The organism is Huintestinicola sp., from assembly GCF_050874005.1.
Taxonomy (GTDB): domain Bacteria; phylum Bacillota; class Clostridia; order Oscillospirales; family Ruminococcaceae; genus Huintestinicola.
This window is the reverse complement of the sequence record NZ_JBNMJV010000008.1, coordinates 1-57,671: the sequence shown is the minus strand read 5'-3', so window position 1 is coordinate 57,671 and position 57,671 is coordinate 1. Positions and strand designations below refer to the sequence as shown.

Here is a 57,671-nt window from a genome sequence, read left to right as displayed (position 1 = left end):
ATATCCTTTGTGTCGGCTCCGTCAATGGTGAAAATTATCTCGTCTCTCAGGTCAAGGCGGCTGTAGATATCCTTATCGGTTATCTTCATACCCGAGATGTGCCTTGCTTCGTCCTGAACGGCAACAGGGAATTCCGTCTCGACATCGTTCATATAAAGCACCGCACGGGCGCTGCTCACCGCTCTGTCGGAGCTGCCGAAAACGGCACTGATGCGGCAGCGGTGGTCGGCGTGGCGCTCGCCCCTTTTGGTGATGACCGCAAGGACTTTATCGCCCTCTTTGGCGTCGGTATCCTTGCCGCTTACGGCGATAAGGTCACGGCAGAAGCTGTCGGGCTGAACGAAATAGCTGTTATTTTCCGAAACGAGAGTGCCTGTGAACTCGGAGAAGCCCTCCTTGGCAACGGCGCACACCTCCGCCTCGGGCGACTCACCTCTTGGGGGAATGAGCCTGCACACTACCGTATCTCCGGGCATTGCGCCCTTGAGATATTTTCCGGGGACGAATATCTCAACTCCGTCCTCTCGTCTTACAAAGCCAAAGGTCTTGTTTATCCTTGCTACATCGGCTTTGAACATATCGTGAGCCTTGCAGAGGATATAGCCCTGCTTTGTAAGCATTATATCGCCGCTCTCGCAGAGTGATGCTGCCGCTCTTTTAAAATCGGCGGTGGATATTTTCTTGCCCTTTACTCTGCCGAAAAGCGCTTTTTCGGGGACTGCACGCTTGCCCCCCTGCTCTAAAACGTTAAGTATCCTTGAAATACAGATCTGAGAAATCTCTGCCATAATCTGCCTCCTTAATATATAACAAAAAAGCTCCTACACATCGTGCAGGAGCGGTCAGCTTATATCAGCCCTTGGAAGCTACTACGGAAATAATATTTACCGCAATAACAATGACAAAGAAGATGAAAGCTACGATCTTGGTCAGTCTTTCGAGAGCCTTTTCTCTTGTGTTCTGACCGTTCTTGCCGTAGAAGCTGTCATTGTTTGAGCCCTGAATGGCGCTTGTCATACCCTGCTGTTTCTGTGACTGCATAAGTGTTATGACAACAATAAAAACGCTGCACGCTATAAGCACGATGCCGCTGACGATCTCAATTGCACCCATTATAATTTTCCCTCCGGTTTATATAAATAAACATACAATACGAATTTACCTGATTTATTATACCATACATTTTTCGATTATGCAAGAGCTTTTATGAAAATTTGTGCAATTAGAACAATTATGCGATGCTTGAAAGCGGCTTAAATGCGTAATTGGCAAAGGATCTTGCAATAATTCAGAAAATGTTAATCAAATGTTGATTTAACTTGCGAATTTTTTGTGAGATAATTAAAATGTATAATTATATTTTTCGGAGATATCCGGTGAAAGATCACTTGCGGAAAAATATGTGAACTAAACGTAAGGGGGAGAGCGCTGTGAACGCTGAAAGCATTATTTTCGATCTTGACGGCACCTTGTGGGACAGCTCGGAAAACGTTGCCGCTTCCTGGGAGGAAACGGTGAGGGGGCTTAACAATCCCCTGCTGAGAAACGTTAAGATAACGGTCGAGGACATCAGGAGCGTTATGGGAATGACTATGGACGAAATTGCAAAAAAGCTTTTCCCTATGCTCTCCGCCACAAAGCAGTTTGAGGTGCTTGATATGTGCGCCGAGAACGAGAACAATTTCCTTGCCTCAAACGGCGGCAGGCTGTATGACGGGGCGGAGGAGACACTTTCAAAGCTTTCTGAAAACCACCGCCTGTTTATTGTGAGCAACTGTCAGAGCGGCTATATCGAGGCGTTTTTTGAATACTGCGGTCTGGAGCGGCTTTTTACGGATTATCTCTGCTGGGGTGAGACGGGAAAGCCCAAGGACGAGACCATAAGGCTCCTTATGGAGCGAAACAAGGTAACAAGTGCGGCTTATGTGGGCGATACGGCAGGTGACTGTCAGTCGGCTTACAAGGCAGGGATACCCTTTGTACACGCTGCTTACGGCTTCGGAAAGGATATCCCCGAGGACAAAACTGCCGCAAGAGTGGAAAGCATTAAAGAGCTTACGGAAATTTTCGGGTAATATCCCGTATTATTATGATATTATGCGGAGGTGATGGAGATGAACAAGGCTGCGGATAATATCCGCTTTATCATTATTATGGCGGCGACTCTTTTTATAATGAGTATGGGTGCTTTCAGACTTATGAAGCTGCAGCTTGTGGACGGAAGCAGCTATTTGCAGAAGTCTCTCAGCTCCAACACCGCAGAGCAGGTCATAAATGCTCCGAGAGGGGAAATTGCCGACAGCAGCGGTGAATATCTTGTGAGCAACAAGGCAGGCTTCAACGCTGTTATACAGAAGGCGTTCTTCCCTACGGACAACAGGGAGATAAACCGGATCATCCTTAAAGTCGCAAGCGTTCTCGAGGAGGAAAATGTAAAGTGGGAGGACGCTCTGCCCATAAGCGAAAATGCTCCTTTTGAGTTTCTCCCCGACAGGGAAAGCGATATTGCAAGGCTAAGGAAAAATATCGGCGTACAGGTATACGGTACTGCAGAGGAATGCATTATTGCTATGACGGGTCTTTATGACATTGATCCCGGTATGAGCGACCGTGAGAAGCGTATAATCTCGGGAGTGAGGTACACTATGTATCTCAGGGATTTTTCCGTTTCAAACAGATACACCTTTGCGGAGGATATCACTATGGAGGCGGTGGTAAGGCTCAAGGAGCTTACCTATGACCTTGACGGCGTGGATATCGTTCAGGAGGCTGTGAGAGAAGTAAAGACGGGCGATGTTATACCCCATCTTATCGGTACGGTGGGGGCAATTTCCGCCGAGGAATACGATCAGCTCAAGGACAGCGGCTATGCTCTTAACGACACTCTGGGCAAGGGCGGCATCGAAAAGGCTATGGAAAGCACTCTTCGGGGAAAGAAGGGCGTCCGCACGCTTGAAATTCAGGGCGGCGCTGTGGTAAGCGATGAGATAACCGAGGAGGCTGTTCCGGGAAACACCATCAAGCTTACCGTTGACAGCGATTATCAGCGAAAGGTGCAGACTATCCTTGAAAACCATATTTACTGGCTGAATAATCAGACATCTGCAAAGGCTAAGGGTACGGAGGCAAATGCGGGGGCACTTGTGGTGCTTGACGCAAAAAGCGGCGCATTGCTGGCAGGTGCCACTTCTCCCACTTATGACTTAAAAGACTATCTTGAAAATTACTCCAAGGTGGCAAACGGGGAAAATTCTCCCCTTCTTAACCGAGTCACCTCGGGACTTTACCGCCCCGGCTCCACCTTCAAGACAGTTACCGCTACGGCGGCGCTGAACGAGGGGATAATCACTCCCACAGATGTGGTGAACTGTCAGAAATATTACACTTACTGGGAGGGCTGGAGCCCCGAATGTACGGGTTATCACGGCAGGGTCAACGTGGTGGGCGCTCTGAAAGAGTCCTGCAACATCTTCTTTTATGAGGTGGGCAGGATAATGGGTATTGACAAGATAACGGATTATGCCGCAAAGTACGGTCTGGGCGAGGAAATGGGCCTTGAAACGGGACGGGGCATTAAAACGGGCTATATCGCAAGCCCCGACACCTTTGAGGCACGTCAGCAGGTATGGCAGGCAGGTAATGTCATTCAGGCGGCTATCGGTCAGTCGGACACCTATGTTACCCCCCTGCAGATGGCGGATCAGGCACTTATGATAGGCAACAGAGGTGTGAGATATCAGACATATCTGGTGGACAGCGTTTACACTTATAATATGGAAGAACTTGTGAGCAAGACAGAGCCGACAGTTGCCGCTGTTATTGAGGACAAGACAGGTTATACCTTTGACAATGTCATCGAGGGTATGGAAGAAGCGGCGGCTTTTGAGGCATACACCTATCCCGGGGTCAAGGATTATTACACCGACAGCTATCTTCTCACAGAGCTGCCCGAAAAGGCGGCTATAAAAACGGGTACACCTCAGATGACCTCAAAATCCGATACGGGTTCGGCGTTTATCGGCTTCTACCCTGCGGACGACCCCGATATCGCTTTTTCGGGATTTGTGGAAAAGGGCGAGTATTCCAAGCTTATGATAAGGGAGATAATCGAGGCGTATTACGACAAGGATTATCACATTGAAAAGCTGAGCGGCAGGAGCGAGGAAGATATTGCTGCGGAGCTTTCGGATAATGACAGCTATGATGAATATGAAGAAGACTATGAAGATTGAAGGGTTTGATATATATGTCAAAAAAGAAAAGACCCCTTACTGCCGACGAGGTGGCGTATTTCTGCTATCAGCTGGAGCAGGTGCTTGATTCGGGCGTTCCCGTTTATGACGGGCTTACCGTTATGGCTGCTCAGACACGGAGCAAGAGCACTCCCGAGGCTAATGCGCTTTTAAAATCGGTCACAGACTCCCTGTCTATGGAAAAGCCCTTGTATACGGCTCTTGAGGAGGCAGGCGTTTTTCCCGAATACTGCGTTAAGACCGTTATGGCGGGGGAATTATCGGGACGGCTGGACGAGGCGCTTTCAGCTCTTACGGAATATTACGAAAAGCAGGCGAAGATCGGGGAGAGCGTACGGAGCGCTGTAGTTTCTCCTATGATAATGCTGGTCATTGCGGCGGCGGTCATATCTGTTCTGACTCTTAAAGTTCTGCCGATGTTTGCGGAAATTTTTTCCGAATTTGACCCCGAGGTCTATACAGCGGTGTCAAGGAGCGTGGAGACTGCCGCAGGGGTGGGTACGGTAATGCTTATTATATGCGGAGTTCTTTTCCTGTTCGGAGCGATTTTCCTTGCCGCAAACGGAAAAAGTGTGGGAACAGGCGATCTGCTCGGTTCACTGCCATTTTTTCGTCAGACCGCCGAAACGGTGGCATTGGCGAAATTTTCGGGAGCGGTCTCTATGATGATAATGAGCGGTCTTTCCGCTTCGGAGGCTCTGAGCAATGTTCGTGGCATAAGCAGCTGCAAACGTGTGAACGAGCGCATTGACCGCTGTGCTGCGCTTGTGATGAACGATGTTCCCTTTTCCGACGCTGTGGAGCAGTCGGAGCTGCTGCCCGTATTTTACGCACGCACTTTGCGGGTATCCTACAGCTCAGGATCCTTTGACACCGCCTGGCAGAAGATAAGCCGCCGTATGAGCGAGGAGGCGGACAGGAGCGTGGAGAGGATAATCAGCGCTGTTGAGCCTGCACTTACCGCTGTTCTGACACTTGCGGCAGGGGCTATTATGCTGACTGTTATGCTTCCGCTGATGAATATTATGTCGGCGATGATATGAAAGACCGGAGCTTATCCGCAATTATAAATTTATGGGTCTCTCTCCATTTGCAATGGGGAGAGACTTTTTTGCTTGTAGAATATATTTACATAATTGTAACCCAAATTTTACACTTTTGCTTATCTATCCCCTAAAAATCCGCCAGACGTCCCAAAATGCGCTGTAAATTTTCCGTTAAAGTAAGATTTGTGTAAAGTATTTCACGTATTCTTCATAATAAATGATTTTGAAATTCATCTATTTATGATAAAATGAACTTGTATTGTGAAAAATAGTATAATGAAACGGTCGGGCAGAAAACCCGACGGTCGGGTGAATACCCGACAAGCCGGAAGGAAAGAGTTTTCCTTGCGGCAATGTGAAAGGATTGAGCAAAAGTATGACCATTTTCAACGTCATCCACCTGTTCGGCGGTCTCGCAATGTTCCTCTACGGTATGAATTTGATGAGCGACAAGCTCGAAAAACTGGCGGGCGGCAAGCTGGAACAGATCTTTGAGAAGCTTACCTCTAACCGGTTCAAGGGTCTGCTGCTGGGTATTCTCGTAACGGCGGTGGTCCAGTCTTCCTCTGCGACCACAGTTATGCTGGTAGGATTTGTAAACTCGGGACTTATGCGCCTTTCACAGGCGATCTCAATTATTATGGGCGCTAATATCGGCACCACGGTGACCACCTGGATACTGAGCCTTACGGGGCTTGAAGGCGAGAGCTTGTTTATCCAGTTCTGCAAGCCCAAGAATTTCGCTCCTCTTTTCGCCCTGGTGGGTGTTGTGATGCGAATGGCTTCCAAGGACGGCAAGAAAAAGGATATCGGCGGTATTCTTATCGGCTTCGGACTGCTTATGTGGGGAATGGTCACTATGGGCGAATCTGTCGAACCTCTCAGCGAGTCGGAGAAGTTCGCAAGCCTTATGACCCTTTTCAAAAATCCCGTTCTGGGCGTGCTGGTGGGCGCTGTTGTTACGGCGGTCATTCAGTCCTCGGCGGCTTCGGTGGGAATGCTGCAGACCCTTTCAAATTCGGGCCTTATCACATTCGGAGCGGCGCTCCCCATTATCCTCGGTCAGAATATCGGTACCTGCGTTACCGCTATCATCTCTGCCGCAGGAGCTAACAAAAGCGCTAAACGTGTTGCTGCCGTTCATCTTTATTTCAACGTTATCGGAACGGTCCTTGCGCTGGTATGCTACTACACACTTGACTCGTTTATTCACTTCGCCTTTGCGGATATGGAGGTCACCAGCGTATCCATCGCCATCGTCCATACCGTGTTCAATATTGGCACCACCATTGTTCTCCTGCCCTTTACCCACGTGCTTGAAAAGCTTGCGTATCTCACCATCAGGGACGAGAAGAAGGAGCCTGCGGAAAATCTCGTGCTCCTCGACGACCGTTTCCTGAACACTCCCGGTGTGGCTATTGAGCAGTGCCGCAACGTTACCAACAGAATGGCTTCTCTTGCAAAGACCACCATTTCTCTTGCCCTTGACCTGTACAAGAATTTTGACGAGGACAAGGCTCAGATGATACTTGAAAATGAGGATATGATCGACAAATACGAGGACATTACGGGAACATATCTCGTTAAGCTCTCGGGGCGCAGCCTTACAATGGACGACAGCCGCACGGTTTCCTGTCTGCTTCATTCAATAGGCGATTTTGAACGCATTTCCGACCACGCTGTGAACATTCTGGACACCGCAAAAGAGATACACACCAAGGAAATAAGCTTCTCGGATATGGCAAAGCGTGAGCTGAACGTTATGTTCGGGGCTATCGAGGAGATACTTGACATCACCGTTCAGGCGTTTGAGGCAAAGGACATCGACCTTGCCCACAAGGTAGAACCTCTTGAAGAAGTGGTCGACTATCTCCGCACGGAAATGAAATCCCGTCACGTGGAAAGGCTCAGGACCAAGACCTGCACCATTGAGCAGGGATTTATCTTCACCGACCTTCTCACCGATCTTGAGCGCATTTCCGACCATTGCTCCAACATTGCCGTAAATCTCATTCAGATAAATGACGATAATTTTGAGAACCACCGTTATCTGAACGCCGTAAAGAGCGAGGACAACGAACAGTTTGCCGAGCTTTTCAAGGAATTTTCCTACAAATATCCATTGCCAAAAACATCTGTAAAATAATTACTGCAAATGCTTCCTCGGTTTTTGGGGGAAGCATTTTTTTTAACAACAGGAACGAAAAAAGCTGCTTTTGACTATCGATCTGTCAAAAGCAGCTTTTAATATTTAAATTTTTTCTCAGTCAAGGCTCTTCATTGTGGGGAACAGCAGAACATCTCTTATAGCGCTGCTGTTTGTAAGAAGCATAACCATTCTGTCGATACCGAAGCCAATGCCGCCTGTGGGGGGCATACCAATCTCAAGAGCACGGAGGAAATCCTCGTCAATGCTGTTTGCTTCCTCGTCGCCCAGACGCTTCATCTCTTCCTGAGCCTCAAATCTTCTGCGCTGATCTACGGGGTCATTCAGCTCGGAATATGCATTCGCCATTTCTCTGCCTGTGATGAAAAGCTCGAAACGTTCGGTGTATTCGGGGTTTTCGGGCTTCATCTTTGTAAGTGGAGAAACGTCTGTGGGGTGATCCATAATGAATGTGGGCTGGATAAGATGCTCCTCAACAAATTCGTCAAAGAACAGGTTAAGGATATCGCCTTTCTTGTGGCGCTTTTCATACTCGATGTGGTGAGCGTCGGCAGCAGCTCTTGCTTCTTCAATGGTGTGTATCTCGTTGAAGTCAACGCCCGAGTATTTCTTAACGGCGTCAACCATAGTAAGTCTCTCAAAGGGCTTGCCCAGATCTATCTCCACATCGCCGTACATAATTTTTGTGGTGCCGCAGACCTCTTGTGCGCAATGTCTGTAAAGATTTTCCGCAAGGTCCATCATACCGTGATAATCGGTGTATGCCTGATAAAGCTCCATAAGGGTGAATTCGGGGTTGTGCTTTGTGTCAACGCCTTCGTTGCGGAAAACTCTGCCTATCTCGTAAACTCTGTCAAGACCGCCTACGATAAGTCTCTTGAGATAAAGCTCAAGGGAAATTCTGAGCCTTACGTCCTCGTTAAGAGCGTTGTAATGGGTCTCAAAGGGACGTGCGGAGGCACCGCCGGCATTTGCAACAAGCATAGGTGTCTCCACCTCGATAAAGCCCTGAGCGTCAAGATAGCGCCTGATAGATGCAATGATCTGTGAACGCTTTCTGAATGTGTCGGCAACATCGGGATTTACGATAAGGTCAACGTATCTCTGACGATATCGTGCGTCCTGATCCTTTAAGCCGTGCCACTTCTCGGGGAGGGGCAGAAGGGATTTGGTGAGCAGAGTTATCTTCTGAGCGTGAACTGTAACTTCACCGGTCCTTGTCTTGAAAACAAAGCCCTCAACGCCAACGATATCGCCCATATCCCAGGTCTTGAACTCCTTGAAGGCTTCCTCGCCGATGTCGTTCATACGCACATAGACCTGCATACGGTCGGTGCTGTCACGGACGTCAATGAAGTTTGCCTTGCCCATATTACGCCAGGTCATAATTCTGCCTGCGATCTTAACGTTTATCCTGTTATTTTCAAGAGCAGCCTTCAGAGCCTCCTCGTCGCCGTTTGCTTCTGCGGTAAGGCGTTCCTCAAGCTCTGCATACTGCTTTCTTATCTCGGAATTTTTGATATTGTAGTCAAACTTGGTTATCTCAAAGGGGTTTTTGCCCTGAGCCTTGAGATTTTCAAGCTTTTCCATTCTGACCTTCTTTAATATGTGGATATCCTCTTCGGTCTGCTCCGCCTCTTCCGCAGGGGAGGAGTTAGCCCTCTGCTGTTCATCTGCCATTTTTTTTCATTCCTTTGCATTATTTTTAGTGCATATTATTTTTTATCATCAGAAACAAAGCATAATTTTGCATTATTTCTGCCTGCGTGGAGATAAAGTCAATTATCCCTGCAAATTAACAGCACGACCTCGCTGCAGGTCGAACCTGCTCACTTGCTTATCTCAAGAACTTCCATCTTTATAACGCCCATAGGAGCCTCGACCTCGAGAATGTCGCCCACTTTTTTCTTGAGAGCGGCAATGCCTATAGGAGCGTCCTCGGAGATCTTGTTGTTCTCGGGGTCAGCTTCGGTGGAACCTACGATCTGAAGCTCAAGTATCTCGTCAAATTCAAGGTCTTTGAGCTTAACAAATGAACCAACGCCTATTTCGTCTGTGGAAAGGTCCTCGTCGCTTACCACCTCGGCGTTGCTTATCTTCATCTCGATATCAACGATCTCTGCCTCAAGGATAGCCTGCTCGTTCTTAGCCTCATCGTACTCGGCGTTCTCGGAAAGGTCTCCGAAGGAACGTGCTTCCTTCAGCTTCTGAGCAACCTCTGCTCTGCGGACGTTTTTGAGATATTCAAGCTGTTTTTCCAGATCCTTAAATCCTTCTGCGGACATTCTTATCTTCTTGACTGCCATAATATATGACCATCCTTTCAAGTGACTTCGGATATAATTACCTAAGTTTATATTATATAACAATTCCTGTTTTATGTCAAGGGATTTTCGGTAAATGAAGTGCCGATTTCACGAAAATCATACCGTTACAATTCCGATATTCCCGTCGGAAACATATCCGCACCCCTCCGCAAAGGAGAAAACATCATCAGCAGCGATTTCTCCGAAAGCACCGTTTAAAGCCGAAAGACCCCTGCGAGCCTTTTCCCTTGCACGTTCTGAGGATATCTCGGGGAGCAGGAATTTCACCCCGCCGTCCTCATACAAAACTCCTATGCCGCAGCTTACGGAGAATATCTTAACGGGCTTTCTGTCCTCGCCGCAAAGCTGATATTTTCCTGCGGTCTCGCAGTTTTTCCGCTTTATCTCTGTTTTAATTATGCCGTATCCGCCCGTAAGCCTGCACAGATAATAAGCAAAGCTGCCGAAAACACAGACGTCAATGATATTTTCATAAGTCTTTTCAAAGCTTACAAAATCGTCCTCGTCCTTATGCATAATGTAGGAATTGCCCTCGGCGGAAATGGCGGCAAAAAGACCCGATCTCCCCAATGGCAGAAGCTTTTTGACGCTTACCCTCGCCGCCGTAAAGCTGCTGTCCGAGTCCTCGGCGTCGCAGATATCGCTGCCCGTTATCTCGATCATCGCTCCGAGACTTACGGTCTTTTCTATCTCACCCTCAGGGGTGCAGATGTACAGCAGCGAGTCGGAAAATACGTAAAATCTTCCATCAAAATAAGCCGCATATTCGGGAGCGGTGAGAGCACATAAAACAGGCTCTTTTTCGGGATCGTTGTAAACAAAAACTCCCCCTCTTTCGGTGATGAACATAACGCAGTCCTCGCCGAGAGCCGCCCCGGATATCCCAACGGGGCACCGTACTTCCGCAATATTTCCCTCAAAGCCAGCCCTGCAGACCGTGTGCCTGCCCTCCGAGCCGAAAACAGCCACAATGCCCCTGTCGCTGTGGGAATAAACCGTCTTTAATGGCTTGTCCGTTCCGAAGCTCAGCGGCTTTATATCTGCTTTAAGGGGCTGTGTATCGGGAACGCTGCGTCTTTCGGTGCTCTTGGAAACTGTCTTTGCCTTGGGGGCAGGAGCGTCCTTTGCAGGCTTTTCCTTCGGCGGCTTGCTGTTTGCCGCCGCAATGCCTGCCGCAGCACCTGCCCCTGCCGCAGCGGTGCATAATAAAGCAATGTCCTTGGCTTTCATTTTATTTATCCTTTCCGAATATTCGTCTGAAAATAGATTTTTTCGGGTCAGCCGTCCGCTTGCTCAGGTCGGGTATCTGCAAGTCAAACATATACTCGCCCACCTCCAGACAGTTGATGACACCGTTGTTGTAATATTTCTCGGCACTCTGATATCCCGTAGGAACGTAAAATGCCACATCAAAGCCCAGCTTGCTCAGAAAGGCAAGCAGGATGCTGTCCGCCCGTGATATGACGTTCTCACCCGTTGCGATATAAATGACCTTGGGATTTACCGCCGTAAAATCAAATTTCTGAATGAGCCGCAGAATGTCGCTGCTCATATTAAGGGCAATGTGGATTATCCTGTACTCAAGCCCGCCCGACTTCTGATCCTTTATGACATTTGCCTCAAGAAATGCGGACAGCTTATCCAGAATGTAGTCCTGAGTTTCCTCCTTGAGAAAGCCGTAATTATAATTCTTGTGTGCCTTCACAGCCGATTTGTTCAGCCTGCCGTTTTTCATAAAGCCCACCGCATATTCGCAGGAGCCTTCCTCATTTGTGATAGGTTCGCCCTTGAAAATGAGTGTGCTGTCGGGAAATGCCGCTGCCATATCGTGAAGCTCATTCCAGTATCTTGGCAGGTCCTTGTTCTTGACTCCCGAAATTTTCGCCATAATAACGGGAATGTTCACAATGTCGCCCGAAACGCTGAAATTGGGACGGAATTTCAGTTCCGAGCCCCACAGCATAGGAATTTCCTCATACATTGTTTTGAGAACCACCGCATTTGCCTTTGCATACTGATGACTGCGGTAAATGCCCGTGTCGGTGTACATCATACTGTCAAGCTCACGCTCCGCATAATACGCCACCGTACCAAGTGCAGCGTCACCGCCTTCTCTGGGAAATTTCTCCGCAGGCAGGGACTCCGTAAAATTCCGCTCATACATCAGGTCATCGTACAGCTCGCATTTTCCGCCAAGTTCGGGTCTTAGTATGAGAACGTCCGCAGGACAGCGGGCTATCATCTTTACAAACATAGCCTCCGAAGCGCTTCTGCAGCCTCCGAAAATGATAAGGCAGGGAAATCCCTTTCTGCCGCCGCCGAAAAGCTCCTTCTGATATCTTTTCAGCCAGCACAGCAGGAAAACGGCTTTTGAGATACCCTTTCTTATATCGTTACCGTCTGCAAAATACATATCCATAACCGCCCCGAAAGCGTTCCGCATAATGCCCTGCAGCTTAGGGTCGGAGTGAACGATGTTCTGGGAAAGGGCGGCTGTCATATCTGCGGGAGTTCTGTAATTTCCACGTGATATAGAGTTTATCTCCTCGTTTGAAGGCGGATCTATCGCCTTGTCAATGACCAAAGGGTCTCTTGTCTCACGGAGCTTCATATAAAAGCTGTAAAGGTCGCTGAGATATGTTGTCTTGTTCTCCGCACCGTTTATCCTTGCATAGCAGGTGTAATAGGTGTCCGGCTCGTTACCTCTTGCGGCAGGCTCTGTAAGAATGTCCGCATAAATATTGCCGGATATCCACGCATTAACGCAGAAGCCACCGTTTTTCCTTGCGGGAGCGGCAATGCCTGCCGAAGGAGCCGTTCTTTCGCTTACTGCCGCAGTCCTCCGACTGCTGTCCGCCTTTTTCCTGATATCCCCGAGAGTAAATCCCGAGGGAAAATCCACTCCCCCCGTCATATCAATAAGCGCCGCTGTTTTTTCGCATTCGGGCAGCTTGTCAAAATAAGCCGCACCGTCATATTCTGCAATGAGCACATCACAGCCTGCCTTTGCTGCCGCAGACAGCATCATCATCTCGTGACGGGAAATGCCGCCCCTGCACAGTATCTTCGGGGGATATTTCTCCTTTGAGGGAGCAAGGGCACGGGCAATATCACGTCTCAGCCAGCACATAAACTTTATAAATGTGTTCTTTAAAATGCTGTCATTCTTGCCCTCGCTTTTAAGCCGTGACAGACACTCAAAAAAGCAGTCTGCCATTGCCCTTACAGCGTCCTCCGAAGCATTGCAGCACTTCCTCGCTGCCGCTTTTATGAATTCCCTGTCAAGCCTGAAGTCCGAAGCGCAGGAGCTTTCAAAATAAGCGATATCTCCGGCAGTAGGATTTGCCATACCCTTTTCAAGAAACGCTCCACGCCTTACCGCCAAAGCAAAAAAGCGCAGAAGAAGCTCCTCGGTGTCGGGGCCGTATTTATTTATCCTCAGAAAATGACCTCCTGCGGAAGGCTGTTCCGACAGAAGCTCTGCGGGTATGGAAATGTTCATATACAAACCATCTTTCATTGATCATTGATCTCTAAGATTGCCGATAAAGGGAATAATGTCCTTGTATCCCACCGCAAGATTAAGATTCTGACCCTTGCTGAAGCCTGCGGTGCTTATGCCTATGACCTCTCCGAACATATTAAGGAGAGCGCCTCCAGAGCTGCCTCCCGAAATAGGAGCGGTAAACTGTATCATATCAACGCCGTTTATCTCACGAAAGCCCGAAATAATGCCATCGGAAACGCTGTTGAAAAGTCCTAAGGGACTGCCGATAGCCACCACTTTCTGACCTCTGCGCAGCTCCTCTCTGCCGCTGTAGAACCGCATAGGCGTAAGCTGCCTGTCAATTCGCAGAATTGCCAGATCAAGGTTCGGGTGATATTTGATTATCTCGTTTGTGCGGTAAATGTTCTCATCATTTTCCAGCTGAACGGAAAAAGACCTTGCGCCTCCTGCCACGTGAAAATTCGTGAGTATGTAGCCTCCGCTGCCGATAATTATTCCCGAGCCGGAGCCGATGACCTTTCCTCTGCTGTTGTGAAGATTTATCATAACCACCGATGAAGCAAGGGTGGCAAGCTCCTCAAAGGACATCTCACCGCTCTGAGAAGTCCTCTCTCCGACGGGAGCGGCAGATGTGCTGACAGCAGGCGTTCTCACAGGCGATGAGGGAACGGTAAGAGGGATATGATTTCCCGAAACTGCGGGAACAGCAGCCCTTGCCGCCTTTGCCCCCACCTTTGAAGCTATAGCGATCGCTCCCGAGCCTGCACATTCCGTTCTTGAGGGCTGATATTCGGGGAGAGTAAATTCCTTGTTTTCCCCAAGCTTTATAAGCTCCTCTCTCCGCACCATACCGTCGGGGAGAGACGGCTCACCCGAGGGACACAGAAGCAAAACGTCTATCCCCATAAGCGCCGCCATAAGGCAGAAAAGATATTCCTTGCTGCCTGCCTTGCCAGAGCATACAAGCTTTGGGCATTTCCCGCCCGAAGCGGCAAGCCCCTCAAGCAGCCTGTCCGCACGGAACATAAGCATAGCCGCAAGATTTTTTTCTATGGAAGGATTTATATTTTTCCGAGCGGAGCGGTAAATAGCGCATACCTCTTTCAGCGCCGTTTCCGTCTCCTGAGACAGCACCTTTTCGCCTCTGCACAGCCTGTCCCATTTATCGCCGTATTCCGCCGCCTCCTTGACTCCGGGCAGGGGGAATGAGGTCACTCTGCGGTAAAGGCACCTCTCGTCTGCAGACAGCCTGCGGTCGAGTTTTTGTATGCCCTCCGAAAGCCCGGGGTAACAGCCTGTTCCCATAATAAAATAAACGCTTCTTACCCCTGCCGCTGTTCTGCCTCTCACATCGCCGAAGGCTTCAATTCCTGTTATTTTCATTGGATTGAACCGAATTTCCATTATCCCATAACTCCATTTTGACAAAAGCTGTTAAATCAAATATTAACTGTAATTATATTATACAACATATCCTCAAAAAAATCAACGGGTAGACAGTATTACTATTATAGCACAAAAGTTCTTAAATGTCAATACCCATCTGAGCTGTTTGTGAAAAACGACCATAAAAATTTTCCTGCTCCGTACGGTATATTTTTATCGGCATTTCAGATATTATGACATATACCCATTGTGAAATAAACCTCAATGCCATACACTGCGCTTTTCGGGTAATATCCTGACACTTTTCCGAATATGATGTAATAAGGTGAGGGTAAAAAATACCTAAAATCCGGAAGATTATTTTTTCATTAAAAATGAAAAAAACACTTGTATTTTCAGAAAATATAGGTTATAATAGTTTATAGGATAAAATCTGCCGTTTAGTTTTGATGAAAGGGGTGCAAGCCTGTGAACAATGAGCAGACAATGACATTTTCTGTCTATGAGGACAAGGAAGCCGAGCTTAAAAAGAACCTTACGCTCATTTACGACGCATTGAGGGAAAAGGGCTATAATCCCATAAATCAGATCGTGGGCTATATCCTGTCCGAGGATCCTACTTATATAACTACATACAACAACGCACGAAGCCTCGTCCGTCACATCGACAGAGATGAGCTGCTTCAGGTGCTCGTAAAGTCCTATCTCGGGGCTTGACAGCGCTGAGGCCTTCGGTGCGGGGTATGTAAAATACACGCACCGTTTTGTTTTTTTGTGAAAATCTTGTGAAAAACGGCTGAAAAGTTGTATTGACATAATATTGTAACCGTTTTGTAGTGGTATTTTCCGAAAAAAACGGTATAATATTGATAGAGATGAAAAATCAGCACCGTGTAAACTCTCCCGGAAAAGGGTATGCTATTATCATACGCAGAAACGGCTCTGCGATGATATAGATATCTTTTGAAAAAAGGAGGCGTACCTTTGACGGGTAAGAAAACGGCGGCTCTGATGATGAGTCTCGCAATGATTTTTTCATCGGGCTTCGGCTCAATGTCCTTTGCTCTTGACGATACCCTTTGCGGCTACGGTCAGGGCAGAGAGGTAAACGACGAAAACTGCCCAGTGGGCGCTCTTATGTTCAACGAGCAGTTTTATAAATACGGCGCTTATGCGGTCACAGACGGGGATAAGATAGTCCTCACCTTTGATCAGGGCTATGAAAACGGCTTTACGGCGCCAATTCTTGACACACTCCGGGAGAAGAACGTTAAAGCGGTATTCTTCCTCACGGGCGACTACGCCAAGCGCAATCCCGAGCTTGTGAAAAGAATGATAAGCGAGGGTCATATCATTGGAAATCACGGTATGGCACACGCTTCACTCCCTAAGCTCTCGGACGAGGGCATTAAAGAGGAGATAATGTCCCTGCACGAATATGTCAAGCAGGAATACGGATATGAAATGAAATATTTCCGTCCTCCCTGCGGCGAATATTCGGAAAAGGCGCTGGCGGCAGTCCACGACTGCGGCTACACCACGCTGGTGTGGAGCTTTGCATACTGCGACTGGAACGTGGACGATCAGCCTGAGGAGAATGAGTCTCTTGACAGAGTTTCCTCGGCGGCTCACAGCGGTGCGATCTATCTTCTCCACAGCGTTTCCGAGACAAACTGCCATATCCTGCCCCGTGTTATCGACAACATAAGGGCGGCAGGCTTTGAGTTCGGTTTGCCAGAGGTTTAAATTGACATCAGATCCCTTGCGGGATTTTGATATATCCTGTTTTGCTGATGCAGACAGCAGAACATCTCGTTATCTTCCTTGTTTTATTTTGTTTCGGTTTATCCCTGCTGCAGCTCGGATAAACTTACAGCCCCGACGCTAATCGGGGCTGTTTTTTTATGGGGCGGAGGTTATGAGCTTTATTATTTATTCTTTATTCTTTTCTGTTTTCATTTTTTTGAAAATCATTTTTTGTTATTTGAACAAATACACAAGAGAGAACTGTTTATTTTATTGTACATTTGTATCAAAAATAACCTGAATGCTTGACAAGTATTGGAGACGGTGATATAATAGTTTTAAAACAAACTAATTTAAACGAAAGCAAGGTGAGAATATGGTTCAGAGACCGATAGAGGTCGTTCTCAAAGGCGGTGAGTTCAGAAAGTATTCCGACTCGAAATTTGCTTTGCTGAGAAAGCATTATGGTATGAAGCGTGCCGAATTTGAGGTCATATACTATCTGTCAATATGCAAGGACGCCGACTCGCTTGTCAATATCACCGAGTTCCTGAATGCAAACAAGGGTCACATTTCCTCAACGGTGTACGGGCTGACCGGAAAGGGTTATATTACTTCTGTACAGGATAAAAATGACCGCCGTTACCTGCATTTCAGCCTGACCGATAAAGGCAAAGAGGTGGCTGCGGACATTGAAAGCATATGGAACAATATCAGAAATGAGCTTTTCTGCGGGCTGACCGAGGAAGAAATTGCCGAATATAAAAAAACCTCTTACAAGATATGCAAAAATATCGAGCACTTTATGACTTGAAAATAAAGCATTTGAAATGATGCTTTTATTTTTAAGCTTATAGTTTAAAAACAAACTGTATGATTTTAAATTAAAGAAAGGAATGATAAATAATGAGTACAGACAAAGAACCGATGAAGGAACTTGCTCACGAAATTACATACAGAAGGTACATTATGGCTAAGGACGATGCGAAGTTTTTATTTGCAGACGCAAGTATTGCCGAATATATAGTCCTTCATTATATGTGTGAGCATATTGAGAGCGACCCCATATATTCAGGTAAAATTTACCTGAGCGAACTCTCTGAAAAGCTGAATATGCCTATAAGGAAAACATCAAAGCTCATAAGGGAAATGAACAGCAAAAACCTTATTAACTGGGATCACGACGGCGACGGAAGGGACGGCACTTATGTGACCATCACCGAACACGGAATGAAGGTTTACGAAGAAACCGACAACAAGCTGAAAGATTTTTATACCAAGGTGCTTGAAAAGTTTGACAGGGATAAAATGATACAGCTGCTTCAGCTTATGAAAGAGTTTGAGTCGGTGATCAGAACCGAAATGGAACAAATGGAGGAAAATTATGAAACCGCTGAATGAATGTATGAGCGAGCTTGAACGCTCCTGCCGTGAAAATGATTTTATCGAACACAGACTTTATGATGAGTATGACATAAACCAGGGACTCCGTGATGAAAAGGGAAACGGCGTGCTTACGGGTCTTACAAATATTTCCCTTATAAAATCCTACGAGGTGAAAAACGGCGCAAAAGAGCCCTGTAACGGTGAGCTGTGGTATCGTGGATATCGTGTGGAAGACCTTATAAACGGGCTTGGGGAATATGAGATGGGATATGATAAAATTGCCTATCTTCTGCTTTTCGGTGAGATGCCCGATGATGAAAAATATTCGGAATTCCGTTCTGTAATGGGAACGCTTATGCCTCTGCCCGCAAACTTTACACGAGACGTTATTATGAAAGCGCCCACCGACGACATAATGAATACTATGACGAGAAGTATCCTGACGCTGGCTTCATATGACAAGGAGCTGAAGGATACTTCCCTGCAGAACATTATCCGTCAGTGCATTCAGCTTATAAGCGAGTTCCCGACCCTGGCTGTGTATGCATACAACGCATATAATTATTATCAGAACCTTGACAGTATGTATATCCACTATCCCGACACTGCGCTGTCCCCTGCAGAGAATATACTGACTATGCTGCGCCCCGACAAGCAGTACACCAAAACCGAAGCCAAGGTCCTTGATACCGCTCTGATACTGCATATGGAGCACGGCGGCGGAAACAACTCCACATTTACCACAAGAGTGGTGACCTCGTCGGGATCTGACACATACTCCACAATGGCGGCGGCAATGTGTTCGCTTAAAGGCCCCAAGCACGGCGGTGCAAACATCAAGGTAATGGATATGATGGCGGATATCTCCGGGCATATAAAGGATGTTGAGGACGATGAGGAGCTTACCGCTTATTTTGAAAAGATACTCGACAAGGACACCTTTGACAGAAAGGGCCTCATTTACGGAATGGGACACGCTGTGTACACCCTTTCCGACCCGAGAGAACGGGTGCTGAAAAGCTATGTAAAGCAGCTTGCCGCCGAAAAGGGCAGGACGGATGAATACCGTCTGTATGAGCAGGTCGAGCGGCTTGCTCCTCAGGTCATTATGAACAGAAAGCATAACCGCAGCGGCGTTTGCCCCAATGTGGATTTTTACAGCGGATTTGTATATGATATGCTGGGTATTCCGAAAGAGCTTTATACTGCAATATTTGCAGTTGCAAGAATTGTGGGCTGGAGCGCTCACCGAATTGAGGAGATCGTTTGCACCGATAAGATAATCAGACCTGCATATATGAGTGTTATGAAGAAGAAGGAAGGATAAATTATGCTTATCAAATACATTGCCGGACCGGTGATCGGTGCGGTGATTGGCTACTGCACCAATTTTATTGCGGTGAAAATGCTGTTTCACCCTAAAAAGGAAATAAAGCTTCTGGGACACAGGCTGCCCTTTACTCCCGGAGCTATACCTAAAGGCAAGTCAAGGCTGGCAAAAGCTGTGGGAAATGCTATAGGCAATAATCTTATCACACAGGCGGATATTGAAGACAAGCTCCTCAGCGATGAGCTGGCGGAGAAAATAGCCGATGCGATAGTGGAACAGTTCTCGCTGCCCATAAACAGCCTTCTTGCCGAGCTGCCCGATATTTCCGGTGAGGAGACAGAGGGCAAAAAAGAGATTATTTCAAAGACTATCGGAAGGTACATAGCCGAAGCAGTCGCTCAGGTCGATCTTTCAGGCATTATTATGGAAAAGGCTCCCGGCATTATAAGGGAGAAGCTTAACAACCCGATGATTCAGATGCTCCTGACGGACGAGCTGCTTGCGTCTGTTCTTGCTCCTGTGGGAAGCGATATACAAGCTTACATTGCAGAGCACGGAGAGGAGTTCATTGCGCCTTATGTTTCCCGGAAAATGTCCGATATGGGAAATAATTCGCTTGCGGGCATTGCAGAGGAGCTGAGCATTGACAGAAGTCAGCTTAAAAAGGCTGTTATGGCTTTGTATAAAAAGGCTGTATCGGGCTGTGCGGAAAAGCTTATGCAGTGGCTCGATCTTGGCAGCATAGCCGAGGATAAGATAAACGCTATGACCGCAGATGAGCTTGAGGAGCTGGTTATGAGCGTTATGAAAAAAGAGCTGAACACTATTGTTAATCTCGGAGCGCTGATAGGCTTTGTGCTTGGACTGCTGAATATATTCTTCTGATATTTGATATGAAAAAAGCCCCCTTCATATTTCCTGTATCGGGAAATATGAAGGGGACTGTGATCTTCGGCTATTTTGCGCTGCCCTGCGCTTCGTTCAGATCTTTTTCGGCTTTTGTTATCTGTAAATACTCGGCGTTCAGGTCGTCGGGAGAGGAAAATCCCATATCCATTGCGGCATAGCAGAGGCTCAAGGCAAGGGGCGCTCTCAGAAGCGGCGGCGCAAGGGATATATGGCTGCATTTATCTTTAAGAGAAGCATAAAGAGTTTCGGCATAGTCTCCCGTTAAAATGACATTCTGTGAGAGCGATGAAAGCTCGTCGGCAAGTTGTTTTACCTGGGTGATCCCGTCCTCACGCTCTCTTATGATATTGCCGTTTTCTGCTTTGAAAACAGCGTTATAAACAAGCTCCTGACGGGCGTGCATTACGGGGCAGATGATACTGTCAAGGGGAGATATGCCCCTGAAATTATAGGCAAGGGACATAAGGGACGATACCCCTGCGCAGTTTTTATCAAGCCCGAAGCAAAGCCCTTTTACTGCGGCTATTCCTATTCTCAGTCCCGTATATGAGCCGGGACCGCTTACGGCAGCAAAGCCCTCCACGTCGGAAAGAGTCTTTCCTGCGTCGGAGAGCATTTTTTTGCACATCGGCATTATCACCTGTGAGTGGGTGAGCTTTGTTACAAAGGTGTTCTGGGCAAGGACCGCATCCTCTGTGCAGAGAGCGCAGGAAGCGGTCTTTCCCGATGTGTCAATTCCAAGTACCAGCAAATTTAGTTCCTCCGGTGGGGTCGGTCAGGGTTATTTTCCTGCCGCCGTTTTCTGTAAGTTCAAGAGTGACGGTTATGGTGTTTCCGTCAAGCTCATCTTCAATATTTTCCGACCACTCGGCGGCTATGACCGAGTCCTCGGACATATAATCGAAAAAGCCTGTGGTCTCAAGGGCTTCTCCGCCGCTTATGCGGTACATATCAAAATGATAAAGGGACAGTCCGTCCCCGTGATATTCGTTTACTATGGCAAAGGTGGGTGAGGAAACGTTGTCCTCGAGACCCATTCCCATTGCAAGGCCTCGGGTGAAGGTGGTTTTTCCTGCCCCGAGACCGCCTTTGTATGCTATGACCTCGCCGCCCGTAAGACGCTTTCCCAGGCGCCTGCCTGCTTCTATGGTCTCCTCGGGGGTGGCGGTGAATACGGTTTCCGAATAGGGTGTCACGGCTGCTCCTTTCATACGCTGCCCATATTTTTTAACAGCTCGTCAACGTCCGATGCGGCGGACAGAAGACTTTTAAGCTTATCGCTCAGGTCATTTCCGCCTATTGGCTTTGTCTCGGCAGGAATGTCGTTGCTGTGAGCGGCGTCATACTCCGCTTCCGCTTCGTCAGCGCCCGACATTAAACGGGCTATATTTTCGTCCGCTTTTTCGGGGCTGGCAATGCTTGCGGTGCTCATTGAAGGGGTCACGCTCATTACACGGAATTTCTCGCAGAAAAAGCTGATATCGTCGTCCTCGAGAGAGCGTATCTTATACCGCTTTTTTTCGGCATAGCCGTATTTCTCGGTGCAGATTATATCAAAGCCGAAAAGAGGAGTTCTCACTCCGATACAGCCTATCTCAAACTCGCTTACATTCTCAAAGATAAGTTCGGCGCTGAATCTGACGGGGGCGTTGCTGTAAAGTATCATACGGATAAAGGGGACCTTTACTCCCTCGCTGCCCATACCGCTGTAGTAGCTGAAATCGCCGAATGCGTCGAAATTATACCAGTAGAAATCCTCGGAAAGCTCGGTTATCTGGTCGATGCCGTAGATATCACCGAAATTTTTTTTCAGAGCGCTTCTTTCCTCGCACTGAGGCATTGGCTTTCTCATTCCCACGGGCATTTTTTCAAAGCCCATACCCTCGTACCAGGGGATAAGACTGTCCTCGCAGAATATCTGCACGCTGAGCTTATAGATGCCCGACTGGCAGTATTCCACTATCCTTTTTACAATTTCAGCGCCTATGCCGTGCCTGCGGTAATCGGTGCGGACGCATATCCCGCTCATTATGGCGGCTATGAGACCGTCCGAGGCTACTCTGCCCAGACCTACAAGGGTGTCCCCGTCGTAGGCGTAGCAGGAATAAAAGCTGGCGTTGGCTTTTTCGATATCCTCGTCGGTGTAGCCGCTGAGGTTATACCATTCGAGAGCTTTGTAAAGATCTATTGTATCTGTCGGCTTTTTCAGCTCGGACACGTATTCAATATCCACCAAAATCCCTCCCGCCGCCTTTGGCTTATATATCACTATTTTATCACATTATAGCGGAAAGGTCAAGTTATATTTTGTAAATAGTCGAATTTATTTGCAGCTTAACGGTTTTTATCTTTATCATTGCGGCTGAGGATACGGTTCATTTTTTCCGCTTCCCTGCGGTCGGAAAAATAGCCTATGGCGTACACACCCGCAAATACGGCGATTATGCACAGCTCCATTGCTGTTATCATAAGGGGGTCTTTGTTTCTTATCCACTCAAAGACAAAGGCGCAGGTCAGGACTACGGCGTTTACATAAACAAAACAGAGTATGGTGAGAATGAGCATTGCCTTTTTGGACGGCTCCTTTTCGCCGCTTGGGAATATCAGCTCCACAAGGGAACAAAGGGCGGCAGCGGCTATTATCTGCCACAGGACCTTTATGCTTATTTCGGTATCGGGTCCCCAGAAAACGGTGATGTAGACTGTGGCAACAAGCAGTATCCCCGAGGCTATCATTGTAAAAAGCTTTGCTATACGGCTGAGTTTTTTCATAATAATATCCCTTCTTTCACAGACCAAGCTTGTGTTTAAGCTCGGGGACGTACTGCCTTGAGATTATGACCCGCTCTCCGTTTGTGAGAAGCGCTTCAAAGCGTCCTCCGAAGGCGGGGGCAAGGCTTTTTATCCTGTCAAGGCACAGTATGGAGGATTTGGAGGAGCGCATAAATTCCCGTGGCAAAAGCTCCTCCAGCTCGTACAGCTTATGATTTATTTCATAGACCTCTTTTTCGCAGTAAACGAAAACCTTGTCGTCCACCGATTCAAAATAGAATATTTCTTCGGGTGGGATAAAATATATTTTCCCGTCCTTGCGGCATTTAAGTCTCGGGTCCTCTCCGCCGTAGTCACGTATCAGGCGGATAAGACCCTCGTCAAGGCGGCGGCATTTTATGATTATCTCGTCCTCTTCCCCCGGGGAGGGGTCAAGTATGGTTATTTTCATCTGTCGGAAGCTCTCCTTTTCCGGGATATTATAAGTATTGCTGCAAGGGCTGCAAGTCCGAACAGGCAGACAAAAAGTATCTGTGCCGAGTCCGTCAGGGTCTTGTCTCCCATTTCAACGGTTATGCCCATATATTTGTTATATTCCTCAAGCACTTCCTTCGGCAGTCCATCAAAGGTCTTTTGGAGGATCTCTCCGCAGCAGGCACGCCGCAGGAGAGATGTGCCGTGAAGAATGGGTATGAATTTCAGCACCGCTGCCGCACCCTCCGCAAGACTGCCCATAGGGAGATATATTGCTCCCGCAAAGCCTGCAAGTGTTCCCACGACCGTGCCTATGCCCGACCATACGCCCGTACTTTTTACGAACATTGCCGCAAGGTACATTATAAGCGAGAAAATGCAGACGGTCATAAAGGTGTAAAGCGCCGCAAGCAGTATGTCCTTTACAGGGAGCACCTCTCCGCCGATTGCGGCGATATAGCCCATATATGCTGCCATTACTGCGAGGCACATTGCCGTACCTATGACCACCGAGGAGGTTATGTAGGAAAGGGAGATGACACCCTTGCTTACGGGGGCGCAGTAGAAGCTTGCAAGGCGGTTTTCCGAGCTGTCGCTTATCATCTGTCCCATTACGGTGAGGGACGCCATAACGGCGTTTACTACGGTTATTCCCGCAAGCGTCCAGTAGTGAACAAGTATTTTTGCGTTCTGCAGGTCGGCTGCTTCGTCTCTTTCGCCGCCGTACTGCTTTAACAGGTCTGTTATTTCCTCCACGTTCATATTGCCCAGGAAAATGCCCATCAGCAGCAGGACTATTGCCATTGAGAGCATTGACATTATTACTGCGCCCTTGTCACGCAGGAATACAAGACAGTTCCTTTTTAAAAGACTAAAAAATCCGTTCATACCGCACCTCCCGTTACACTCAGAAAAACATCATCAAGTGTTCCCTGGATAACTTCAAAGCCGCTTATCATATCCCGTATCTTTTCAAGCAGAGGCAGGGCTTCCATGGTGCTTGGGATATCAATGACCGCCTTGTCTCCCGAAAGAGAATAGGAACAGTCCATTGCGGCAAGGAGATTTTCCGCTCCTCTGCCCTTTAATGTGACCACAAGCTTGTCACGGGCATACTTTTCTTTAAGCTCGAAAGGCGTTCCGAAGCGGGTGAGATGTCCCTTGTCCATTATGGCAATGTGGTCTGCCTGAGCCGCTTCTTCCATATAGTGGGTGGTGAGGAAAACTGTCATACCCGTTTCACGTTGCAGGCTTCTTACCGTTTCCCACACGCTTTTTCTTGCGGCAGGGTCAAGACCTGTCGTTGGCTCGTCAAGGAAAAGGATATCCGGGGAATGGATAAGAGCGGCGGCTATTTCACAGCGCCGCTTCTGTCCGCCCGAAAGCTTGCCGTAGGGGCGTTTAAGGATATCTCCCAGGTCAAGAATGCCGCTTACCCTTCCGATGTTTTTTCTGAGCTGTTCTTTGTCGCTGACATAAAGGCTGCCACGGGTGAGGAGGTTTTCCTTTACTGTGAGAAGCTTGTCAAGGCAGTTGTTCTGATAAACTGCGCCTATGTGCTTTTTGATGATATTGTCCTCTTTGCCGATCTCCCTGCCGCAGACCGTAACGCTGCCCGAGGTGGGGGCAAGGAGGGTGCAGAGAATGTTTATGGTGGTGGATTTTCCTGCGCCGTTTACGCCTAAAAATCCGAAAAGCTCACCCTTTTGTACGCTGAAGCTTACGTCGTCCACCGCTCTGACCTCTCCGAAGTATTTTTTCAGGTTGTTTACTTCTATTACCATTGTCAGTCTCTCCTTTGTGCTTTGTGATGTGTTTATTATACACGGCAGCGTCGGAGATTACAATAGCTTTTGGGGCAAGGTGCAAATGAAGGGGGGTGAAATGCATTTTGAAACGTTAAAAGGCGTTCCCCAAGTAAAGGAGAACGCCCGAAATCTTGCTTCTTGCCTCTTGAAATTCTTGCTTCTAATAATCAGCCTGCATTAAGACCGAAGTTTGCGCAGAGTGCTGCAAGACCGCCCGAGAAGCCGCTGCCGATAGCATTGAACTTCCACTCGGCGCCGTTTCTGTAAAGCTCGCCTGCGATAACTGCTGTCTCAATGGAGAAATCCTCGGAAAGGTCGTAGCGGATAAGCTCGGTGCCCGATGCGTTGTCAACGATACGGATATAGGCATTGGAGACCTGTCCGAAATTCTGGTTTCTCTTGTCTGCGTCATAGATGGTAACGGTGAAGTCGATCTTGTCCACATTTGCGGGAACCTTTGAAAGGTCTACGAGGATCTGCTCGTCGTCGCCCTCTCCTGCGCCTGTGGTATTGTCGCCCTTGGACTCAACAGAGCCGCTGGGGTGCTTCTGATTGCCGTAGAAAACAAAGTCGGAATCGCTCTCTGCCTTGCCCGAAGCGTTTAAAAGAAATGCGGACGCATCAAGGTCAAACTCGCTGCCGCCGTCATATTTGTTAACGTCCCAGCCGAGACCTACCATTATCTGAGTGAGTCCGGGGTTTGTTTTTGTGAGGTCGATCTTCTGACCCTTCTGTAAGCTGATTGCCATTTTTAATTCCTCCAGAAAAATATTTTTGTATATCGTTTTTTGCCATACTGCACAAAGGTTATTTCCCTTTTGTTAAATACATTATAGCATACGGCAAAATATGTGTCAATATTTTTTCTAAATAATAACTCTGTTTTAATGAGATTTTAATGGAAAAAGCAGTTTTGCCGAATTAACATCATTTCTCTTGACATCGGAGACGTTTTATAGTAAAATAAATTATATATTGGCTGTAACAGCCCCTGTGGCTGCAAGATAAAAATGATGTTATTCTCAGATCTTATTATGCCGATATCTGCCGGATTATATTGAAAATATGTGCAGTATCAACAAGCAAAGAAGCTTTGATTGGCTTTTGATTGTGAGTTTCTACAAACTCAAAAATTTTCTGCAACAGTTTAAGCGTTTATCTGCACTATTTATATGACAGGGCTCAGAAAGAGCGGAACATATAAATATAACTCGGTACGATGTCATATCAATCTGCCTTGCTGCAAAGGCGGGTGCGAGGTGATTCACTACTATGAGCTTGGATTTTACCGCCTCTGTAAGACGTGCACAGGCGGGAGACCCCAAAGCGTTTGCCGAACTTTATTCCCTTGTTTACAAGGACTTGTACCGCATCGCTCTTCTGAACCTGAACAATCAACACGACGCTTCCGACGTGGTTAGCGACACGGTGCTGGAAGCTTATTCCTCCATAACAAAGCTGAGGGACGAAAAAGCCTTCAAAGCCTGGATAACGAAGATCCTTACGGTAAAGATAAAAAACAAGCGCAGGGAGTATTCACAGATAAATAATTTCAGGGAAGAGCTTGATGACCTCGGCGAAGAAGCTAAAGACGATGCCGCAGAAATAGATATTGACGGTATGAATGTTATGGAAGGCTTTAAGCAGCTCAGTGCTGAGGAGCGTATGGTGTTGTCACTAAGCGTGGTTTCAGGCTACAAAAGCGAAGAGATCGCCAAAATGTTCGGTACTAATGCGAATACCGTTCGTTCAAAGGTGGCACGAGCTAAAGCAAAGCTGAAACAGCTTATAACTTAGATCATTTCTTAAAGAAAGGAGGTCGGAAGTATGAGCTTTGACAATGAGCTGAAAAAGGCTCTCGATAATATCGAAGTCCCCGAGGAGCTGCTGCCCGAAAATATTGAGGCAATGCTCAGAAAGGTCGGAAGGCAGGATATAAAGACAACGGAGAAAGCCTCCGCCGATGAGGAACGCTCTGTTAAGATCACCACAAGCCGTACAAACCGTGCGGTCATTATGAGAACGCTGGCAGCCGCTGCTGCGTGCGTTGCGCTGGCAGCAGGATTTACCGCTTTCCGTGAGGAAAACGCAAAGCCTGCAGAGATCGAAAGCGAGATAGAATACGAGGCTGTACAGGTACAGTCCTACGATGAACTATACAACATTTATACGGGCATTTATCTTAACGGTTCGGGTGACGCCGCAAGAGGCGCTGAGAACGGCGACGGCGTTGAGATCATTACCGACGAGGATACTGCAAGTCCTCAGACGGAAACCTCTGCCGTGACCGAGACCACTCCCGCCATCACAGAAGCCGCTCCTGCAACAGAAACAGAAATACCGCAGGAAACCATAGAAGCTGTGAGATCGGATTTTTCCGATGCGGATATTGTCAAGAGCAGCGACAAGTGCATTTACTACATCTGCGGCGGAACCCTTTATGCGGTTTCCAAGGAGGATATGGCAGTTGTGGCTGAGATAACCGAGGAAGATTCTCCCTTTGAAATGTATGTGAGAGGAAATTCTCTGGTCCTCATAAGCGAGCATATTGCTTCCGATCCCGAGGACAGCTCCGAGCATACGAGCGTATGTGTGGATATATTTGATATATCCGATGGAGCCCCTGTCCGTCTGAAATCATATAAGCAAAACGGCGTTTACACGTCGGCTCGTATTGATGATTCGGGTATCCTCTATCTCGTAACGGGCTATTCCGATTACCGTGCTGTTCCCCTTGATGAGAATGCGGATCTGGAAAGCTACGTTCCCGCCTATTATGTGGACGGGGAGAAGAACTTCGTTGCCGCTGAGGACATTATCGTTCCTCCCGGTGCGAACAACACAGATTATACCGTTATTTCTGCCGTTAAGTGCAGCGACCCCGTAAATGTTACGGTGAAGGCTGTTCTCGGCAGCAGCGCAGATGCTTACTGCTCCGACAGCTCGCTTTATGTGGCTTCTTCGGGAGTAAAGGACGGTGTGGCTTACACATCGGTCACTTCCTTTGACATTTCCGAAAACGGACTTGTTTATAAGGCAAGCGGTTCTGTAGACGGCGAGCTTATCAGCCGCTACAGTATGTGCGAGTCCGACGGCGTGTTCAGGATCGCCTGCAGGGCTTACAACGAGAACGGTATGATAACCACGAATATTTACACTCTCGACAGCGCTCTTGTGACGGTTTCCGAGACAAGAGGTCTGCTTCCCGGTGTTATCGCAGGCGCCGTTAAGTTTGACGGAAGCTATGCAAGCATATTTGAAAACGGCGGCACCGAGCCTGCTCTTGTGGTCGATCTTGATCAGAGCAGTCCTGTGGGCGATGAAACGGCGGCAGGCTTTATGGCGGCTTACGTTAATAGCTTCGGTGATGACCTTATGGTCGGTATCAGCGCTGTACCCGAGGGTTGCTTCAGACTTGAGCTGTACAGCTCCGATGAGGGCGTTAAGCTAAGCGAGATATGCTTTGCTCAGACAGAGGGGGCACAGTCTCCTGCTCTTACCGATAAAAAGGCTATGCTTACAGACCCGGAAAACGGCATTATCGGAATTCCCGTTTCAAGCGTGACCGAGTTCGGAGTTAAAAACCAGTATTTCGTCTTTGGCTGCGATCGTAACGGATTTACCGAGAAGGGCGTTTTTGAGTACAACGATCTTGATGACAGCTATCGTTTTGACAGGGCTGTTGTTACTGATGGCGTGCTTTACATAATCGGAAGCGGACGTATGGTTTCCGTTTCTCTTGCCGATATGACCGTTATCGACGCCTTTGATTTTTAAATAATACTTTCGGACTGCCGCAGTTTTTGCGGCAGTCTTTTTGTGGAATGTGTGTTTGCATAAAGAAAGTTATATAAAAATTTCTGTAACCTATTGCGCTATTGGCTGAAAAAGGTTATAATGAATGAAAGGTCATATGATAAATGCCAGTATTATAAGAATTATGCCGCCCACGGGAATACGGGCAAGGCTTTTTATCCGTGCGGACAAGCCTTTTCCCACAGCTGTTCCCAGAGCTATGGCTCCCATTCCGAAAAAAAGAGAGCTTATGAATATCATCACAGGAGCATAGCCTGCTATCCCGGCGCTTATTCCCATAAAAACCGAGTCCGCAGACAGGGCTATACCCATTGCTATCCCTTCGGCAGGTGATATGCTTTTGGAGTTATCACAGTCGGATATTTTTGGGTCATTCATAACTTCGGCGTAATGATACAGGCGGCAGCCTTTTCGCTTCTTCCTCGGGGGAAGCAGTTTTTTAATGCGATCTCCGAAAATAGAATATAGACCCATTATTAACAAAATGGCTTTTGATATGTAAACTGCTATGTCAAGCGGAAGTATCCTGTCCGCCGCAGAGGCAAGAAGAGCCGACAGCCACAGCACCGCAGCACCCGAAAGCACAGAAGCAAAGGCAGATCTTATTGGAAATTTTATTCCCCCTGCGCTTATCCCCAGCGCTGCCGCAAAAATATCCGCCGAGGTGGCAGCCCCTATCAACAACAAACCCATTACAGTTCTCCTTTGCAAAAATCAGGTCACACTTTCAGTCACACTTTTTTGGTGCCGCTGTATTATAATATGAACTGCAGCTGTAACAGGTTACGTTTTTTGTGGGAATTTCCTACAGATAACGGGGAATTTACTCAACATTTTCAAAGGTAATTCATAAAGAAAACATTATAAATTCTTGACATTCCGAAGCAAATATGGTAATATCTTAATATGGACTACTAATTTTTAATAAATATAGATAAAATGTAAATGCTGCCATGAGGAAAGGATGAGAATTATGGCATTAAAAGATAAAGTTCTCGAAATACTTGAAGAAAACAGAGGGCGAAGTGTTTCGGGAAACAAGATAGCTGCTTCCCTCGGTATGACCCGAAGCGCTGTCTGGAAAGCGGTGAAGCAGCTGAGAGAAGAGGGATATACCATCTCCGCCGTTACCAACAGAGGATACTGTCTCACCTCCGATAATGATATATTGAACGAACCCTCTATCATTTCCTTCCTGGAGACTGAGGCTCTGGGCAGGAAAATGGACATTTTCAAATCGGTGGACTCTACCAACAGCTTTGCAAAAAGCCTTGCTCAGCTTGGCGCAGTTCACGGTCACTGCGTTATCGCCGAGACCCAGACCGATGGCAGAGGCAGACAGGGCAAGAAGTTCCATTCTCCCAACAATCAGGGCGTTTATGTAAGCGTTATCGTTCGTCCCAAGCTTTCGGTGGAATATGCTCTTACGATCACCTCCTGCGCTGCTGTTGCCGTTGCAGAGGCTATTGAAAAGGTAAGCGGTCTGGAGTGCGGCATTAAATGGGTAAACGATATCTATGCAAACGGCAAAAAGCTCTGCGGTATACTTACCGAGGCGGCTATTGACGTTGAGCAGGGCGGCCTTGAATACGCTGTTATCGGCATCGGAATCAACGTTTCAAACACCATTTTCCCCAAGGAGATAGAAAATATCGCCACCAGCATTCGTGCTGAGACAGGCTCAAGCGTTAACCGCAGCCAGCTTATCGCCGAAGTTTTAAACTGCCTTGAGAGACGGCTTAACAATATCACATCGCAGGACTTTATTGATGAATACCGCAGGCGTTCTATCCTTATCGGCAGGACCATTGAGGTCACTCAGGGCGATGTTACAAGAACGGTGCTCTGCACAGGAATTGACAGCTTCGGCAAGCTTCTTATCAAGAATGAAAAGGGCGAGGCAGAGGCTCTTTCAGGCGGAACGGTCCGCTTCCCCGGAGAAGAAGGATAACACCTTCACATATACATAAAAATCTATACCTCCGCATAAAATTATCCGTAGATGATTTTATGCGGAGGTATTTTAATGGGAACAGATATTATCGTTGCCGACAGCTCACCCTATCCCGAGGTCAGGGTGTCGGGGGAGAACAGGCAGTTCGGTGAACAGCTCTGCGCTGCAATTGGCGGCAGCAGCGGCGAATTCGGAACTATTTCGGAATATGTTTATCAGAGCGTTATCTTTGAGGAGAGCCACCCCGAGATATCCCGTATTTTCGGGAGCCTTGCAAAGGTGGAAATGCACCATCTGCGTATGATAAGCGAGCTTGTTCACAAGCTTGGGGCAGACCCGGTTTACGGCTGGTACTCGGGGGGCGAGCCTGTTTTCTGGAGCGGTTCATCGGTGAACTACTCAAAGGAGATACAGACAGCCCTTATCCACGACTTAAACGGCGAGCAGAAGGCTTATTCTGCGTATGTTTCACTTGCAAGGCAGTCGGGTGACAGATATGTTTTTGCCGTTCTCACAAGGATAGCGCTGGACGAGATGATACATACAAGTCTGCTCAAGTCTCTTATCACCCACAAGACGATGATAAACGGGAAAAAGCAATGATAAAAAACGGTCAGCCCCCGACGGAGCTGACCGTTTGAATATGCACAATATATGTTATCTCTTGTTTATCATATTGAAAAATTCGCTGTAGTCCTCGTCGATCGTGGTCTTTTTAGCGGCAGGAGCAGCATTTGAAGCGGAGGGAACCTTTTCTACGTTGGAAACAGGTGCAGGCTCCTCTGCAGGTGCGTTTAAGGTAACATCATCGTTGAATGCGGAGGCGATAACGGTGATGTTGATCTCGTCCTTCATATTCTCGTCGAAGGAGGTACCGAAGATCATATTTACATCGGGGTCTGCAGCCTCGGAAATAAGTCTTGTGGCGGTGTTGATATCGCTTGCAAGAGCGTCCTCGCTCATTACGATGTTAACGAGAAGTCTTGTTGCGCCGGAAATGGAAGTCTCGAGGAGAGGACTGGAAATGACCTGCTTTGCAGCCTCGGCAGCTTTATCCTTGCCCGAACCGTGACCGATAGCCATGTGAGCATAGCCTGCGTCCTTCATAGTGGTCTTTACGTCTGCAAAGTCAAGGTTGATGTCGCCCTCAACAGTGATAAGCTCTGCGATGGACTTTACGCCGACCTTGAGGATATTATCCGCAAGAGCAAAGGACTCTCTCATAGTAAGCTCCTTTTCGGAACTCTGGAGAAGACGCTCGTTGGGGATAACGATAAGGGAGTCAACGTGCTTTTTAAGCTCGGCAATGCCTGCCTCAGCCTGACGCATTTTCGCCTTCTGCTCAAATTCAAAGGGCTTTGTGACTACGGCAACGGTGAGTATGCCAAGCTCCTGTGCTATCTCGGCAACGATGGGAGCTGCGCCTGTGCCTGTGCCGCCGCCCATACCTGCTGCGATGAATACCATATCGGAGCCGTTAAGAGCCGCCTTGATCTCGTCTCTGTTCTCTTCTGCGCTGCTTGCGCCCACCTCGGGCTTTGCGCCTGCGCCCTTGCCGTTTGTGAGCTTAACGCCTATCTGGACCTTTGTGGCAGCCTTTGACGAATTGAGGGCTCTTGCGTCTGTATTGACGGTGATGTACTCAACGCCCTTTATTCCTTCGTCAACCATTCGGTTAACGGCGTTTCCGCCGCCGCCGCCTACGCCGACAACCTTTATAACTTCGTCATAGGTGTTTTTTTCGGTATCAACCATGATCGCCATTTTACTTCCTCCTGTAACATATATGTAAATGCAGATTTTTCAAACTATTATACAAATTATATTGTAGCACAAAAACAAAATTATTTCAAGTGATTTTCTTAAAAAAATCGCTCTTGCACAAAAAATTGATTATCAGCCCTCCATTTTGCTCACATCTCACAATTTGAGAGGAAATTATTCCATAGACTGTACGGCGGCTGATGTTTCGGAAACCGTTTCAGAGGAGCTTTCGTCCGTTCCGCTCTCGGCGGCATTGCGCTCTGCCATATTCTCGCCGTATATCCTTGCGTTGTTTTCAAGGCTTTCCTTATCGAGGAAGGAGGCTCCCGTGGAGTCGGAGAGAATGGTGAGTATCCCCTCGGTCTTTTCGCCTATTTTAGTTTTTATTATCTCCTCGGAGAAGCTCATCTTGTAGTCGATATCGTTTATGGAGCCTAATTTTACGGTTATTCGTCCGTCATAGGTGTAGCTTATTTCGGAGCGGTCGGTCACGTCAACAAGGGTAATATGCTCGGAGTCATTTTCGGAAAAATATTCCATTAGCTTCTTTACGGCATTGTCTTTATGCTCGTCGGCGGACTGAAACTGCGCTCCCGGGATAAGGCCGGGCATAGGGTCTGTGCCAACGAAATTCAGAAGTCCCGCTTTCTGCTCCTGAAGCTTGTCGAGTACCTTTCCGCCGCCGCTTATGAGCAGGGTATAATCATCGCAGATGAAATTCGCCGCAGGAACGCTGGCTTCCACGTTTATTACCATTGTGTTCGGGAAGGCTCTTGTTACCTTTGCCTTTTCTATGTAAACAAGGCGGCTTTCTATCTGCTCGGCGCATTTGTCGGTGGAGGTGCGGACAAGATTGTCTCCCGCCTTTATGCCGCTTGCCTCGATTATCTCGTCGGCGGTGTAGTTGGAAGCGCCCTCAACGGTGATATGCTCCACGTTGAAAAAAACGGTGGTGGACAGCAGAATAAATATTGCCGCCGCTATAAGAAAGACTATTATGCCCATAGCATTGCTGCTTTTTTTCTTTTTGCGTGTATAGCTCAAGCCTTTTAACTTCCTTTCGGTTTTATGACGATATTACTGCTTTTCCTCTGTCATTCGGGATATTTTCGCTCCTGCGGAGGAAAGGACCTGTTCTATTTCTTCATAGCCTCTGTCGATGTAGCTTATTCCCGATATTTCGGTCGTACCCATTGCGCCCAGCGCCGCACATACGAGAGCTGCTCCCCCCCGCAGGTCGGGAGCCTCGGTAACTGTGCCGTACAAATGGGGAACGCCTGTTACTACGGCGACCTTTCCCTCGGCTCGTATATCTGCGCCCATTCTGCAAAGAGCGTCGGCGTGGCGGTATCTGTTTTCAAAAATATTTTCCACAAAAACGGTGGTTCCCTCGGCGGTGCACAGGGGTGCCATAAGGATAGCCTGTGCGTCGGTGGGAAAGCCCGGATAGACCATTGTTCGTATAGTGTCGGCGGCTTTTAGCCTGCCTTTTTTGTATATGTAGATATTGCTGCCGAATACTCTAAGCCTGCACCCCATCTGCTCGAAAACGGGTATCACCGCTTCAAGATGTGCGGGAGCGCAGTCTCTGATAAGCAGCTCACCTCCTGCACAGGCGGCGCAGGAAATATATGTGGCAGCGGCTATCCTGTCGGGGATTATCTCAAAGGGCTCGGGGGGAGGAGTGAGCTTTTTCACGCCCTCAATGGCAATGCGTCCGCCTCCGTCTCCGCTTATCTTTGCTCCGCAGGCTCTGAGGAAATCCCCGAGGCAGCATATCTCAGGCTCTCTTGCGGCATTTGAGATAACTGTCTCTCCCTCGGCGGTGACTGCGGCAAGCATTATATTTTCCGTTGCGCCCACAGAGGGGAATGACAGGGAATGTCTGCAGCCTTTAAGCCCCTCGGGAGCGGTGCAGCTTATAACGCCGTATTCGTCGGATATGACAGCCCCCATTTTCCTCATTGCGGAAATATGCATATCAATGGGACGGGGACCTAAATTGCAGCCTCCGGGGTAGCAGAGAGTGCATTTTCCCGTTCTGCCAAGAAGCGCACCCATAAAGATTATGGAGGAGCGCATTGTTTTCATAAGACTGCTGCTTATATCGTCCGAGGAAAGGTCGGAGCAGTCCGCAGCCAGACTATTTCCCTCGGCGGTGACCTTTGCGCCCAGAGCGGAAAGTATACGTGCCGAGGCGTATCTGTCGGAAATGCAGGGGCAGTTTCTGAGCATTACCTTCCCCTCGCAGAGCACGCAGGCGGCAAGGACGGGCAGCACAGCATTTTTCGCTCCCTGGGTAATTATCTCCCCGAAAAGGGGCGTTCCACCCTCAATGACCAGCTTCTGCATATCCGACGCTCCTTTACAGCTTTATAGTGTGATAAAGTGGTTCTATAAAGCTATAATATGCGGATATTTTCGGTTGGTGATAGTTTTACTTATTTGTAAGCTCGGAAATTACGTTCCATATCCTGTCGGGTGTATCGGTAATGCATTGTTCGTGAGCCTTGCGGGACAGGTCGCAGAGAGCCTTGGGGTCGGAAGTAAGCTCGCTTACCTTATTTATGATAAGCTCGTCTGTAAGATCCTTCTGCTCGATGACAACCGCAGCACCCGCTTTTCCAAGCACCATAGCATTGTGATACTGGTGATTTCCCGCAACAACGGGGGAGGGGATAAGAATGGAGGCTCTGCCCATTGCTTCAAGTTCGCTTATTGCCGAGGCTCCGCTGCGGCAGATGATAAGATCGGCTGCGGCGGTGCATACGTCCATATTGTGTATGTACTCCTTTACGATAAGGGCAGGGTCTGTGTCGGGGAATATGCCCATATCGGCAAGACGCTGCTCAAAGGTATCGTGACCCATTTTTCCGTAGCTGTGGATATGGGTTATCTTTGCGCCCGACTCCTTTTCCCACTTCATAAGGGCAATGGCGGAGTCGTTTATTGCTCCTGCTCCGAGACTTCCGCCCCAGGAGAAAATGCATATGCTGTTCTCGTCAAGTCCCAGCTGCTTTTTGGCTTCGGCTCTGCTGATGGCGTTATTAAATCCCTTCCTTACGGGGAGACCTGTTTTAACGTATTTTACGTCCTTGTCGAAATACTCCGCAGCCTCTTCCATAGTGAGCATAACTTTGTTCACCTTTTTGGAGAGTATCCTTGTGGTAACTCCGGGGTAGGCGTTCTGCTCGTGAATGGCGGTGGGGATACCCATTCTCGCCGCTTCGAGGACAATAGGACCGCTTACATATCCGCCTGTGCCGATAACGATATCAGGCTCAAAGCCCTTGATTATCTTCTTTGCGGTATGGCCTGCGGTGGTGAGATATGCGGCTGCTTTAATGTTTCTTGCGATGTTTTTGGGAGTTATCTTTCTCTGAAATCCGCTTACCTTGATGGGTGCAAAGGGAATGTTCTCCATAGGAACAAGCTTTGACTCCATACCGTTGGGAGTTCCCGCATAGAGAAATTCTGCATCGGGGCAGCGGTCTTTGATTATTGAGATTATGGCGAGGGCAGGATTTATATGACCTGCTGTTCCTCCGCCTGCAAGCAAGACTTTCACTTTAAATATACAGTCCTTTCATTGTGGATAGTTTAATGCCCGCCCTTGTTTACTCTGCGAACCTTTGCGCTTGCGCCAAGCTGTTTTTTGGCTTCTGCTATCTGCCTTTTTTCAAGCTCCGCAGCAGCGTCGTCCGAGTCGGGCTTTTCCTTTGAGGGCATTGACTGCCTTGAGATGTTCAGCACCACGCCCATTTGTGCAAGCTGCATTATAAGTGCGGAGCCGCCGTAGCTGAAAAAGGGCAGGGAAATTCCCGTATTGGGAATGGTATTTGTAACAACGGCGATATTAAGAAACGCCTGTAAGCCTATCTGGATAACAAGTCCCGAAGCAAGGAGCATACCGAATTTGTCGGGAGCGTTGCCTGCAATGGAAAATCCTCTGAAAACCAGCATAAGGAACAGGATTATGACTACAGCTGCGCCTAAAAATCCCAGCTCCTCGCATACGATGGAGAAAACGAAGTCGTTTTTGGACTCGGGGAGATAGAGGAATTTCTGACGGGAATTTCCGAGACCCAGTCCGAAGATATTTCCCGAGCCTATGGCGATGAGGGAGTTTCTTGTCTGCCAGGCTATCTGCTTGTTTTCCGGTTCAAAGGTGTAGAGCCAGCTGGCAATTCTCTCGTTGATATAGTCGAATTTTCCTGTCTGGTAAAGAATGAGCACCAATACCGCCAGACCTGCCATACCTGCGATACACATAGGCACGAAATACTTTAGGTTTGTACCGCCCACAAAGAGCATTGCAAGAGCGATAAGACATATGATAATGGTTGCGGAAAGATGTCTTTGCAGGATAGTAAGGAAAGCCACAAAGCCCATTATCAGAAGGTATGGGAAAACACCGTATTTCAGGCTGTTCATTCTCCGGTGGTTTGAAGCCATCATATTGGCAAAAAGCATTATGAGGGCAAGCTTCATAAACTCCGAGGGCTGGAAGCTGAAAATTTTCAGATTTATCCAGCGGTTGGCTTCCGCCGTGGAAAGTCCTACTCCGGGGATATGCACTATGAGCATCAGTATCACGCAGAGAATAAAAAATCCGATATTGATATAAGGGTTTTTGAGAATATGATAATCAAACAGCCTGCTGGAGATAAACATCATTATGACAAGCCCTATTCCTGCCATTACAAGCTGGTGCTTGAAATAATAATCGGGGGCAACATTATCCTTTATCGCCCAGGCATAGCTGGCGGAGTACATCATAATAACGCCGAAAACCAGCAGCACAAGTACGAGTATCAGGAAGGGAATGTCAATTTCCCCGATACGTATCCTGCTGAGATACTCCGATTTGGGCATAAGTCTCTTGAAGAGAGTTTTGTTATTGGGCAGAAAGGCTTTCTTTTCGGAACGGGGCTTTTTCTTTCGGCTTTTTTCGGGCATTTCGGTACTCCTTTCTATGTAGATTTAAAGTGGGATCATTTCAGATAGATATTATAAAGCACATTTCCTAAAATTCCGCAGATAAGACCTACGGCGGAGAAGGTGATAACTATCTTGTATTCGGAGAAGCCGCACATCTCAAAGTGGTGGTGAATGGGGGACATTTTGAAAATGCGCTTGCCTGTGGTCTTGAAGCTTATTACCTGAAGAACTACGGAAAGTGCCTCGCAGATGTAAACTATTGCCATAAGGGCAAGGAGCAGGTGCTGGTGGGTGATAAAGCCCATAGCGCATACGCAGCCACCAAGGAACATTGAGCCTGTGTCGCCCATAAATACCTTTGCGGGATTGAGGTTCCATACCAGAAATCCCATACAGCCTCCTGCAAGAGCGGCGGCGAATATGGAATATTCATACATTCCCATAGATGAATAAATAGCCAGCCAGCATATTGCAAATACCGCCGTCACCGTTCCGCAGAGACCGTCCACGCCGTCGGTGAGGTTAACGGCATTTGTGAGGAAGATAAGGTATAATACCATTATAGGATAATAGAAAATGCCGAAATCAACAGCTCCCACAAAGGGGAAGATAATTTCCGTGGACTTGTCTCCCAGAAGCCATAAAACTGCAAGGAACGCCGATGTGACCACAAACTGCATTGCCATTTTCTGCTTTGCTTTAAGACCTAAATTCTGCTTCTTTACCGCCTTGATGTAGTCGTCAATGAAGCCGATAACGCAGTTTAAAAGTGCAAATATCAGTCCTGCTATAAGCTTCAGCAGACCGGAGTTATCATTTGAAAGGACTATCTCCGAGCTTGTGAAGCGCCATATGATATAGCAGACCGCACAGGCAAGAATAGTGCCGAAAATGAACATAAAGCCGCCCATAATGGGAGTGCCGTTCTTGCTCTTGTGCCAGGCAGGGCCTTTTTCGTAAATGGTCTGACCGAAATGAATTTTTTTCAGAAGGGGGATAAGGTAAAGTCCCGAAAGAGAAGCGGCGGCAAAGGCAATGACAGCCGCAAGTATATTTATCCAGAATGGCATTTTATATTTCTCCTAATAATTATTATGCATATTATAGCATTTTGAAATGTCGGAAAAGTGGGAAATCACTTGCCGTAATACCCCTCGATTATTTCCTCCATATGGATACCTCTGCTTGCCTTGAAGAGGACAACGTCTCCCTCTCTGAGCTTGAAATTAAGGAAATTCAGAATAGTCTCCTTGTCTGAGGAGCAGCAGCAGGGTATTCCCAGAGCCTCGGCGCTCTTTGCCATATATGCAGCGTAGCTGCCGTAGCAGACAAGCATATCTATGCCCTTTTCGGCGGCGTATTCGCCCACCCTTTTGTGAAGCTCGGGGGACATTGAGCCAAGCTCAAGCATATCGCCCAGAACTGCAACTCTTTTTCCTCCCGAAGCAGGTATTGTGTCGCTGAGAACGTCTATAGCCGCCATCATCGAGTTGGGAGCGGCGTTGTAGCAGTCGATGATAAGGGTCTGACCCTTGCGGTGCTCGATGTGCTGTCTGAGACCGTCAAGGCGGAAGCATTCAAGCTTTCTGCACACAGCTTCGCCGTCGCAGCCTGCCTTTACAGCCGCCGCAAATGCGATAAGCGCATCAATAACGTGATGAACTCCGGGGCAGGGAAGCTTTATCTCGCCCAGCTTTTCCCCGTCCTTTACGATATCAAAGCGGACAGAGTCGGTTTCGGAAACGATATTTTCAGCGGTGTATGTGCATTCCTTGTTTTTAGCGCCGCAGGAGATCACCTCTCTGTCGGTTATCTTCTTTGTAAGAGGATAAAGCAGGGGGTCATCACCGTTTATTATAAGGGGAGCGGAAGGCTCTGCGCCCGAGAGTATCTCAAGCTTTGCCTTTAAGATACCCTCCTGTGAACCTAAATTCTCTGCGTGAGACCAGCCGATGTTGGTTATTACCGCAATTGTAGGGCGGCAGGTCTTTGAAAGCCGTTCTATCTCACCAAAATGAGACATTCCCATTTCGATCACCGCTGCCTTGTGGGCAGGAGAGAGCTTTAACAGGGTAAAGGGCATACCTATCTCATTATTGTGGTTGCCTTCGGTCTTTAAGGTCTCGTACTTTGAGGAAAGGGCAAGGGCGGTCATTTCCTTTGTGGTGGTCTTGCCCACGCTGCCTGTAATTCCCACAAGCTTCGGCGTGAATTTCCTTCTGTAATGAGCCGCTATATCGAGTATTGCCCTATGAGTGTTTTCCACCACGATACAAGGCTCCTCGCCTACGGGATATTCGGTTATGGCGGCAACAGCGCCCTTTACAACAGCGTCGTGAACGAAATTGTGACCGTCAAAGCGGTCGCCCTTGAAGGCGATGAAAATGCTGCCGGGGGTTATGGTTCTTGTATCGCTGCTGATACAGTCTGCATTTATAAATCTTGCGCTGGCAGGGATATGAGACTTCTTTCCTCCGCAGGCGGCGCATATCTCGTCAATGCTCATACCGCTGCAAAGAGAGGAGCTTTCCGTTGTATCTGCTTTTGAAAGGCTTGCCAGAGCCTCGGCGCATATCTCACGCTCGTCAAAATGAATGTGAACGTTATCTTTGAGTATCTGATAATCCTCGTGACCCTTTCCTGCAAGCACGATAACGTCGTCTTTTTTCGCCATTTTCACAGCGTGGAATATAGCTGCTCTGCGGTCGGTTATCCGCTCATAGGGGGTGTTTGAGCCGTCAAGACCCGTGATTATCTCGTCAATAATGGCGTCAGGCTCCTCGTTTCGTGGATTATCCGAGGTGACGATAAGGTAATCCGCATATTTTGCCGCCGCCTTTGCCATAAGAGGACGCTTTGTCCTGTCACGGTCGCCGCCGCAGCCGAAAAGGCAGATAAGCCTTCCCTCGGTATTTTCCTTGATGGAGGGGAGCATATTTTCAAGTGCGTCTGGGGAATGGGCATAGTCGCAGACAATGTAGAAATCTCTGCCTGTGGGGATATTTTCACATCTTCCCCTTACGCCGTTGAAGCTGTTCACAGCTTCGGTTATCTTTCCGATGGGGACGTTTAATTTTGAGCATACGGCAATTGCCGCAGTAGCGTTTGCCACGTTGTATGCGCCCATCATTTTAAGGTTGAAGGGAAAGCTCTTCCCGGGAATGCAGAACCAGAAATGGGCTGCGCCGTCGCTGTATTTGATATGGCTTGCATAGACAGATGTGCCGCCCTTTATGCCGTAGGAATACTTGGTGCAGGGAGTTTCCTTGTAAAGCCTTGCGCCGAAATCGTCCTCGGTGTTGATAAAGGCGATTTTACAATGGTCGGTGAAAAGCTTTTTCTTGGCGTTGTAGTAGTTTTCCATAGTTTTATGGTAATCGAGATGATCCTCGGTGAGATTTGTGAAAACTCCGCAGGTGTATACCGCAGAACCTATCCTGTTCTGCTCGAGAGCAAAGGAGGAGACCTCCATAACGCAGTATTTGCAGCCTCTGTCAACCATTGTGCGGAATATCTCATAAAGCTCGAAAACCTTTGGAGTGGTGGGAGTGGAGTCGTCCCTTTCTATAGGCTCTTTTCCGCAGAGAGTGCCTGCGGTGCCGATAAGTCCCGCTTTTCCGCCTGCGCAGGTGATGATGTGGTGTATCATAGTCGCCATAGTGGTCTTGCCGTTGGTGCCTGTGATACCCACTAAGATAAGCTCCTTTTCGGGGTGGTCAAACCATTCCGCCACCAGCAGACCGTAGAATTTCCTTGCGTCCGAAACGACTATCTGCTTTGCGCCGAGACCCAAGTCTCTCTCGCATACAACGACCGCCGCACCCTTGTTAAGCATATCCGCCGCCGCCGTATGACCGTCAAAGCTGCCGCCCTTTACGCAGACGAAGATATTTCCCTCGCCCACCTTTCTTGTATCATCTGTGATGCCGGTAATAAGGCAGTCTTTTCCCTTGAATTTGTATTCTGCGCTTTGTCCTGCGCCTTTAAGAAGCTCTGAAAGCTGTTTTGTTATCTTACTCATAAAAAATACCGTTCTTTCCGATGGCTTTTATCCCTCGTTCTTTACACGGAAGGATACTTCTACGACCGTGCCCACAGGGACTATAGTGCCCTCAAGATAATTCTGCTGATATGCCACAGCGCCTGCGTGTTCGGTGGCGCCGTCTCCTGCCTTGAAGTTAATATTGGCAGATGTGAGAAGTTCATTCACTTCCGAGACCGTATAACCGAGAACGTTGGGAACGGTGGTGTATTCCGTTTCGTAATCCTCCTCGGTGTAAAGTACGACCTTGCCGTTTCGGGGTATTGATGATGAACGGGAGGGGACCTGAGCTACCACCGTATCGCCCTCGCCCACTACGTAATAGCGAAGCTCAAGGTTTTCGAGAGTTGCCTTTGCAGCCTCTACCGTCTGATCCTCAACGCTTGGAACGGTAACGTCCAGAGCGGCAAGCTCTGCGTCGGTGTATTCGGGGTAATATCCCAGGTGAGGAAGTGCGTCCTTGAATACCGCAGAGACAACGGGAGCGGCAACAAGGCTGCCGTAATAGATCTGTGAGCCGTTGTGGTCCCTGCCCTGAGGCTCGTCGACCATACAGAGCATAATTATCTCGGGGTCGTCTGCGGGAGCAAAGCCCACATAGGAGCCTACATAAAGGTTGTCAACGCCCAGCTCCTTGTTTTTCTGAAGCTTCTGAGATGTACCCGATTTTCCACCGATACGGTAGCCCTTTATGTATGCGTTTGAGCCGCCATTGTTGTTAACAACGCTTTCAAGCACCTGTCTCATCTGAGCGGAGGTCTCCTCGGAGATGACCTGTCTGCGGACAGTTCTTTCTCTTGTCTCAATGATATTGCCGTTGTTGTCAACGATCTTGCTGACAACATAGGGCTGAAGCAGATATCCGCCGTTTATTACCGCAGCATAGGCGGTTATCATCTGAATGGGCGTAACGGTGTTGGACTGACCGAAGGAGCTTGAAGCAAGCTCTACAATTCCCATATTTTCCTCAGCCACATAAAGACCTGCGGACTCGCCGGGAAGGTCTATGCCCGTAGGCTCGGTAAAGCCGTAGGCTCTGAAATACTGACAGAATTTCTCAATTCCAAGCCGCTGACCTATCTGAATGAAGGCAGGGTTGCAGGAATTTGTCATAGCGGTGGTGAAGTCCTGAGTGCCGTGAGCGCCTCTTGTCCAGCAGTGAATGGGCCAGTCCGCCACCTGCATAACGCCGTTGCAGGTAAAGGTGGAGTTAAGGTCGATGACCTTTTCCTCCAGAGCAGAGGAGCCTGTTACTACCTTGAAAACGGATCCCGGCTCGTACAGCTCGGTGATAGCCTTGTTTTTCCATTGCTTCTCACGGAGCTCGGCGTATTTTTCATTGTACGCCTCCTCGTCGCCCTCTTCCTGCAATGCGGAAAGAACGGCTCTGTCCTTGGCGGAGTATATCTCTCCTCTGTCGTTAAGGTCAAATCCCGGAGAAGTCGCCATAGCCAGTATCTCGCCTGTCTTGGCGTTCATCATAATAGCGCAGGCACGGTTGTCCACGTTGTTCTGCTCAACGCATTTTGCCAGCTCTCTTTCGCACATATACTGCAATGAGGAGTCGATGGTGAGATAAATGGAGTTTCCGTCCTTGGCTGAATATATCTTGTCGTTCTTGTAGGGCATTTCGTTGCCCTGGGCGTCGTTTGCGGAGATTATCTTGCCGTCAACGCCTGCAAGGTAATCGTTGTAATAGGCTTCAACGCCGTAAATACCGTCACCGTCATAGTTTGTGAAGCCGATAACTGCGGCAGCCATATCCCCTTGCGGATAATAACGCTTTGTGTCCTCTTCTGTGCTCAGAAGATTTGTGGGAAGGTCAGTTTCGTCCAGACGGGTGTTCAGTTCGCTGACCTTGTCCTTTTCCACTTTGGAAGCCACCTTGCTGTACTGCCTGTTTTTGGTGGCGTCGTCGGTAAATATGCTTACCGCCTTGTCATAATCCACTCCGAGAACTTCGCTCAGTATCTGAGCGGTGTCTTTTATCATCTTGTCCTTTTCTGCGGCAGAGTATTTTTCATCGCTCAGCCCCGTGATGGCAGAAGGGTTTACTATAATATTGTAAACTGTGGCGGACTGGGCAAGTATCTTTCCGTCGGCGGTGTAAATGCTGCCACGGTTTGCTTCCACGGTGGTGCTTTTGAACTGGCTGTCGTTTGCCATTGCGGCATATTTGTCGTGCTCGGTCACAGACGTGTGGAACAGGTTTACAAACAGAACGCCTGCACCTGCCAGAGTTATAACGGAAACCACAGCAAGTCTCTCACGCATAGATTTTGTGGGCTGATACGACGGTTTTACAGGTTTTTTTGTGGGCAAAGCAAGTTCCTCCTCAGACCCCTTTGATACGTATCTTCTCATAAGTGCAAGAACGCATGAGCCAGTTTATACCTTTCTTTTGTATAAAGAAAAGTATATAAGCGGTCATGCGTCAAAGCGATGCTATTATATCATATTTGATTAACCCCTGAGGTATTCCACAAAGCTGTCAAAAGCATTCTTGATCTTCTTTAAAACGCTTGTATCCTGCTCGGGTATCTCCACCTTGTTTCCGCTTTCAAGGCTTATGTATTCCACCTGGGCGTTGTCGAGCTTCTGCATACCCAGAACGTTCTCGGCGTAGTCCTCCACCACCTTCTGAGAGCTTTTCTGCTCAAGCCTTGTAGCCATACTTACATTCTCCTGCTCAAGGGCACGTACTGCGGCTTCCTCGTCCACGATAGCGGCGTGAACAGCAGCAATGTTTGCCTTCGAGGTGATGCAGAAGGAGAGCATAGCTCCTGCCATAATTATAAGCAGCACCAGCATAGGTGCGGCGATAAGAGGCTTGGGCTTTGCGGCAGTACGGGTCTTGATGTTGTTCTGACGGCGCTGGCTTGCTCTCTCCTCATAATTTTCATATCTTGAAAGGTCATAGGCGAGATTTGAGTTTCTGTCTGCCATATTTATCCCTTCCTTTCTTCATTAAACGATCTTTCTCTTTAAACTTTATATATAGCTTACAGCTTTTCGATTATCCTGAGTTTAGCGCTTCGGCTTCTGGGATTTGCTTCAAGCTCCTCCTCCGAGGCTTCGGCAGGCTTTCTGTTAACAAGCCTTGCTTTCGGCTTGTTTCCGCATACGCACACTGGGAAATCCGGGGGACAGGTGCAGCCTTTGCACCAGCCTGCAAATCTCTGCTTCACTATCCTGTCCTCCAAGGAGTGGAATGTGATGATACAGAAGCGGCCGCCGGGCTTTAACAGCTCAAAGCCCTCGTCAAGCGCCTTGTCCAGATGCTCAAATTCGCAGTTAACGGCTATCCTTATAGCCTGAAATGTTTTTTTGCAGGGATTTTTCTCCCGCCTGAACTTTGCGGGAACGCCCTCTCTTACGATATCCGCGAGCTCTGCGGTGGTCTCAATGGGCTTTATTTCCCTGTGCTTTATGATAGCGTCGGCAATTCTCGGAGCGAATTTCTCCTCGCCGTACTCGTAAAGTATCTTAGTAAGCTGACCGTGGGAGTATTCGTTTACGATATCCCTTGCGGAAACGCCTTCCTTTGACATTCTCATATCAAGAGGTGCGTCTGCGTGGTAGGAAAATCCTCTTTCGGCGGTGTCAAGCTGATAGGAGGAAACTCCCAGATCAAGGAGAATGCCATCAACCTTATCTATCTGAAGTTCTGCCGCCGCAGACTTCATATCCGAATAATTTCCCTTTACCACCCTTGCTCTCAGACCCTCGAGCCTTTTTGAAGCGGTCTCCACAGCGTCGGGGTCACGGTCAATGCCTATGAGCATTCCCGTATCAAGGCGTTTTGCTATTTCCTTAGAATGCCCCGCACCTCCGCAGGTGCCGTCTATATAGATACCGTCGGGCTTGATGTCAAGACCCTCGAGACATTCATTCAGCATAACGGGTATATGATTAAATTCCATAATCTGTAAAATTGTCCTTTATATATCAGAATGCAAGAGAATCAATAGCCTCGGCAAGCTCCTCATCGGAGAACTTGGAGTTCATTTCCTCATATTTTGCGCTGTCCCATATCTCGGCTCTGTTCAGATTGCCGATAACGGTGACATCGTGGTCGAGACCTGCGTGCTCTCTCAGGTTCTGGGGGATAAGTATCCTTCCCTGCTTGTCGGTCTCGGCAACAATGGCGTTTGCGGCGTATTTTCTTATAGCCGCCTTTGCTACGGGACCCGAAAGAGTTCTGAGCTGTTCGGTAAAGTTCTCCCACTCCTCATTTGAATAAACGTAAAGGCAGCCCTCAAGACCGATAGTGATGACGAAATTCACGCCGAGCTGTTCTCTGAGCTTGCCGGGAAAAGCCATTCTGCCCTTGGAGTCCATTGTATGGTTGTAGGTTCCCATAAGCGGAGCGTGCATTGTCATCATTCCTTTCGTTGAGGAGTTGGCGGCAGGTCCATTTCAACACGGCTTTCAACAGCTTGTTGAAACTCACCACTTTTCACCACAAAATGGGCTTAATTCACCACTGTAGTAATTATACACTATTTGTAACCGAATTGCAACCTTTTCGGAGCAACTTAAAGGACAAATAAATCAAGAAATTTACCCCTGAGATTTGAGCATTTTGACGAATTTATCATACCAAAACGTATAATTTATGCTATTTTTGCAATGCGTATAATATTTTGGGAACGCCTGTTTGTGGTGAAAAGTGGTGAAGATGATGCAGATATGGCTGTAACCGAAATGTAATTCTTGTGACCAATTTGAAACATATTCTGTGACAATTATAGGAAATTATTCCGTTTTTCTGAAAAATACTTTAATAATGCCCAACAATTCGGTTCAAAAATGTGCATAATAGCTATTGCAAAATCAATCGTGTGCTGTTATAATAAATTTAGCTTGTTGCGAAAGATACAAGCAGGCAAATAAAGACTTCAAAGCGAAATAAATATACTAAAATAATCAAAGGAAGGGATATTACCCGATGTTGAATGCAATCGGCTCAAAAATAGACCTGTCGGTCCCCGACAGCGAGTGCGGCTATTACGACCTTGTTTCCGACCTTCTGGACAGCGAAGTTGTAATGCAGATGAAGCAGTATATGCACCACGGTCACACCACCTGTTTCCAGCATTGCCTTAACGTTTCGTACTATAATTACCTTATCTGCAAGCTTCTTTCTCTTGACGAGAGAGCGGGAGCAAGAGCAGGGCTTCTCCACGACCTCTTTTTATATGACTGGCACGACTATGTTCGTGAAAAGGGTCAGAAAATGCACGGCTGGACCCACGCCTCCACAGCTCTTGCAAATGTAAACAAGTATTTTGATATCACACCTGTTGAAGCGGACATCATTAAAAAGCATATGTTCCCTATGAACATTGCTCTGCCCAAGTATAAGGAGACTGTTGTTATCATTTTTGTTGACAAGATATGCGGCGCCTGGGAAGTCATAGCGCATTGGGGATATCTTATCTCAAAGCTTGTTAAATTTCCTTTCAGAAAGCTCAGAGAGCGTAAGTCTGCCTGAATATAGGTCAGACAAGTCTGCCTGAATAGGTCAGACAAGTCTGCCTGAATACAGGTCAGGCAAGTCTGCCTGAATATAGGTCAAATAAGTATAAAAAATCCCGGGAAGAACGTTCTCCCGGGATTTTCTTTATGGTGCGGGTAACAGGACTTGAACCTGCACGCTTACGCAATAGATCCTAAGTCTATCGTGTCTGCCAATTCCACCACACCCGCATAATGTTTTTATTATACCATTCCTCCGCCCGTAAGTCAAGAGCGGAAGGCAAAAAAAATTTTTTTCTCAGTTTCCCGAAATTTTAGCGGTAATATTGTATATTTTGACAAATATAAGATAAACCGTAATTTGTAATAATGCTAATTGACAATCTTTGGGATAAATGGTACAATTATTATGTAAATCTATTTACATTACAAGTCGTTTGGCGTAATATACGATGAAAACGATTAAATATTAAAGGAGGAGATAGGAAATGAAGCTGAAAAAGATTTTGGCGTCTTTGACAGCGGCGGCGCTGGCGGTTACCACTATGGCATTTGCGCCGGTGAGCGTTAGTGCAACAACTCTTAACGGTTCAGATCTTTCATATGATTTGATTGTTAAGGTTGGCAGCAGCTGGACTGAGTATTATGCCGGTTCAGAAAATATGGCAGCTGACGGTTCTGACGATCGGAGTGTGACATGGAGTGCGTTTGCAGATTCAAGCAGCAATCCTTTGGACACAAATTCGTCCGACCCTATGATGCAGTATATTGCGAGAATATACTACTATGATGGGGACGGCAGTATAGGATTGGACAATTTTATTGTTCCTATTAGTTATTCTGCAAAAAAAGGCGACACCGAAATAATCGATACTACCTCAACAGTATCTTTTGCTAAGATAAGCGACACAACATATCAGGGTGAGCTTTACCTTAGTGCTAATGATACAGAATTTACGCATTGGGATAATAGCTTGCAAGGTAATGTTGCTGGAATAACTATAAGCTCTTTTTCATCATCTTATTCAAGTCTGAGCGCAAGCATTGCAGTTGATATAGCAAATGCAATTCCTGTTACAAAGGATAATGCTTTGTTAGATAATTTAAATGCTTTGTTTGGAAGTACACCTGATGATGACGAAGATAACGCATATTCTATGGAACTTGCAAAGTACGTTTCCAATCCTAATAAGGTCGCTTCCATGATGGCAGTGTTCACTCAAAAGCAAAATTCTTATTCGTATATGAACGGAAGAATAGTTGATATTACTGAGGGCACTGTATTCACAAACTGGTATATGGAAAACAACGAGTACATCGCTGCTAAAGCCGACATTACGAATGAAAGTACCGGCGGAACTGTAAAGATAGTTTTTGATTATGTTAAGCCTGAAAGTGACGGCTGCGAGAATAAGCTCTGCTATGTTGAATTTTATGACGCTGACGGCAAAAAGCTTGCTCACGTTGACTCAACATTTACCGAGCTTAAACCCTGCAGATCTATCGAACTTGACAAAACTGAGCTTGAGCTTGTTGTTGGCGGTAAAGAAACTCTTACCGCAAAAACTACTCCTGCAGATACAACAGACCCCGTAAATTGGGAAAGCTCCGATGAAAATGTTGCAACTGTTGACGAAAACGGTATTGTTACTGCAGTTGCAGAAGGTAAAGCAACCATCACTGCTGCAGCTAATGACAATGTTTCCGCAGAGTGTGAAGTTACAGTAATAAGCAAGAAAAAGATCACTGTAACCGTAAACAACGAAGCCTACGGCACCGCTTCCGCAGACAAGCCCGAAGCAGCCGAGGGCGAAACAGTAAAGCTTACAGCAACACCCAATACAGGCTGCAAGTTTGTTGAGTGGCAGTCCGATGAAGTGACCGTTACCAACAACGCATTCACAATGCCTGCAGAGGAAGTGACCGTTACCGCAGTATTTGCCGAGAAGGAAGCAGACGAGTTTGATATCGTTGTTCTCGAAAATAATTACGGCAGCGTTGTCGTAGAGGGCGGACTTACCGCAGCTAAGGCAGGCGATGAGATCAATCTTATCGTAACTCCCATCGAGGGCCTTGAGCTTGATTACATTAGCGTAAACGAAAAAATTATTGAGGGCACAAGCTTTGTAATGCCTGCAGAAGATGTAACTATCTCTGCTATCTTTACGGCATCAACCTACACCATAGAGCTTGAAGTTTCCAAAGGCGGTACTGCAAGTGCAGACAGGACCACCGCTATAATGGGCGAAACCGTTACTATCACCGCAGTACCCGATGACGGCTATGATTTGTCTTACATTAAAGTAAACGGCACAAAGATCAGCGGCACAAGCTTCACAATGCCTGCCGAGAATGTCAAGGTCGTTGTAGCATTCTATAAGCTCGTCGAATGCAACATTTCAATGCCCGAGGACGTAAGTGTGGACGTGGGCCTTGTAAGCAGCAATGAGGAAGTTTTTGCAGCTATCTTCGGCAACGACTATGAAGGTCTCACTGAAAACCACACACTTAGCGTAGAACTGCACGTAGGGGGCGAGTCAGTAGTTTCCGCCGAGGACAAGGCACTTGTCGAAGCAGCTTTGACCCCCAATCAGAAAGTAGGACTTTACCTTGACCTTTCACTTTACAAGAAGATAGACGACAAGACCGAAATAGTTACAAAGACGATCGAACCCATTTCCTTATCTATCGGCGTTCCCGACAGCATTATCGCTGACGGCAGAACTTATTCCGTAATGAGAGTTCACGACGGCAAGGCAGAAAATATCGGCGGCACTTTCGACAGCGTTAAGAAGTCTCTTTTAGTAAGCTCCAATCTCTTCTCCACATATGCTATCGTATATGAGGACTCTTCCAAGCCTCAGGTTAAGCCTGCTGCTCAGTCCGAGCCTGTACCGGTAGTATACTACTCCATTGCTGCGGACAGAAACGTTACAGTAAGCACAAGCAGCGCACCGGAAGGCACAGTTATTGATGTAAAGGCAGCTTTCGGCTATGACGCATACGTATACTGCGGCTCACAGAGGCTTATGAAGTTCACCGGCAGAGGAAGCTTTGTAATGCCTGCAGGCAATGTAACGATCGTCAGCGAGGAAAACGGCTACCTTGCAATGATAAGAAATGCAGCTCCCAACTCTTATATCTTCGTATACGACGCTGATATGAACTACATCAAGACCAACGGTTCCGTTAAGGGTATCGCAGGCGAGGGCAAGATAACAGTTAAGCTTGGTGAGGAATACGCAGGCAAGACAGTTACTCTCTACAAGGGCAGAAAGAGCACAAGCGTTAAGCTTGACAGCAAGACCCTCGATGAAAACGGTAATGCAACATTTACCGTAGAGGGCGGCAAGAATTACACAGCAGTAGTTGAGTAATTCATTCTGCACTCAAAATAAACAAAACAAGGCTTCGGCAGGATCAGCTGCCGAAGCCTTTTGTTTATATAGATAAAATGATATGCACCGCTTATCATCGCCGCCTGTATGCAATATGGCGGGGATATTCACTCTGCAAGCTTTGCACGAAGGGCGTTTTTCAGATATTCGTATCTAAGGCGCTTTTCCTCTTTAGAAAAATGTATCTCTCTGAACTGCTCGGGATTATCCTCATAGCACAGCTTTTCGTCGCCGAACTGTTCGCTTGTAAGGTCGAAAACGCAGTTTCCGACAACATTGTAGCAATGGAAATTTCCGCCTGACCTGAGTATGCCGTAAACCTTTCCGCCAAAGATGTCCTGAGCGAGAAATGCGGTTATTGAGCATTGCCCCAGGGTCATATTTTCCTTAGTCCAGCCGTCTCTCAGACGGGGAGCGCAGGTGTCGGCGCACCAGATTTCCGACAGCATATCATAAAGCGCACGTGGGTCTGATACTTTGCTGTATTCATCGCTTACAGGAGGAACGTCAGCCTGTTCCCAGCCGTAAAATTTATATGCCATATGAAGCACCTCGCTTTATTGTCATAGCTTAATTTCGGGGGAAACTTCTATCTCAAAGGGCAGAAGATCGAGGATATCCTTCTTAGGGTCAATGCCGTCATATACCTCAACAAGCCTGAGACCGCTTCTGCAAAGCTCGAACACGCACCGCTCGGTAACATAAAGCACTCTCTGCTTATTTACAAGAGCACGCTTTGCGGAGAAGCTTATGCTGTTTATCTTTTCCACAAATTTGGGGATATCACCGTTTCGCTCAACAGTCACGCTGTCCTCGCCCTCAATGACCTCAAGCCCTTTTGTGTTGAAGGTCAGACAGAAAACGACGGTGTGGGTCTTGGCGGTGATGTTTGCAAATCCGCCTATTCCCGAAAACGCTCCGGGGCCACGGTGGGAATTAACGTTTCCGAAGCGGTCGACTTCAAGTCCGCCCATAAAGCAGATGTCAAGTCCGCCGTTGTCGTAAAGGTCAAACTGGTTTGCCATATCGTTCATAGATGCGGCGCCTATCATAGCTCCGAACACGGTCCCCGAAGCGGGAAATCCTCCTACGCCGCCCGACTCAACAGTCAGCGTTATGCGGTCGAGCATACCGCTTTCACGTGCGTATCGTGACACATTCTCGGGAATACCTATGCCGATGTTGACGATATCCTCAGGTTTAAGCTCCTGTGAAGCACGTTTTCCGATAATGTTCGCCGCAGGATTGTATGTGGTTTTGGTAGCAGTACGCTCTGCAAGCATTTCGTTCCAGTCCTGCCACTGTGCATAGGGTATCTCAAAGCTGCCCGTAAGGGATTCATAAGCAGCGTGCCTCGGCTCGGGCTCCACCATAACGATGGCGTCAACGAGACAGCCGGGTATAATGGTATTTCGGGGACGGGAAGGGGTGCTTACGATACGGTCCACCTGCACGATGACCTTTCCGTGATTAGCCTTTACCGCCTGACAGATGGAAAGTGCATCTCCCGACATATACATCTCGTCAAAGGAGATATTTCCCTTGCGGTCGGCGGCTGTGCCCTTTATGAGCGCAACATTTATCTTGGGCAGAGTGTAATAGAGAAATTCCTCGTTATCCACCTCCACACGCTTTACAAGGGAATTATCGTGGGAAATGTTGTTTATTCCGGGGCCGTCGAGACGGGGGTCAACGAAAATATCAAGCCCCACCTTTGACAGCGCACCGGGCAGCCCCCCTGCCTGTGCACGTATAGCGTGGGAAATGCAGCCTAAGGGGAGATTATATGCCTCGAACCTGTCCTCAAGGACAAGCTTTTTTGTGCTGAGCATTGCGCCGAAATGACCGCAGATAAGCTTATCCACCGCACCCTCTCTTATGTAGTTCTCGGCGTTTCTGTTTTCGTCCCATACGCCGAAGCCTGCGCTGGAAATGATGGTCAGGTGTCCGGGCGTTCCTGTCTGTTTGTATCTTCTGTAAATGGCTTCGTGAAGCTCAACGGGATTTTCTATTCCCACAAATGAGTTGAGGCAGATAACGTCTCCGTCCTTGATAAGACTTATTGCTTCGTCCGATGTCATAATTCTGTACATTTCTTCTATCTCTCTTTTCTGATATATTATCACAAAATATTCCATTATATATTTTAAACGATTTTACTCAGATTGTCAAGAGATATGGACATTTATGACATCAGGCAGGCGGCTGCCCGAAAAGTCCGCTGTGAAAAAACATTTATTTAAAAAGTTTCCGATAAGTCTCCGAAAGTTTAGTATTATTGTCATTGACACAAATATGGCAAAAGCTGTATAATAAAAAATGCCGACTGCGAAAAGCACTCGGGGTCAGCCTAAAATATAATGAAAAGAGATATTGATGGAACAGAAAAATATTGAAGATATGTCGAAAAAGCAGGAAAAATGTATATTTGATATATTTTCGCTTGTCTATATACCGTTAGTGTTTGTTTATAGTGAGATAATTCTGAAAGTGTTTGCAGGTCAGGCGGTTTTTGAGGACTGCACATATTGGCAGGTGTTCAGTATATCGGCAGGCTTGATAATTTCGGGGCTTATCTCGCTTCTGCCTCAAAGGGCGCAGAAAATATGCACAATGGCGGTGCTTTACATCACGGCATTGCTGTTTACAACGGAATGTCTTATAAGAAACAGCTTTCAGCTCTATATGGAGCCTGAGTCGATCTTTGCAGGACTTGAGGGCGTTGTTACGGGCTATACCGAAAACATAACCAACTCTGTCATAAATTCTGTACCGAATATCCTGCTGTTCTTTGCTCCTGCGGTGATATATACCGTGCTTGGAGGGAAACTGCGTCTTGTTCCCGAAAATAAGCTCAGCCCCGTGGTATCTGTCTCGGCTGCGGTGCTTGCGGCAGGCGTTTTCTGCGTTACAGCTTCAAACGCCGCCTCGGGAGAGTTCGGCGATATATATAAGACCCGTTTTGATTTTGACCTTGCCACCGAAAAATTCGGACTTGGAGCAAGCCTGCGCCTGAGCCTCCAATATGCCTTTTTCGGAAATGAAGAGGAAGCTGTGTTTGTAATGGAGGACACAGCCGAGACCGCTCACATTATGCTCGGGCTGTCCGTTTCCGATACCACAGAAGTCACCACCGCCGCAGCGGAAATGACCGCCGCACCGATGAACGAAACCGTCACGAAACCTGTTACCGCAGCTGCCGAAGAAAGTGTTATTTCCGAAACGCCCATAGCAGTCTCGTCCGGGATTGCTGACGAAACGACAGCACCGTCTCAGACCGTTCCCGAAAAAAGCACATCTGCCCCTTTGCCTGTTGTTCGGGGGGTCAATGCAATGGATATCGACTTTGCAGGCATACCAAATCCAAGCCCAAAGGTGACAGCCCTTAATGAGTATGTACAGTCCCTTGCGCCGTCAAACAAAAATGCGTACACAGGGCTTTTTAAGGGCAAAAACCTTATCCTTATATGTGCCGAAGCCTTTTCAGATGTGGTGATAGACGAGCAGATGACCCCCACGCTTTACAGACTCAGTCATAATGGCATATATTTTTCCGAATATTATCAGCCCACCTGGGGCGGCTCCACCTCCACGGGAGAGTATTCCTTTGTAACGGGGCTTGTTCCCACCCACGGCGTTGATTCTATGTACAATATCAGAAATAACAACAACTATTTCACAATGGGAAATCAGCTGCAGCGGCTCGGCTACACAAGCTGTGCCTACCACAACGGCACATTCGACTTCTATAACCGTGACAAGACCCATAAAAACCTGGGCTATGACAATTACTTTGCCTTCGGAAACGGACTTGAAAATATAATAAAGCGTTATTCCGACGATTCGGTAATGCTCGGCACCACCATTGACGAATATATGGACAAGCAGCCATTCAGTCTTTACTATATGACCATCAGCGGTCATTGCATATACGATGGGGCAAATAACAAGGTAAAGCAAAATCTCTCTAAAGTCCTTGAAGCTCACGGAAATAAGTATAAGGATAAAACAAACTATTATCTCTGCTATCAGCTTGAGCTTGAAAATGCGCTTACCGTGCTGGTGCAGAAGCTTGAGGACGCAGGCATTGCAGACGATACCGTTATCTGCCTTACAGCCGACCATTACCCTTACGGACTTGAGCAAAGCAATACCTATAAGAACGACCGTGATTATGTCACCGACCTTTACGGTTATAAATACAATGCCCCCTGGGAAAAGGACCACAACACCTGGATACTCTGGTCGGGATGTCTTGAAAACGAGCTTTCTGACTATGCCTGCCGGATATCCGCACCTACATACAGCCTTGATATCCTCCCAACTCTGTCAAATCTTTTCGGACTGGAGTATGACTCGAGACTTCTCGTGGGAAGGGACGTGTTCTCCGGCGCAGAAGCCATAGCCCTGTGGAACAGCTACAGCTGGGCGACAGAGCGGGGAAAATACAATGCAAAGACACGGAAATTCTATCCCAACGAGGGCTATGAATACGATAAGGCATATGTTGACAGGATATCGGGCATTGTAAAGAATAAGATAAACTTCTCCGGTCAGGCAGTTGATAATAATTATTATCAGGTGCTTTTCGGACCCGATAAAAATACAGCGCCGAAACCGAAGCAGATTTCGGGATAATGATGTGTGCTTCACCTATTAGAAAAAAACAAGCAAAATGCTTCGGCAGTAATGGCTGCCGAAGCATTTTGCTTACATAAACAAGTGATACGCCCCGTTTAAAATGCCGCACAGCAGAAGACCCGTGACCGTAGGCAGAGCCATAGCCAGCCCAGTCTGCTTCCAGGAACCGGTTTCCTTTTTAATTGTAAGGCAGGTGGTGGAGCAGGGAAAGTGGCAGAGCATAAAAATGATAACACATACCGCCGTAAGCCCCGTCCAGCCGTTAGCGGCAAATATCTCCGCCATAGCACCGCCGCCCGCATCGGTAAGAGTGCTCTGCCCCGTATATATCATCATCATTATGGGCAGAACTATCTCGTTTGCGGGAAATCCCAGAATAAACGCAAGAATTATAACCCCGTCCATACCGAATATCCTGCCAAATGGGTCAAGAAATTCCGCACACATCGCCAGCAGACTGCACTCTCCCACCGTAATATTTGCCAACAGCCATATAACAAGCCCCGCAGGAGCCGCCACCGTCACCGCTCTTCCCAGCACGAAAACCGTCCTGTCAAGAAGTGAGCGTACAAGTACCTTTCCTATCTGCGGTCTGCGGTACGGTGGAAGCTCAAGTGCAAAGGACGCCGTCACACCTTTAAGCACCGTCTTTGACAGCAGCTTTGATGCCGCAAATGTGATAACAGCCCCAAGCGCAATTACCCCCGTGAGCATAACTGCGCTGAGCAGGCTCCCTCCCGTTCCTGCCGCCGTAAGCAGACCGATAAGGGTGATAAGAGCGGGAAACCTCCCGTTACAAGGCATAAAAACATTGGTAAGTATGGCAATAAGCCGCTCTCTCGGTGAATCAATTATCCTGCACCCCGTAACTCCCGCCGCATTGCACCCAAGCCCCATAGCCATAGTAAGAGCCTGTTTTCCGCAGGCATTAGCCCTGCTGAAATATCTGTCAAGGTTAAAAGCCGCCCGGGGAAGATACCCAACATCTTCAAGGAGCGTAAACAGCGGAAAAAATATGGCCATAGGCGGAAGCATTACCGAAGTGACCCAGCTAAGCACCTTGTAAACCCCGTCAATAAGCATACTTTCCGCCCATTCGGGACACCCCGCACCGCACAGCCACCCTCTGAAAACTTCTCCCAGCGACCCCAGCGCCGCCGAAAGCCACTCAGACGGATAATTCGCCCCCGCAATTGTTATGTAAAAGATCACCGCCAGCATAAGGAGCATAACGGGCAGCCCCCATATCCTGTGAGTGAGTATCCTGTCAATGCGCCTGTCACGCTCATAATAATCGGGCAGTTCCTGCCTTACAGCTTCTCCTGCAATTTCCTCCGCACGCCTGACAATGGTGGTCACCGTCATATCTCTCAGCGCCGCCGCATCAAGCCCGTTTTCCCCTAAAACTGCCACAGCACGGTTATACGCCGCCCCAAGCTCACTGTCCTCATCGGAAAGAGCGTTTTTCAGTTCTCCGCAGGTGAAGCTGTCAAGGGTGGACATAAACTCCTCGCTCCGTTCAAGGATACGAAGTGCCGCAAACCGCTCGCATATCCTGCACCGAAGCAGCTTTTCAAGAGGCGGCATAAGCTCCTCTATCGCCCTCTCCACCGCCTCGGAATAAATAACAGGCGGCTCTGAAAGAGTGTTAGCGCACATTTCTCCCACCCTTGCCACCATTTCATCAAGCCCCGTGTCATTCCTTGCCACAACGCCGCACACAGGCACCTCAAGTATCTCCTCGAGCCGTTTTAAATCAACGACGATCTTCTTTTTCGCTGCCTCGTCAAGAAGATTGACGCATACCAGAACACGGGGAGTTATCTCCATCACCTGCAGAACAAGATTGAGATTTCGCTCCAGGCAGGAGGCATCGCATACCACAATGACTCCCTCGCTGCCGCCGTAAGCAATAAAATCTCTCGCCACCTGTTCCTCAGCGGAGTGCGCCATCAGGGAATAGGTGCCGGGGAGGTCGGTAAGAACGATGTTCTCTCCCCCTCTCAGGCATTTTCCCCGTGCGGTGGAGACCGTCTTGCCCGTCCAGTTTCCCGTGTGCTGCTTCATACCTGTAAGAGCGTTGAAAACGGTGGATTTTCCCACATTGGGATTGCCTGCCAGAGCAATGCTCACCTCGCCGCTCTTTTCCTCGGGGCGGATATTTCTGCTCAAAGTATCAAGTCCTTTCCTGCTATGTTTTATCATAACATTATATTGTAATGCGGACTTGTACTATTCGGGCAGGCTGAGGCAGGCTGAGCCTGCAGCCGCTCGCTCTATAATTTTATTTAGACGACAAGCAGACGGCTCGGTAACGATAGAAACAAGCTGACCGATAAATCGAAATTTGACGGTATAATTTATTTTGATTAACGTAATTTTATTTTTGCTTAACCTTGTTAGCGAGTAGGCAAAGGGACAACCTAAGGGGAGGGGGGAAGAAATAAACCCAACAAAAATGCGGACTTCCCCCCTCCCCTACGGTTTTCCCCTTGCGACCTCTTTCCCTACCCTCTCCCCCT

The 57,671-nt window shown here is 47.8% G+C and carries 47 protein-coding genes and 1 tRNA gene (1 of these 48 running past the window's edge); 17 read left to right on the top strand and 31 right to left on the bottom strand.

The window, feature by feature from the left end:
- Together rnr and secG are read right to left on the bottom strand one after the other, a co-directional pair.
- A protein-coding gene (gene rnr / locus ACR0QN_RS04490; RefSeq protein ID WP_432649997.1) for a ribonuclease R crosses the window boundary here: on the bottom strand, nucleotides 1-788 show its 5' end (the start). It extends 1,339 nt beyond the left edge of the window; only the first 788 of its 2,127 coding nucleotides appear in the window; its start codon is at nucleotides 786-788; its stop codon lies beyond the left edge, outside the window.
- Between the two features lie 64 nt (nucleotides 789-852).
- On the bottom strand, nucleotides 853-1,113 hold the full coding sequence (gene secG, locus ACR0QN_RS04485; protein ID WP_432649996.1) for a preprotein translocase subunit SecG: 261 nt from the start codon (nucleotides 1,111-1,113) through the stop codon (nucleotides 853-855).
- A 317-nt stretch (nucleotides 1,114-1,430) separates the two neighbouring features.
- Between secG and ACR0QN_RS04480 the strand changes: the two genes are divergently transcribed.
- From ACR0QN_RS04480 to ACR0QN_RS04465, 4 genes are all read left to right on the top strand, one after another.
- A complete protein-coding gene (locus tag ACR0QN_RS04480; RefSeq protein WP_432649995.1) occupies nucleotides 1,431-2,075 on the top strand; it encodes an HAD family hydrolase in 645 nt (214 codons plus the stop codon).
- Nucleotides 2,076-2,114: 39 nt separating this feature from the next.
- Nucleotides 2,115-4,232 (top strand): penicillin-binding transpeptidase domain-containing protein, encoded by a 2,118-nt coding sequence (locus tag ACR0QN_RS04475; RefSeq protein ID WP_432649994.1) that lies wholly within the window; start codon nucleotides 2,115-2,117, stop codon nucleotides 4,230-4,232.
- A 14-nt stretch (nucleotides 4,233-4,246) separates the two neighbouring features.
- Entirely contained in the window at nucleotides 4,247-5,296 is a 1,050-nt protein-coding gene (locus ACR0QN_RS04470) for a type II secretion system F family protein (protein WP_432649993.1), read from the top strand.
- 379 nt (nucleotides 5,297-5,675) lie between these two features.
- On the top strand, nucleotides 5,676-7,445 hold the full coding sequence (locus ACR0QN_RS04465) for a Na/Pi cotransporter family protein (RefSeq protein WP_432649992.1): 1,770 nt from the start codon (nucleotides 5,676-5,678) through the stop codon (nucleotides 7,443-7,445).
- A 117-nt stretch (nucleotides 7,446-7,562) separates the two neighbouring features.
- On the opposite strand, the gene lysS is transcribed toward ACR0QN_RS04465, so the two are convergent.
- The 5 genes from lysS to ACR0QN_RS04440 form a co-directional block, all read right to left on the bottom strand.
- Nucleotides 7,563-9,146 carry a lysine--tRNA ligase gene (gene lysS / locus ACR0QN_RS04460; RefSeq protein ID WP_432649991.1) on the bottom strand — a complete coding sequence of 528 codons (1,584 nt, stop codon included), beginning with the start codon at nucleotides 9,144-9,146 and terminating at the stop codon, nucleotides 7,563-7,565.
- Nucleotides 9,147-9,295: 149 nt separating this feature from the next.
- A complete protein-coding gene (greA, locus tag ACR0QN_RS04455; RefSeq protein WP_432649990.1) occupies nucleotides 9,296-9,772 on the bottom strand; it encodes a transcription elongation factor GreA in 477 nt (158 codons plus the stop codon).
- Between the two features lie 117 nt (nucleotides 9,773-9,889).
- Entirely contained in the window at nucleotides 9,890-11,023 is a 1,134-nt protein-coding gene (locus tag ACR0QN_RS04450; RefSeq protein WP_432649989.1) for a hypothetical protein, read from the bottom strand.
- A gap of 1 nt (nucleotide 11,024) precedes the next feature.
- The gene (locus ACR0QN_RS04445; RefSeq protein WP_432649988.1) at nucleotides 11,025-13,313 is read right to left on the bottom strand and encodes a YceG family protein; all 2,289 of its coding nucleotides are present in this window, start codon (nucleotides 13,311-13,313) and stop codon (nucleotides 11,025-11,027) included.
- Between the two features lie 3 nt (nucleotides 13,314-13,316).
- Nucleotides 13,317-14,684 carry a S1C family serine protease gene (locus ACR0QN_RS04440; protein ID WP_432649987.1) on the bottom strand — a complete coding sequence of 456 codons (1,368 nt, stop codon included), beginning with the start codon at nucleotides 14,682-14,684 and terminating at the stop codon, nucleotides 13,317-13,319.
- Between the two features lie 489 nt (nucleotides 14,685-15,173).
- Between ACR0QN_RS04440 and ACR0QN_RS04435 the strand changes: the two genes are divergently transcribed.
- The 6 genes from ACR0QN_RS04435 (at nucleotide 15,174) to ACR0QN_RS04410 (ending at nucleotide 20,034) form a co-directional block, all read left to right on the top strand.
- Complete coding sequence (locus tag ACR0QN_RS04435; protein WP_432650023.1) at nucleotides 15,174-15,404, top strand: IreB family regulatory phosphoprotein; 231 nt, start codon at nucleotides 15,174-15,176, stop codon at nucleotides 15,402-15,404.
- Nucleotides 15,405-15,671: 267 nt separating this feature from the next.
- Entirely contained in the window at nucleotides 15,672-16,433 is a 762-nt protein-coding gene (locus ACR0QN_RS04430; protein ID WP_432649986.1) for a polysaccharide deacetylase family protein, read from the top strand.
- 376 nt (nucleotides 16,434-16,809) lie between these two features.
- Nucleotides 16,810-17,247, top strand: a complete 438-nt coding sequence (locus ACR0QN_RS04425; RefSeq protein WP_432649985.1) for a MarR family winged helix-turn-helix transcriptional regulator — start codon at nucleotides 16,810-16,812, stop codon at nucleotides 17,245-17,247.
- 92 nt (nucleotides 17,248-17,339) lie between these two features.
- Nucleotides 17,340-17,834 (top strand): MarR family transcriptional regulator, encoded by a 495-nt coding sequence (locus ACR0QN_RS04420; RefSeq protein ID WP_432649984.1) that lies wholly within the window; start codon nucleotides 17,340-17,342, stop codon nucleotides 17,832-17,834.
- Nucleotides 17,818-19,146: a citrate synthase gene (locus tag ACR0QN_RS04415; protein WP_432649983.1), complete on the top strand. Its 1,329-nt coding sequence runs from the start codon at nucleotides 17,818-17,820 to the stop codon at nucleotides 19,144-19,146. The genes ACR0QN_RS04420 and ACR0QN_RS04415 overlap by 17 nt, the downstream gene beginning before the upstream one ends.
- A 3-nt stretch (nucleotides 19,147-19,149) precedes the next feature.
- Complete coding sequence (locus ACR0QN_RS04410) at nucleotides 19,150-20,034, top strand: DUF445 domain-containing protein (protein ID WP_432649982.1); 885 nt, start codon at nucleotides 19,150-19,152, stop codon at nucleotides 20,032-20,034.
- A gap of 70 nt (nucleotides 20,035-20,104) precedes the next feature.
- Here the strand turns inward: ACR0QN_RS04410 and tsaB are convergent, their stop codons facing one another.
- The 8 genes from tsaB to ACR0QN_RS04370 form a co-directional block, all read right to left on the bottom strand.
- Entirely contained in the window at nucleotides 20,105-20,809 is a 705-nt protein-coding gene (gene tsaB, locus ACR0QN_RS04405) for a tRNA (adenosine(37)-N6)-threonylcarbamoyltransferase complex dimerization subunit type 1 TsaB (protein WP_432649981.1), read from the bottom strand.
- On the bottom strand, nucleotides 20,790-21,269 hold the full coding sequence (gene tsaE / locus ACR0QN_RS04400) for a tRNA (adenosine(37)-N6)-threonylcarbamoyltransferase complex ATPase subunit type 1 TsaE (protein WP_432649980.1): 480 nt from the start codon (nucleotides 21,267-21,269) through the stop codon (nucleotides 20,790-20,792). The genes tsaB and tsaE overlap by 20 nt, the downstream gene beginning before the upstream one ends.
- Nucleotides 21,266-22,291: a GNAT family N-acetyltransferase gene (locus tag ACR0QN_RS04395; protein WP_432649979.1), complete on the bottom strand. Its 1,026-nt coding sequence runs from the start codon at nucleotides 22,289-22,291 to the stop codon at nucleotides 21,266-21,268. The genes tsaE and ACR0QN_RS04395 overlap by 4 nt, the downstream gene beginning before the upstream one ends.
- 101 nt (nucleotides 22,292-22,392) lie before the next feature.
- Nucleotides 22,393-22,830 (bottom strand): DUF3021 family protein, encoded by a 438-nt coding sequence (locus ACR0QN_RS04390; protein WP_432649978.1) that lies wholly within the window; start codon nucleotides 22,828-22,830, stop codon nucleotides 22,393-22,395.
- A gap of 16 nt (nucleotides 22,831-22,846) precedes the next feature.
- Nucleotides 22,847-23,281 carry a LytTR family DNA-binding domain-containing protein gene (locus ACR0QN_RS04385; RefSeq protein WP_432649977.1) on the bottom strand — a complete coding sequence of 145 codons (435 nt, stop codon included), beginning with the start codon at nucleotides 23,279-23,281 and terminating at the stop codon, nucleotides 22,847-22,849.
- Complete coding sequence (locus tag ACR0QN_RS04380; RefSeq protein ID WP_432649976.1) at nucleotides 23,278-24,192, bottom strand: ABC transporter permease; 915 nt, start codon at nucleotides 24,190-24,192, stop codon at nucleotides 23,278-23,280. Before ACR0QN_RS04380 ends, ACR0QN_RS04385 begins: the two co-directional genes overlap by 4 nt.
- A complete protein-coding gene (locus ACR0QN_RS04375) occupies nucleotides 24,189-25,094 on the bottom strand; it encodes an ATP-binding cassette domain-containing protein (protein WP_432650022.1) in 906 nt (301 codons plus the stop codon). Before ACR0QN_RS04375 ends, ACR0QN_RS04380 begins: the two co-directional genes overlap by 4 nt.
- 185 nt (nucleotides 25,095-25,279) lie before the next feature.
- Nucleotides 25,280-25,861 carry a TerD family protein gene (locus tag ACR0QN_RS04370; protein WP_432649975.1) on the bottom strand — a complete coding sequence of 194 codons (582 nt, stop codon included), beginning with the start codon at nucleotides 25,859-25,861 and terminating at the stop codon, nucleotides 25,280-25,282.
- 523 nt (nucleotides 25,862-26,384) lie between these two features.
- On the opposite strand from ACR0QN_RS04370, the gene ACR0QN_RS04365 reads away from it, so the two are divergent.
- Both ACR0QN_RS04365 and ACR0QN_RS04360 read left to right on the top strand, forming a co-directional pair.
- Nucleotides 26,385-26,909 carry an RNA polymerase sigma factor gene (locus ACR0QN_RS04365; protein ID WP_432649974.1) on the top strand — a complete coding sequence of 175 codons (525 nt, stop codon included), beginning with the start codon at nucleotides 26,385-26,387 and terminating at the stop codon, nucleotides 26,907-26,909.
- A 30-nt stretch (nucleotides 26,910-26,939) separates the two neighbouring features.
- Nucleotides 26,940-28,889, top strand: coding sequence for a beta-propeller domain-containing protein (locus ACR0QN_RS04360; RefSeq protein ID WP_432649973.1), 1,950 nt, complete (start codon nucleotides 26,940-26,942; stop codon nucleotides 28,887-28,889).
- 132 nt (nucleotides 28,890-29,021) lie between these two features.
- On the opposite strand, the gene ACR0QN_RS04355 is transcribed toward ACR0QN_RS04360, so the two are convergent.
- The gene (locus ACR0QN_RS04355) at nucleotides 29,022-29,621 is read right to left on the bottom strand and encodes a manganese efflux pump (protein WP_432649972.1); all 600 of its coding nucleotides are present in this window, start codon (nucleotides 29,619-29,621) and stop codon (nucleotides 29,022-29,024) included.
- 280 nt (nucleotides 29,622-29,901) lie between these two features.
- Here ACR0QN_RS04355 and ACR0QN_RS04350 point away from each other — a divergent pair, with 280 nt between their 5' ends.
- Both ACR0QN_RS04350 and ACR0QN_RS04345 read left to right on the top strand, forming a co-directional pair.
- Nucleotides 29,902-30,879 carry a biotin--[acetyl-CoA-carboxylase] ligase gene (locus tag ACR0QN_RS04350; protein ID WP_432649971.1) on the top strand — a complete coding sequence of 326 codons (978 nt, stop codon included), beginning with the start codon at nucleotides 29,902-29,904 and terminating at the stop codon, nucleotides 30,877-30,879.
- 75 nt (nucleotides 30,880-30,954) lie between these two features.
- Nucleotides 30,955-31,485 carry a ferritin-like domain-containing protein gene (locus ACR0QN_RS04345; protein WP_432649970.1) on the top strand — a complete coding sequence of 177 codons (531 nt, stop codon included), beginning with the start codon at nucleotides 30,955-30,957 and terminating at the stop codon, nucleotides 31,483-31,485.
- Nucleotides 31,486-31,539: 54 nt separating this feature from the next.
- Here the strand turns inward: ACR0QN_RS04345 and ftsZ are convergent, their stop codons facing one another.
- The 11 genes from ftsZ to mraZ form a co-directional block, all read right to left on the bottom strand.
- Nucleotides 31,540-32,646, bottom strand: coding sequence for a cell division protein FtsZ (ftsZ, locus tag ACR0QN_RS04340; protein WP_432649969.1), 1,107 nt, complete (start codon nucleotides 32,644-32,646; stop codon nucleotides 31,540-31,542).
- A 174-nt stretch (nucleotides 32,647-32,820) separates the two neighbouring features.
- Complete coding sequence (locus ACR0QN_RS04335) at nucleotides 32,821-33,690, bottom strand: cell division protein FtsQ/DivIB (protein ID WP_432649968.1); 870 nt, start codon at nucleotides 33,688-33,690, stop codon at nucleotides 32,821-32,823.
- Nucleotides 33,691-33,723: 33 nt separating this feature from the next.
- Nucleotides 33,724-34,998 carry a UDP-N-acetylglucosamine 1-carboxyvinyltransferase gene (gene murA / locus ACR0QN_RS04330; RefSeq protein ID WP_432649967.1) on the bottom strand — a complete coding sequence of 425 codons (1,275 nt, stop codon included), beginning with the start codon at nucleotides 34,996-34,998 and terminating at the stop codon, nucleotides 33,724-33,726.
- 85 nt (nucleotides 34,999-35,083) lie between these two features.
- The gene (gene murG, locus ACR0QN_RS04325; protein WP_432649966.1) at nucleotides 35,084-36,214 is read right to left on the bottom strand and encodes an undecaprenyldiphospho-muramoylpentapeptide beta-N-acetylglucosaminyltransferase; all 1,131 of its coding nucleotides are present in this window, start codon (nucleotides 36,212-36,214) and stop codon (nucleotides 35,084-35,086) included.
- Between the two features lie 32 nt (nucleotides 36,215-36,246).
- On the bottom strand, nucleotides 36,247-37,605 hold the full coding sequence (locus tag ACR0QN_RS04320) for an FtsW/RodA/SpoVE family cell cycle protein (RefSeq protein WP_432649965.1): 1,359 nt from the start codon (nucleotides 37,603-37,605) through the stop codon (nucleotides 36,247-36,249).
- A 35-nt stretch (nucleotides 37,606-37,640) separates the two neighbouring features.
- Nucleotides 37,641-38,657 (bottom strand): phospho-N-acetylmuramoyl-pentapeptide-transferase, encoded by a 1,017-nt coding sequence (gene mraY / locus ACR0QN_RS04315; protein ID WP_432649964.1) that lies wholly within the window; start codon nucleotides 38,655-38,657, stop codon nucleotides 37,641-37,643.
- Nucleotides 38,658-38,722: 65 nt separating this feature from the next.
- Nucleotides 38,723-41,608: a UDP-N-acetylmuramoyl-L-alanyl-D-glutamate--2,6-diaminopimelate ligase gene (locus ACR0QN_RS04310; protein WP_432649963.1), complete on the bottom strand. Its 2,886-nt coding sequence runs from the start codon at nucleotides 41,606-41,608 to the stop codon at nucleotides 38,723-38,725.
- A 27-nt stretch (nucleotides 41,609-41,635) separates the two neighbouring features.
- On the bottom strand, nucleotides 41,636-43,993 hold the full coding sequence (locus tag ACR0QN_RS04305; protein WP_432649962.1) for a penicillin-binding transpeptidase domain-containing protein: 2,358 nt from the start codon (nucleotides 43,991-43,993) through the stop codon (nucleotides 41,636-41,638).
- 99 nt (nucleotides 43,994-44,092) lie between these two features.
- Nucleotides 44,093-44,575, bottom strand: coding sequence for a hypothetical protein (locus tag ACR0QN_RS04300; RefSeq protein ID WP_432649961.1), 483 nt, complete (start codon nucleotides 44,573-44,575; stop codon nucleotides 44,093-44,095).
- Between the two features lie 56 nt (nucleotides 44,576-44,631).
- Nucleotides 44,632-45,552, bottom strand: a complete 921-nt coding sequence (gene rsmH / locus ACR0QN_RS04295) for a 16S rRNA (cytosine(1402)-N(4))-methyltransferase RsmH (RefSeq protein WP_432649960.1) — start codon at nucleotides 45,550-45,552, stop codon at nucleotides 44,632-44,634.
- A gap of 25 nt (nucleotides 45,553-45,577) precedes the next feature.
- Nucleotides 45,578-46,015: a division/cell wall cluster transcriptional repressor MraZ gene (mraZ, locus tag ACR0QN_RS04290; RefSeq protein WP_432649959.1), complete on the bottom strand. Its 438-nt coding sequence runs from the start codon at nucleotides 46,013-46,015 to the stop codon at nucleotides 45,578-45,580.
- A 565-nt stretch (nucleotides 46,016-46,580) separates the two neighbouring features.
- Between mraZ and ACR0QN_RS04285 the strand changes: the two genes are divergently transcribed.
- Complete coding sequence (locus tag ACR0QN_RS04285) at nucleotides 46,581-47,126, top strand: HD domain-containing protein (RefSeq protein WP_432649958.1); 546 nt, start codon at nucleotides 46,581-46,583, stop codon at nucleotides 47,124-47,126.
- A 132-nt stretch (nucleotides 47,127-47,258) separates the two neighbouring features.
- Here the strand turns inward: ACR0QN_RS04285 and ACR0QN_RS04280 are convergent.
- Nucleotides 47,259-47,341 (bottom strand) — tRNA-Leu (locus tag ACR0QN_RS04280).
- A gap of 257 nt (nucleotides 47,342-47,598) precedes the next feature.
- Here ACR0QN_RS04280 and ACR0QN_RS04275 point away from each other — a divergent pair.
- Nucleotides 47,599-50,487 carry an InlB B-repeat-containing protein gene (locus ACR0QN_RS04275; RefSeq protein ID WP_432649957.1) on the top strand — a complete coding sequence of 963 codons (2,889 nt, stop codon included), beginning with the start codon at nucleotides 47,599-47,601 and terminating at the stop codon, nucleotides 50,485-50,487.
- A 128-nt stretch (nucleotides 50,488-50,615) separates the two neighbouring features.
- Here ACR0QN_RS04275 and ACR0QN_RS04270 read toward each other — a convergent pair whose 3' ends face one another.
- Both ACR0QN_RS04270 and ACR0QN_RS04265 read right to left on the bottom strand, forming a co-directional pair.
- Nucleotides 50,616-51,050 carry a YunG family protein gene (locus ACR0QN_RS04270; protein WP_432649956.1) on the bottom strand — a complete coding sequence of 145 codons (435 nt, stop codon included), beginning with the start codon at nucleotides 51,048-51,050 and terminating at the stop codon, nucleotides 50,616-50,618.
- A 21-nt stretch (nucleotides 51,051-51,071) separates the two neighbouring features.
- Complete coding sequence (locus ACR0QN_RS04265) at nucleotides 51,072-52,634, bottom strand: CoA-transferase (RefSeq protein WP_432649955.1); 1,563 nt, start codon at nucleotides 52,632-52,634, stop codon at nucleotides 51,072-51,074.
- A 250-nt stretch (nucleotides 52,635-52,884) separates the two neighbouring features.
- Between ACR0QN_RS04265 and ACR0QN_RS04260 the strand changes: the two genes are divergently transcribed.
- Entirely contained in the window at nucleotides 52,885-55,146 is a 2,262-nt protein-coding gene (locus ACR0QN_RS04260) for an LTA synthase family protein (RefSeq protein ID WP_432649954.1), read from the top strand.
- Nucleotides 55,147-55,218: 72 nt separating this feature from the next.
- Here ACR0QN_RS04260 and feoB read toward each other — a convergent pair whose 3' ends face one another.
- The gene (gene feoB, locus ACR0QN_RS04255; protein WP_432649953.1) at nucleotides 55,219-57,321 is read right to left on the bottom strand and encodes a ferrous iron transport protein B; all 2,103 of its coding nucleotides are present in this window, start codon (nucleotides 57,319-57,321) and stop codon (nucleotides 55,219-55,221) included.
- Nucleotides 57,322-57,671: the final 350 nt, after the last annotated feature.

Coding starts and splice junctions, on each gene's coding strand:
- secG (WP_432649996.1), bottom strand. CDS start 1,113: ATGGGTGCAATTGAGATCGTCAGCGGCATCGTGCTTATAGCGTGCAGC.
- ACR0QN_RS04475 (WP_432649994.1), top strand. CDS start 2,115: ATGAACAAGGCTGCGGATAATATCCGCTTTATCATTATTATGGCGGCG.
- ACR0QN_RS04470 (WP_432649993.1), top strand. CDS start 4,247: ATGTCAAAAAAGAAAAGACCCCTTACTGCCGACGAGGTGGCGTATTTC.
- ACR0QN_RS04465 (WP_432649992.1), top strand. CDS start 5,676: ATGACCATTTTCAACGTCATCCACCTGTTCGGCGGTCTCGCAATGTTC.
- lysS (WP_432649991.1), bottom strand. CDS start 9,146: ATGGCAGATGAACAGCAGAGGGCTAACTCCTCCCCTGCGGAAGAGGCG.
- greA (WP_432649990.1), bottom strand. CDS start 9,772: ATGGCAGTCAAGAAGATAAGAATGTCCGCAGAAGGATTTAAGGATCTG.
- ACR0QN_RS04450 (WP_432649989.1), bottom strand. CDS start 11,023: ATGAAAGCCAAGGACATTGCTTTATTATGCACCGCTGCGGCAGGGGCA.
- ACR0QN_RS04445 (WP_432649988.1), bottom strand. CDS start 13,313: ATGAAAGATGGTTTGTATATGAACATTTCCATACCCGCAGAGCTTCTG.
- ACR0QN_RS04440 (WP_432649987.1), bottom strand. CDS start 14,684: ATGAAAATAACAGGAATTGAAGCCTTCGGCGATGTGAGAGGCAGAACA.
- ACR0QN_RS04435 (WP_432650023.1), top strand. CDS start 15,174: ATGACATTTTCTGTCTATGAGGACAAGGAAGCCGAGCTTAAAAAGAAC.
- ACR0QN_RS04425 (WP_432649985.1), top strand. CDS start 16,810: ATGGTTCAGAGACCGATAGAGGTCGTTCTCAAAGGCGGTGAGTTCAGA.
- ACR0QN_RS04420 (WP_432649984.1), top strand. CDS start 17,340: ATGAGTACAGACAAAGAACCGATGAAGGAACTTGCTCACGAAATTACA.
- ACR0QN_RS04415 (WP_432649983.1), top strand. CDS start 17,818: ATGAAACCGCTGAATGAATGTATGAGCGAGCTTGAACGCTCCTGCCGT.
- ACR0QN_RS04410 (WP_432649982.1), top strand. CDS start 19,150: ATGCTTATCAAATACATTGCCGGACCGGTGATCGGTGCGGTGATTGGC.
- tsaE (WP_432649980.1), bottom strand. CDS start 21,269: ATGAAAGGAGCAGCCGTGACACCCTATTCGGAAACCGTATTCACCGCC.
- ACR0QN_RS04390 (WP_432649978.1), bottom strand. CDS start 22,830: ATGAAAAAACTCAGCCGTATAGCAAAGCTTTTTACAATGATAGCCTCG.
- ACR0QN_RS04385 (WP_432649977.1), bottom strand. CDS start 23,281: ATGAAAATAACCATACTTGACCCCTCCCCGGGGGAAGAGGACGAGATA.
- ACR0QN_RS04380 (WP_432649976.1), bottom strand. CDS start 24,192: ATGAACGGATTTTTTAGTCTTTTAAAAAGGAACTGTCTTGTATTCCTG.
- ACR0QN_RS04370 (WP_432649975.1), bottom strand. CDS start 25,861: ATGGCAATCAGCTTACAGAAGGGTCAGAAGATCGACCTCACAAAAACA.
- ACR0QN_RS04365 (WP_432649974.1), top strand. CDS start 26,385: ATGAGCTTGGATTTTACCGCCTCTGTAAGACGTGCACAGGCGGGAGAC.
- ACR0QN_RS04360 (WP_432649973.1), top strand. CDS start 26,940: ATGAGCTTTGACAATGAGCTGAAAAAGGCTCTCGATAATATCGAAGTC.
- ACR0QN_RS04355 (WP_432649972.1), bottom strand. CDS start 29,621: ATGGGTTTGTTGTTGATAGGGGCTGCCACCTCGGCGGATATTTTTGCG.
- ACR0QN_RS04350 (WP_432649971.1), top strand. CDS start 29,902: ATGGCATTAAAAGATAAAGTTCTCGAAATACTTGAAGAAAACAGAGGG.
- ACR0QN_RS04345 (WP_432649970.1), top strand. CDS start 30,955: ATGGGAACAGATATTATCGTTGCCGACAGCTCACCCTATCCCGAGGTC.
- ftsZ (WP_432649969.1), bottom strand. CDS start 32,646: ATGGCGATCATGGTTGATACCGAAAAAAACACCTATGACGAAGTTATA.
- murA (WP_432649967.1), bottom strand. CDS start 34,998: ATGCAGAAGCTGGTCATTGAGGGTGGAACGCCCCTTTTCGGGGAGATA.
- ACR0QN_RS04320 (WP_432649965.1), bottom strand. CDS start 37,605: ATGCCCGAAAAAAGCCGAAAGAAAAAGCCCCGTTCCGAAAAGAAAGCC.
- mraY (WP_432649964.1), bottom strand. CDS start 38,657: ATGCCATTCTGGATAAATATACTTGCGGCTGTCATTGCCTTTGCCGCC.
- ACR0QN_RS04310 (WP_432649963.1), bottom strand. CDS start 41,608: ATGAGTAAGATAACAAAACAGCTTTCAGAGCTTCTTAAAGGCGCAGGA.
- ACR0QN_RS04305 (WP_432649962.1), bottom strand. CDS start 43,993: ATGAGAAGATACGTATCAAAGGGGTCTGAGGAGGAACTTGCTTTGCCC.
- ACR0QN_RS04300 (WP_432649961.1), bottom strand. CDS start 44,575: ATGGCAGACAGAAACTCAAATCTCGCCTATGACCTTTCAAGATATGAA.
- rsmH (WP_432649960.1), bottom strand. CDS start 45,552: ATGGAATTTAATCATATACCCGTTATGCTGAATGAATGTCTCGAGGGT.
- mraZ (WP_432649959.1), bottom strand. CDS start 46,015: ATGATGACAATGCACGCTCCGCTTATGGGAACCTACAACCATACAATG.
- ACR0QN_RS04285 (WP_432649958.1), top strand. CDS start 46,581: ATGTTGAATGCAATCGGCTCAAAAATAGACCTGTCGGTCCCCGACAGC.
- ACR0QN_RS04275 (WP_432649957.1), top strand. CDS start 47,599: ATGAAGCTGAAAAAGATTTTGGCGTCTTTGACAGCGGCGGCGCTGGCG.
- ACR0QN_RS04270 (WP_432649956.1), bottom strand. CDS start 51,050: ATGGCATATAAATTTTACGGCTGGGAACAGGCTGACGTTCCTCCTGTA.
- ACR0QN_RS04260 (WP_432649954.1), top strand. CDS start 52,885: ATGGAACAGAAAAATATTGAAGATATGTCGAAAAAGCAGGAAAAATGT.